The organism is Paraburkholderia sp. DHOC27, from assembly GCF_003429005.1.
GTDB lineage: Bacteria > Pseudomonadota > Gammaproteobacteria > Burkholderiales > Burkholderiaceae > Paraburkholderia.
In genome coordinates this window covers 613864-671534 of record NZ_QVQV01000001.1, presented here as the reverse complement: position 1 = coordinate 671534, position 57671 = coordinate 613864, and the positions used below count along the sequence as shown (strand labels likewise).

The 57671-nt window shown below is 63.0% G+C and carries 44 protein-coding genes (1 of these 44 running past the window's edge); 17 read left to right on the top strand and 27 right to left on the bottom strand.

Annotated elements, in window-relative coordinates; all coding sequences use genetic code 11:
- Positions 1–22: the end of a LysR family transcriptional regulator gene (locus D0B32_RS02925; protein ID WP_117332172.1), read on the top strand. Its footprint begins 833 nt before the window's first position; only the last 22 of its 855 coding nucleotides appear in the window; its start codon lies beyond the left edge, outside the window; it ends in the stop codon at positions 20–22.
- 60 nt (positions 23–82) lie between these two features.
- Here D0B32_RS02925 and D0B32_RS02920 read toward each other — a convergent pair whose 3' ends face one another.
- Entirely contained in the window at positions 83–673 is a 591-nt protein-coding gene (locus D0B32_RS02920; RefSeq protein WP_147329482.1) for a hypothetical protein, read from the bottom strand.
- 115 nt (positions 674–788) lie between these two features.
- Here D0B32_RS02920 and D0B32_RS02915 point away from each other — a divergent pair, with 115 nt between their 5' ends.
- Both D0B32_RS02915 and D0B32_RS02910 read left to right on the top strand, forming a co-directional pair.
- Positions 789–1226 carry an MbcA/ParS/Xre antitoxin family protein gene (locus D0B32_RS02915; RefSeq protein ID WP_117332170.1) on the top strand — a complete coding sequence of 146 codons (438 nt, stop codon included), beginning with the start codon at positions 789–791 and terminating at the stop codon, positions 1224–1226.
- Positions 1223–1924, top strand: a complete 702-nt coding sequence (locus tag D0B32_RS02910; RefSeq protein WP_117332169.1) for an RES family NAD+ phosphorylase — start codon at positions 1223–1225, stop codon at positions 1922–1924. The genes D0B32_RS02915 and D0B32_RS02910 overlap by 4 nt, the downstream gene beginning before the upstream one ends.
- A 23-nt stretch (positions 1925–1947) precedes the next feature.
- On the opposite strand, the gene D0B32_RS02905 is transcribed toward D0B32_RS02910, so the two are convergent.
- Positions 1948–2685 (bottom strand): metallophosphoesterase, encoded by a 738-nt coding sequence (locus D0B32_RS02905; protein ID WP_117332168.1) that lies wholly within the window; start codon positions 2683–2685, stop codon positions 1948–1950.
- 342 nt (positions 2686–3027) lie between these two features.
- Between D0B32_RS02905 and D0B32_RS02900 the strand changes: the two genes are divergently transcribed.
- The 8 genes from D0B32_RS02900 (at position 3028) to treY (ending at position 22655) form a co-directional block, all read left to right on the top strand.
- Entirely contained in the window at positions 3028–3690 is a 663-nt protein-coding gene (locus D0B32_RS02900; RefSeq protein WP_117332167.1) for a DUF1345 domain-containing protein, read from the top strand.
- 371 nt (positions 3691–4061) lie between these two features.
- The gene (locus D0B32_RS02895) at positions 4062–7508 is read left to right on the top strand and encodes a maltotransferase domain-containing protein (protein WP_117332166.1); all 3447 of its coding nucleotides are present in this window, start codon (positions 4062–4064) and stop codon (positions 7506–7508) included.
- Positions 7508–10966, top strand: a complete 3459-nt coding sequence (treS, locus tag D0B32_RS02890) for a maltose alpha-D-glucosyltransferase (protein ID WP_117332165.1) — start codon at positions 7508–7510, stop codon at positions 10964–10966. Before D0B32_RS02895 ends, treS begins: the two co-directional genes overlap by 1 nt.
- Positions 10959–13175 (top strand): 1,4-alpha-glucan branching protein GlgB, encoded by a 2217-nt coding sequence (gene glgB, locus D0B32_RS02885; protein WP_117332164.1) that lies wholly within the window; start codon positions 10959–10961, stop codon positions 13173–13175. The genes treS and glgB overlap by 8 nt, the downstream gene beginning before the upstream one ends.
- A gap of 255 nt (positions 13176–13430) precedes the next feature.
- A complete protein-coding gene (glgX, locus tag D0B32_RS02880) occupies positions 13431–15617 on the top strand; it encodes a glycogen debranching protein GlgX (RefSeq protein ID WP_117332163.1) in 2187 nt (728 codons plus the stop codon).
- 89 nt (positions 15618–15706) lie between these two features.
- Positions 15707–17617, top strand: coding sequence for a malto-oligosyltrehalose trehalohydrolase (gene treZ, locus D0B32_RS02875; protein WP_117332162.1), 1911 nt, complete (start codon positions 15707–15709; stop codon positions 17615–17617).
- Positions 17614–19812 carry a 4-alpha-glucanotransferase gene (gene malQ, locus D0B32_RS02870; RefSeq protein ID WP_117332161.1) on the top strand — a complete coding sequence of 733 codons (2199 nt, stop codon included), beginning with the start codon at positions 17614–17616 and terminating at the stop codon, positions 19810–19812. Before treZ ends, malQ begins: the two co-directional genes overlap by 4 nt.
- A complete protein-coding gene (treY, locus tag D0B32_RS02865; protein ID WP_117332160.1) occupies positions 19809–22655 on the top strand; it encodes a malto-oligosyltrehalose synthase in 2847 nt (948 codons plus the stop codon). Before malQ ends, treY begins: the two co-directional genes overlap by 4 nt.
- 34 nt (positions 22656–22689) lie before the next feature.
- Here treY and D0B32_RS02860 read toward each other — a convergent pair whose 3' ends face one another.
- Both D0B32_RS02860 and D0B32_RS02855 read right to left on the bottom strand, forming a co-directional pair.
- A complete protein-coding gene (locus D0B32_RS02860) occupies positions 22690–24036 on the bottom strand; it encodes a hemolysin family protein (RefSeq protein WP_117332159.1) in 1347 nt (448 codons plus the stop codon).
- A gap of 220 nt (positions 24037–24256) precedes the next feature.
- Positions 24257–25018 carry a sensor histidine kinase KdpD gene (locus D0B32_RS02855; RefSeq protein WP_117332158.1) on the bottom strand — a complete coding sequence of 254 codons (762 nt, stop codon included), beginning with the start codon at positions 25016–25018 and terminating at the stop codon, positions 24257–24259.
- Between the two features lie 456 nt (positions 25019–25474).
- Between D0B32_RS02855 and D0B32_RS02850 the strand changes: the two genes are divergently transcribed.
- Complete coding sequence (locus D0B32_RS02850) at positions 25475–25816, top strand: FKBP-type peptidyl-prolyl cis-trans isomerase (RefSeq protein ID WP_117332157.1); 342 nt, start codon at positions 25475–25477, stop codon at positions 25814–25816.
- A gap of 103 nt (positions 25817–25919) precedes the next feature.
- A complete protein-coding gene (locus D0B32_RS02845) occupies positions 25920–26699 on the top strand; it encodes an AraC family transcriptional regulator (protein ID WP_117332156.1) in 780 nt (259 codons plus the stop codon).
- A gap of 93 nt (positions 26700–26792) precedes the next feature.
- Here the strand turns inward: D0B32_RS02845 and D0B32_RS02840 are convergent, their stop codons facing one another.
- From D0B32_RS02840 to D0B32_RS02730, 23 genes are all read right to left on the bottom strand, one after another.
- Positions 26793–27983 (bottom strand): O-succinylhomoserine sulfhydrylase, encoded by a 1191-nt coding sequence (locus D0B32_RS02840; RefSeq protein ID WP_117332155.1) that lies wholly within the window; start codon positions 27981–27983, stop codon positions 26793–26795.
- Between the two features lie 305 nt (positions 27984–28288).
- On the bottom strand, positions 28289–29836 hold the full coding sequence (gene purF, locus D0B32_RS02835; protein WP_117332154.1) for an amidophosphoribosyltransferase: 1548 nt from the start codon (positions 29834–29836) through the stop codon (positions 28289–28291).
- Between the two features lie 105 nt (positions 29837–29941).
- On the bottom strand, positions 29942–30436 hold the full coding sequence (locus D0B32_RS02830; protein WP_117332153.1) for a CvpA family protein: 495 nt from the start codon (positions 30434–30436) through the stop codon (positions 29942–29944).
- 7 nt (positions 30437–30443) lie between these two features.
- On the bottom strand, positions 30444–31451 hold the full coding sequence (locus tag D0B32_RS02825) for an SPOR domain-containing protein (protein WP_117332152.1): 1008 nt from the start codon (positions 31449–31451) through the stop codon (positions 30444–30446).
- Positions 31452–31479: 28 nt separating this feature from the next.
- Positions 31480–32790, bottom strand: a complete 1311-nt coding sequence (gene folC / locus D0B32_RS02820) for a bifunctional tetrahydrofolate synthase/dihydrofolate synthase (RefSeq protein WP_117332151.1) — start codon at positions 32788–32790, stop codon at positions 31480–31482.
- Between the two features lie 267 nt (positions 32791–33057).
- Positions 33058–33930 carry an acetyl-CoA carboxylase, carboxyltransferase subunit beta gene (gene accD, locus D0B32_RS02815; RefSeq protein WP_117332150.1) on the bottom strand — a complete coding sequence of 291 codons (873 nt, stop codon included), beginning with the start codon at positions 33928–33930 and terminating at the stop codon, positions 33058–33060.
- A gap of 82 nt (positions 33931–34012) precedes the next feature.
- Positions 34013–34828: a tryptophan synthase subunit alpha gene (gene trpA, locus D0B32_RS02810; protein WP_117332149.1), complete on the bottom strand. Its 816-nt coding sequence runs from the start codon at positions 34826–34828 to the stop codon at positions 34013–34015.
- Between the two features lie 95 nt (positions 34829–34923).
- Positions 34924–35880: a site-specific DNA-methyltransferase gene (locus D0B32_RS02805; RefSeq protein WP_117332148.1), complete on the bottom strand. Its 957-nt coding sequence runs from the start codon at positions 35878–35880 to the stop codon at positions 34924–34926.
- Between the two features lie 11 nt (positions 35881–35891).
- Positions 35892–37085 carry a tryptophan synthase subunit beta gene (gene trpB, locus D0B32_RS02800; RefSeq protein WP_117333429.1) on the bottom strand — a complete coding sequence of 398 codons (1194 nt, stop codon included), beginning with the start codon at positions 37083–37085 and terminating at the stop codon, positions 35892–35894.
- A gap of 56 nt (positions 37086–37141) precedes the next feature.
- Positions 37142–37855, bottom strand: coding sequence for a phosphoribosylanthranilate isomerase (locus D0B32_RS02795; protein WP_259294923.1), 714 nt, complete (start codon positions 37853–37855; stop codon positions 37142–37144).
- Positions 37852–38664, bottom strand: a complete 813-nt coding sequence (truA, locus tag D0B32_RS02790) for a tRNA pseudouridine(38-40) synthase TruA (protein ID WP_117332146.1) — start codon at positions 38662–38664, stop codon at positions 37852–37854. The genes D0B32_RS02795 and truA overlap by 4 nt, the downstream gene beginning before the upstream one ends.
- Entirely contained in the window at positions 38661–41759 is a 3099-nt protein-coding gene (locus D0B32_RS02785; RefSeq protein ID WP_117332145.1) for a FimV/HubP family polar landmark protein, read from the bottom strand. The genes truA and D0B32_RS02785 overlap by 4 nt, the downstream gene beginning before the upstream one ends.
- A gap of 148 nt (positions 41760–41907) precedes the next feature.
- Complete coding sequence (gene asd / locus D0B32_RS02780; RefSeq protein ID WP_117332144.1) at positions 41908–43029, bottom strand: aspartate-semialdehyde dehydrogenase; 1122 nt, start codon at positions 43027–43029, stop codon at positions 41908–41910.
- 481 nt (positions 43030–43510) lie between these two features.
- On the bottom strand, positions 43511–44584 hold the full coding sequence (gene leuB, locus D0B32_RS02775; RefSeq protein ID WP_117332143.1) for a 3-isopropylmalate dehydrogenase: 1074 nt from the start codon (positions 44582–44584) through the stop codon (positions 43511–43513).
- 105 nt (positions 44585–44689) lie between these two features.
- Complete coding sequence (leuD, locus tag D0B32_RS02770; RefSeq protein WP_117332142.1) at positions 44690–45340, bottom strand: 3-isopropylmalate dehydratase small subunit; 651 nt, start codon at positions 45338–45340, stop codon at positions 44690–44692.
- Positions 45341–45437: 97 nt separating this feature from the next.
- Positions 45438–46847 carry a 3-isopropylmalate dehydratase large subunit gene (gene leuC / locus D0B32_RS02765; RefSeq protein WP_117332141.1) on the bottom strand — a complete coding sequence of 470 codons (1410 nt, stop codon included), beginning with the start codon at positions 46845–46847 and terminating at the stop codon, positions 45438–45440.
- A 432-nt stretch (positions 46848–47279) separates the two neighbouring features.
- Positions 47280–48581: a citrate synthase gene (gene gltA / locus D0B32_RS02760; RefSeq protein ID WP_117332140.1), complete on the bottom strand. Its 1302-nt coding sequence runs from the start codon at positions 48579–48581 to the stop codon at positions 47280–47282.
- A gap of 72 nt (positions 48582–48653) precedes the next feature.
- The gene (locus D0B32_RS02755; RefSeq protein WP_117332139.1) at positions 48654–48923 is read right to left on the bottom strand and encodes a succinate dehydrogenase assembly factor 2; all 270 of its coding nucleotides are present in this window, start codon (positions 48921–48923) and stop codon (positions 48654–48656) included.
- An 83-nt stretch (positions 48924–49006) separates the two neighbouring features.
- A complete protein-coding gene (locus tag D0B32_RS02750) occupies positions 49007–49711 on the bottom strand; it encodes a succinate dehydrogenase iron-sulfur subunit (RefSeq protein ID WP_117332138.1) in 705 nt (234 codons plus the stop codon).
- A gap of 24 nt (positions 49712–49735) precedes the next feature.
- A complete protein-coding gene (sdhA, locus tag D0B32_RS02745; RefSeq protein WP_117332137.1) occupies positions 49736–51511 on the bottom strand; it encodes a succinate dehydrogenase flavoprotein subunit in 1776 nt (591 codons plus the stop codon).
- 4 nt (positions 51512–51515) lie between these two features.
- Complete coding sequence (gene sdhD / locus D0B32_RS02740; protein WP_117332136.1) at positions 51516–51884, bottom strand: succinate dehydrogenase, hydrophobic membrane anchor protein; 369 nt, start codon at positions 51882–51884, stop codon at positions 51516–51518.
- A 4-nt stretch (positions 51885–51888) separates the two neighbouring features.
- A complete protein-coding gene (gene sdhC / locus D0B32_RS02735; protein ID WP_117332135.1) occupies positions 51889–52305 on the bottom strand; it encodes a succinate dehydrogenase, cytochrome b556 subunit in 417 nt (138 codons plus the stop codon).
- A gap of 212 nt (positions 52306–52517) precedes the next feature.
- Entirely contained in the window at positions 52518–53321 is an 804-nt protein-coding gene (locus D0B32_RS02730) for a GntR family transcriptional regulator (RefSeq protein WP_117332134.1), read from the bottom strand.
- A gap of 523 nt (positions 53322–53844) precedes the next feature.
- Between D0B32_RS02730 and D0B32_RS02725 the strand changes: the two genes are divergently transcribed.
- From D0B32_RS02725 to D0B32_RS02710, 4 genes are all read left to right on the top strand, one after another.
- Complete coding sequence (locus tag D0B32_RS02725; protein WP_117332133.1) at positions 53845–54828, top strand: malate dehydrogenase; 984 nt, start codon at positions 53845–53847, stop codon at positions 54826–54828.
- 113 nt (positions 54829–54941) lie between these two features.
- Complete coding sequence (locus D0B32_RS02720) at positions 54942–55976, top strand: CoA ester lyase (RefSeq protein ID WP_117332132.1); 1035 nt, start codon at positions 54942–54944, stop codon at positions 55974–55976.
- Positions 55973–56875: a methylisocitrate lyase gene (gene prpB, locus D0B32_RS02715; RefSeq protein WP_220444896.1), complete on the top strand. Its 903-nt coding sequence runs from the start codon at positions 55973–55975 to the stop codon at positions 56873–56875. Before D0B32_RS02720 ends, prpB begins: the two co-directional genes overlap by 4 nt.
- 25 nt (positions 56876–56900) lie before the next feature.
- On the top strand, positions 56901–57671 hold a 771-nt coding region (locus D0B32_RS02710; RefSeq protein WP_310591176.1), incomplete at its 3' end, for a citrate/2-methylcitrate synthase.

Genomic DNA, 57671 nt, shown 5'->3' with positions numbered 1-57671 from the left:
TGGACTGGGCGGCACCATCTAGCGGGGCGCGCCGCTGTGCGTATGACTCCGCCTCACGCCATGCACACGCCAGAGGCCTGGCTCAGTGCAGGATCGGCGGAAGATTGCTGTTTTCAGCGAGGGGCTTGACCGTCCCACTCGTCGCTGGGGCGGCCGCCTGAGTCGCTGGCTGAATAGTCGAGTGCGAAGCGGCCGCGCTGCCCGTCGCGGGCGGGCGTGATGTCGGGGCGGCGTTGGTCGCCAGCTTCGGCGCGTTGGCGTGTGCCGCCGTCGTCTTCGGCGCAGGCTTCGCTTGGGCCGTTTTGATCTTGCGATCACCTGCGGACAGCCCAGCGGTTTTCACCCGCGTCTTCGAAGAACCCAAAGTTGCGCTAGGCTTGGCGGCATGACGCGTTTCGACCTGAGCAGTCGTCACGCGATGCGACTTCTGCGCAATGACCGCCTTGCTAGCGGGCTTGTCAGCGCCGCTGGCATGCGCAGCCATCTTCGCACCCGGCCGTCCGTTTTTGCCCTGCGGCGCCGCCTTCCCCGCCGGCACCTTCACCTTGCCTCGTTTCGGCGCATGTCGCGCCTCCGGCGGATTCCACACTTCCGTGTATTGCGCCGCCTGCGCGGTGCCCGCCCATGCCATCATCAAACTCACTGCTACGCCTACCGCTCGCACCCACATCACCTGCGTCTCCTGATCATCAATCTCTTCGTCGGGTCGCGATTATACCTGTTGCGCCCTTGCATTAATCCAGATTTAGACTAATATCAGGATACAGTACAGATCAGGACACCGTGCCATGCCTCATGCCGCTCGTGCCTCTCAAGACAGCCCGCCACTGCACGGCGCTGTCGCGGAGCCTTCGTTGACCGAAATGTCGGCGGCCGGCCTGCGGGCGTTCTTCAAGATTACGCAGGCCTGGGACTTGAGCACGGACGAACAGATCGTCCTGCTCGGATCGCCGGCCCGCTCGACCTTCTTCAAATGGAAATCCGAGCCGCAGACCGCCCGGCTGGGGCGCGACACGCTCGAACGGCTGTCGCTGCTGCTCGGCATCTACAAGGCGCTGCAAATCCTTCTGCCGCAACCCGCCGCTGCCGATGGCTGGGTCAAACGCCCCAACAGCGCCCCGCCGTTCGGCGGCCGTAGCGCGCTGGACCGGCTGCTCGCCGGCAATATCAGCGACCTCGTCGCCGTGCGCCAGTATCTCGACGCGATGCGAGGCGGCTGGGCGTGACTGAATTGCAATGGCAGGACCGCTGGCGCGCCGCGCCGCTCGTCTGGTCGCCCGCGTTTCGCGTGATCCCAACGCGCTTCCCGGCCGTCAACCTGTTCGACCGCGTGGCGGACCCCGAAGATTTCGAGGCGCTGTACGCACTCGAAGCCATGACCAACGACCGTCTGCGCACCGAGATCGGCGAACTGGATCTGGTGCCGCGCGAGGAGCGCCGTTTCGGCCCCGGCTATGGCCCGATCATGGCGGCCTTCACGCATCTGAATCCGCTGGGCAGCCGCTTTTCCGACGGCAGCTACGGGGTGTTCTATTGCGCCCGTTCACGCGCCACCGCAATCGCTGAAACGCGCTATCACACGGGCAAGTTTCTGGCCGCAACGGCAGAGGCACCCATGCGTCAGCAGATGCGTCTGTACACGGTGAGTGCGGAAGGCGAGGTCGTGGACGTGCGCGACGACGCGTCGCTCGACCAAGGCGTGCTCTCGCCCAACGACTATCACGCCGGGCAAGCGCTCGGAAGAGCCGCGCGGGCGGCAGGCGCACCGGGCATCGCCTACCCTTCGGTGCGCGATGCGGGCGGCCAGTGTCTCGCGGCGTTCAAGACCACGCTGTTACGCGACTGCCACCATGCGGCGTATCTGGAATACAACTGGAACGGCAAAGCGGTGGATGCGGTGTTCGAACTAAACCAGGTCGGCTAGCCCAGCAAGCCGCGATGAGTGCGTCAAGGCAACGCCAGCGCCGCCGCGCCTTCCGCGCGCGCCGCTTCGGTTGTGACAGACCAGCGTTGCGGCTTGCGGGCTTCAACCATCGTCAGCTTGCCGCCGGGTCCGAATGCGCCGGTGTCGATGAACACCTGGGCGCCGATCTGCTGAATGCTGCGCATCGGCGTGTGGCCGCAATACGTCAGAGAGAGCGTGCGCTGGATGCTGGGATCGCCGTTGCCCATTGCGAGGTCGCGTCCCCAAAGCAGTTGCTGACGTTCGTCGGCGGAAAAGTCGCCCACATCCAGGTCGGCGTCGCTGCCAAAGAATTCCGCGTGCAGGATGTTGAAGCGCTCGCTGCCACTGCCCACCACGCGTGCAAGCGGCAAGGAGCTCAGACGCTGCGCGTAGTCACGCAGCTTTTCGTCGGACAGTTGCGCCGCCCACACGCCGCCAATGCCGTACCACCATTGCCTGCGCAGGCGCCCTTCGGCGACTGCGCAAAGCGTGTCCTCGTGATTGCCGAGCACGGCGTAAAACCAGGGTTTGTCGAGCAGCGCAAGCGCCTCCTCGGATTGCGTGCCGCGATCAATCAGATCGCCGACGGAAAACAGCCGGTCGCGCGCCGGGTCGAACTCGACCTCGCGCAACAGATAGCGCAAGGCATCCACACAGCCATGCAGGTCGCCCACGACAAAGTCGCGGCCGCTTCGATTGACCGGGTGGTGCTGAACATCAGTAAAGAGTGCGGTAGCCATGCGCTCATAATAGAACGGCGCCGCAAAGCGCGTATGCGCGGTTTCTATCTTTTCTCGGCGGCTTCACATGCCGCATGCAGCCTTGCTCCCGACGAATCGCTCAGCACGCGACACGATCCGGCAAAGCGTGCCGAACGAAGCCGTTTGACACATGCTTCAGACGGTCATAGTTGCTGCAACCGCAAATCGGGCAACCAGGAACGATCCAACAAAACTCAAACCTGATCTCGTGCTTCGATGAGTCGACGCCCGAGCATCGTGCGAGGCACGCGGTAGAATCGTCGGCACACAATTTTGCTCAACATCGCTCCTGTTCGAGTACATCCCTCACCTTTCATTTCCATGCCAACGAACTTTTATCCGCAGGTACTTCGCAATCGTCCGCGCATGGTCGTGGCGCTCGTGATCGGCATCATCGCCGCGCTCGTCGCGCCCTGGGCGATGCGGCCCATGATCCGCGTGCTGGCGGCATGGGACGTCGCTATCTGGATCTATCTCATCCTGATCTGGATTCACATGGCGCAGGCCGATGAGCGCAGCGTGCGCGAATTCGCGATCCGCGACGACGAGAACGCCGGCGTCGTGCTGGTCGTCGTTTGTCTTGCGACGGTGGCAAGCATCGCGGCCATCGTGCTCGAACTCGCGTCGGCAAAAAACCTCGGCCCAGCCTCCACGCTCGCGCACTACGCCGTGACCGGCTTCACCATGATCGGCGCGTGGTTCTTCATTCCAACCATCTTCACGCTGCACTACGCGCGGCTTTACTATGGCTCCGATCCCAAACAGACCGCGCTGCAGTTTCCCGATCACGGACTTCAGCCGAACTATTGGGACTTCCTGTACTTCTCGTTCACCATCGCGGTGGCCTCGCAGACTTCCGACGTGGTGCTGTGCTCGCGCACTATCCGCCGTGCCGCACTGGCGCAATCCATTCTGTCGTTCTACTTCAACGTGGCCGTGCTCGGCCTGTGCGTGAACATCGCGGCGGGCCTGCTCGGCTCGTGATGTCCATTCTGTGACGTGTAAATCGCGCACCCCGCGCGTCCGATTTACACGTCCGTCGCGGCCCGGCGCAACGCCGCGCCGCGCGCATCACCCGATGCGCCCCCGCCTGTCACTGACGCTGTCAGCCTTGTCCCGTCTGGCACAACGCTTGCTGAAAGTCTCGCATTTATCTGGTCCAGAACCGCGTAACTGGTGAGAAGCGCGAGCGTAGTGTTCGATTCAGCCCTGCGGCCGATCGATCTTTGCACTACATTGACCAGTGTGCCCGTCGACTTACGCGACGCGCGGCATCCGGCTCTGGAAGCCCAATGAGCGATGTGATCGCATAGCCATGCATCCATATCGCGGCAGGACGAATCTGGAAACGACCGATGGAACCTTCACAAAGGTATGCGCCGCGGATCTATTTTCTTCACTCTTTTCTGGTCGGACCGCTCGATGCGTGGCCCGCGCGCTTCGAGCACGCGGCCCGGCTAGGCTTCGATCATGTCCTGATCGGTGCGCTGTTCCAGCCCGGCAGGGCGGGACATGCGCAGGTGGTCAGCGACCATCAGCGCCTGCACCCGGCGTTCGAGGCGCAGCAGTCCGCGCCTGAGGCCCTGCGAAGTCTTACCGAGGCCGCACAGCGGCACGGCGTGAGCGTGCTGGTCGATCTGGTGATCGACCGCGTAGCCGCCGACGGCGAACTCTTCACGCAGCATCCGGACTGGTTCCACCCGTTCGAATCGGAAGAGGCGCGTCTTGATCCGCGTCATGCGCATCGCGAAGACAACGTCGCGTATGCCAACTTCAACGACGACGGCAACACCGCCGCGCTGCTCGACTGGTGGACGCGCGAACTGTTGACGCTCGCCGAAGCAGGCGTCACGGGATTCCGTTTCGATTCGCCGCATCGCGTGCCCGCGCACTTCTGGCACCAGCTTGGGGCGGCGGTGCGGGCAAAGCATCCGGCGGTGCGTTTTCTCGCCGCCACGCCGGGTCTCGCGCGCCAGGATCTCGCTCAACTGGAAGGTGCCGGTTTCGACAGCGTGTTCTCGTCGATCCGCTGGTGGGACTTCCGCGCCAGCTGGATGACCGATGAACACGCGGCACTGATCCGCATCGGCGCGCCCATCGCTTTTCCGGAAGCGCCATACGGTACGCGCCTCGCTGCTGATCTCGACGACGTGCACGATGCGACCATCGTCGAACGCGCCTATCAACGCGCGCTGTTCACGGCGGCTGCCACCGGCACCGGCTGGATGATGCCAATGGGCTTCGAATACGGCGTCGCGCAACCCATGTCCTATTCGCGTGGCGATCGTGCGCAGTTTGCGGAGTCGTGCAGTCACGCGCGCTTCGATCTGTCCGAGCGCATCGCGCACGTCAACGCCGTGATGCGCGACAGCGAACCGCTGCAAACGGTAGGCGAACTGCGCGCGCTGAGCGGACCGGGCGCGCCCGCTGCCGTGCTGTTGCGCGGCGACCGGCTCGATCTGCGTGACAGCGATCAAGCCACGCTGATCGTCGTCAACCCTGAACTCGGCACGCCCGTGCGCGTCGATCCTGCACGTTTCCTGACTGGCGTGCCAGGCAACTTCACGCGCTTCGTGCCTCTGGATGCGCCCGCCGGTTCCAAGCCGGCCGCCCTCGCTCCGTTCACACTCGGACCCGGCGCGTGCCGTCTGTTCAGCGCGATAGCCGAGAAGCCGATTCGCCTCGCGCCGCCCATCGACAAACCCAACAGCAAGCGCAGCGGCCGCAAGACCGTGATGGAAGCGATCGCCGCGCCGCGTGTCGCCATCGAAAGCGTGACGCCGTCAATCGACAACGGCCGCTTCGTCGTCAAGAAAATTGTCGGCGAGCGGGTGCGGGTCACGGCAGCCATCTTCGCGGAAGGGCATGACAAGATCGCCGCCGCTGTGATGTATCGCGCCGCCGATGAAACCGCCTGGCGCGAAGTCCCGATGGCCCCCGCGCAGCCGGTCGGCATCGACTTGTGGGAAGCGCGCATTCCGCTTGAACGCATCGGACGCTATGAGTTCACCGTGCTCGCCTGGCGCGACGACTTTGCGTCACTGGTCGAGCACGTGCAAAAGAAGCTGAAGGCGGGGCAAACGGTCGAGACCGAGATCGACGAAGCAAGCCATCTGTTTGCGCTCGTGCTCGCCGAAGTGGAGACGGTGGAAGGCGCCGTCACCGACCCGCTCGAACATATCGTCAAGGTGTTCGCCAAAGCGGACCCGGACACGCGCCTTGCCTTGCTGCTCGCGCCGACCACGGCGAAGGCGATGGCCGCGGCCCGTCACAGGCCGTTCCTGACGCGCGACCCGGTGGTCTACCGCATCGACGCCGAGCGCACGGCCGCGGGCTTCGCCAGCTGGTACGAAATCTTCCCGCGTTCGATGAGCGACGACGAATCGCGCCACGGCACCTTCAAGGACGTCATCACGAAGCTGCCGCGCGTGCGCGAGATGGGCTTCGACGTGCTGTATTTCCCGCCGATCCATCCGATTGGCGTGGCCAACCGCAAGGGCCGCAACAACACGCTGAACGCCCAGCCCGGTGACGTGGGTAGTCCGTACGCGATTGGTGGCAAGGAAGGCGGCCACTCGGCCGTGCATCCTGAACTCGGCACGCTCGATGACTTCAAGGCCATGCTGGCCGCCGCGCATGAGCAAGGCCTCGAAATCGCGCTCGACTTCGCGATTCAGTGCTCGCCGGACCACCCCTGGCTGAAGGAGCATCCCACGTGGTTTGCGTGGCGGCCGGACGGCACACTGCGCTACGCGGAGAATCCGCCGAAGAAGTATCAGGACATCGTCAATCCCGACTTCTACGCGCAGGATGCCAAGCCAGACCTGTGGCTTGCCTTGCGCGACGTGATCCTGTTCTGGATCGAAGCGGGCGTGCACATTTTCCGCGTCGACAATCCGCATACGAAACCGCTGCCGTTCTGGGAGTGGATGATCGCCGACGTGCGCTCGCGCTACCCCGACACGATCTTCTTCGCCGAAGCGTTCACGCGGCCACGCATGATGTACCGGCTCGGCAAGATCGGTTACTCGATGTCGTACACGTATTTCACGTGGCGCGAATCGAAGCGCGAGTTCACGGATTACCTGACCGAGCTGACGCAGACCAATGTGCGCGAATACTACCGGCCGAATTTCTTCGTCAACACGCCGGACATCAATCCGCGCCATCTGCAGTCGTGGGGACGCGCGGGCTTTCTGATGCGCGCGGCGCTGGCGTCCACACTCTCTGGTTTGTGGGGCGTGTATAGCGGCTTCGAGCTGTGCGAGGCGGCTGCGCTACCCAACAGCGAGGAATATCTCGACTCCGAGAAGTATCAGTTGCGTGCGTGGGACTGGAACCGGCCGGGCAATATCGTCGGCGAAATCACCGCGCTCAATCGCATCCGGCGCGCGAACCCGGCCTTGCAATCGCATCTGGGCTTGACGTTCCTGACGGCGCACAATGACCGCATCCTGTTCTTCGAGAAAGCCACCGAAGCGCGCGACAACGTCGTGGTGGTGGCCATCAACCTCGATCCCTTCAATGAACAGGGCGCGGATGTCGAGCTTTCCTGGGCCACTTTCGCGCACTGGAAACTGGACGATCACGCCACGCTCGAAGTGGTCGATCAAATGACCGGGACGCGTTTCGAATGGCACGGCCGCTGGCAGCACGTGCGCCTGAATCCTGGCGTCATGCCGTTCGCGATCTGGCGCATTGCGCCGGTGGGCGGCCTGCCGCCCGAACCGCCCAGCCCCGATGACGACAATGGCACCCGCCCGGCTGGTGCCGGCGGCACAACTCCTAACGAAGGTGCGTAATGAAACGTGACGACCCATCCGAGAGCACGTCGCCGGTCCAGACGGCTGCAGGCACCACCACCAGCGTTGCGGTGAAGCCGCGGCCAGCGCGGCGCGGCAAGCCTTCGACCTTGAGCGACGATCCGCTCTGGTACAAGGACGCCATCATTTATCAGGTGCACATCAAATCGTTCTTCGATGCGAACAACGATGGCGTAGGCGATTTTCCCGGCCTGATTGCGAAGCTCGACTACATCGCCGAACTCGGCGTGAATGCGATCTGGCTGCTGCCGTTCTATCCTTCGCCGCGTCGCGACGACGGCTACGACATTGCCGACTATCGCAATGTGCATCCAGACTACGGCAACCTGTCCGACGTGAAGCACTTCATTCAGGAAGCGCACGCCCGCGGCATTCGTGTGATCACCGAACTGGTCATCAACCACACGTCGGATCAGCACCCCTGGTTCCAGCGCGCACGCCGCGCGAAGCCCGGCTCGAATCATCGCAACTTCTACGTGTGGTCCGATACCGACGAGAAGTACACCGGCACGCGCATCATCTTCATTGACAGCGAGCCGTCCAACTGGACGCATGATCCGGTGGCAGGCGCCTACTACTGGCACCGCTTCTATTCGCACCAGCCCGATCTGAATTTCGACAATCCAGCTGTGATCAAGGAAGTGCTACAGGTGATGCGCTTCTGGCTCGACATGGGCATTGACGGGCTGCGGCTGGATGCGGTGCCCTATCTGGTGGAACGCGAAGGCACCAACAACGAGAACCTGCCGGAAACGCACGCGATTCTGAAGAAGATCCGCGCCACCATCGACGCCGAATATCCGAACCGGATGCTGCTCGCCGAGGCCAATCAGTGGCCGGAAGATGTGAAGGAATATTTCGGCGACGAGGACGAATGCCATATGGCATTCCACTTCCCGCTGATGCCGCGCATTTACATGTCCATTGCGAGCGAAGACCGCTTCCCGATCACCGACATCATGCGGCAAACGCCGGATCTGGCGGAGACGAATCAATGGGCGATCTTCCTGCGCAATCACGATGAACTGACGCTGGAAATGGTCACGGATTCGGAACGCGACTATCTGTGGAACACCTACGCGAGCGATCGCCGCGCACGCCTGAATCTTGGCATCCGGCGCCGTCTTGCACCGTTGATGGAACGCGACCGCCGCCGCATCGAACTGATCAACTCATTGCTGCTGTCGATGCCCGGCACGCCCGTCATCTATTACGGCGACGAACTCGGCATGGGTGACAACATCCACCTCGGCGATCGCGACGGCGTCCGTACACCGATGCAATGGTCGTCCGACCGCAACGGCGGTTTCTCGCGCGCCGATCCCGAGCAACTGGTTCTGCCGCCGGTGATGGGCTCGCTGTATGGCTTCGATGCCGTCAACGTGGAAGCGCAAAGCCGCGATCCGCATTCGCTGCTCAACTGGACGCGCCGCATGCTCGCCACGCGCCGCGCCAAGCAAACCTTTGGCCGTGGCACGATCCGATTTCTGAAGCCCGCGAATCGCAAGATTCTTGCGTATCTGCGCGAGTTGCCCGGCGAGCCGACCATTCTGTGCGTGGCCAATCTGTCGCGCGCGCCGCAAGCAGTCGAACTCGACCTGTCCGAGTTCGCCGGTTCCGTGCCGATCGAAATGACCGCGGACTCCGTGTTTCCGGCCATCGGTCAGCTCACCTATCTGTTGACCTTCCCGCCCTACGGCTTCCTGTGGTTCCTGATCTGCCCGGGCACGCAGCGTCCCACCTGGGCGCAGGCACATTCCGAGCCGCTGCCCGAATTCGTGACCATCGTGATTCGCGAAGGACAGGTCGGCCCGACTCCTGAAAACGTCCGCTTGCTGGAATCCGAAGTGCTGCCGTCATGGCTCAGCCGGCGCCGCTGGTTTGCGTCGAAAGACCAGCAGTTGCACGCCGTGCGTCTCGCCGCGCTGACGACCATCCCGAACGGCGGTTTCGCCTTCACTGAAATCGAAGCTGACGTGGGCGACCACACCGAGCGCTACGTGTTGCCAATCGCGATTACGTGGGGCGGTGAAACGACCTACCCGCTGTTCATGCAACTGGCCTTGGCGCGCGTGCGCCGTGGCCGCAACGTCGGCCATCTGACGGACGCGTTCGCGTTGCCGATCTTCGCGCACAACGTGCTGCGCAAGCTGCGGGAACGTGCTGTCGTGCCGACCGTGCAGAAGAGCGAAATCCGCTTCATTCCCACGGATCGTCTGAGCGAACTCGATCTGGGCGAGCGTCCGGAAATCCGCTGGCTGGCTGCTGAGCAGAGCAACAGTTCGCTGATCATCGCGGACGCCGTGGTGCTCAAACTCGTGCGGCGGCTCGTGGCCGGCATCCATCCGGAAGCGGAAATCAGCCGCTATCTGACGAAGATCGGCTACGCCAACACTGCGCCGCTGTACGGCGAAGTAGTGCGCGTCGATCCGGCCGGTGTGCCGCACACGCTGTGCATCCTGCAAGGCTTTATCGACAACCAGGGCGATGCGTGGAACTGGGCGCTCGATTACCTGCGCCGCATGATCGACGATCTCGCGCTCGCCGTCGATGCCGACGACGCCGTGCCCGATCGCGACAAGGAAGCGCAAGCCATCGAAGGTTATCGCGCGATGGCGGGTGTGATCGGCAAGCGGCTCGGTGAACTGCACGTCGCGCTCGCTTCGCCCACCGACGACCCGGCTTTCGCACCGGAAGCGGCCACGCCGGAGCAGGTGCAGGCGTGGATCGAAGGCACTGTGAGCCTGCTGAACTCCGCGCTCGATCTGCTGGGACCGCGTCTGGACCAGTTGGCCGAGGACACGCAGGGCCTCGCGCGCAGTCTGCTGGATCGCCGCGAAGCGCTGGTCGAAGCGGTGAAGAAGCTGGTGCCGGCCGACGCGGGCGCATTGCGCACGCGCATTCACGGCGACTTCCATTTGGGTCAGGTGCTGGTCGCGCAAGGCGACGCGTTCCTGATCGACTTCGAAGGAGAACCGGCGCGCTCGCTCGACGAACGTCGTCAGAAGTCGAGCCCGATGCGCGACGTTGCAGGTCTGTTGCGTTCGTTCTCGTATGCGAGCGCCGCCGCGCAATCCACTACGGAAAGCGCGCCGCAACAAACCGCAGATCGCAAGCGCGCGCTGTTCGACCGCTTCCGCGTGCATGCCACCGAGAGTTTCCTCGAGCAGTATCGCGCCGCCGTCACATTGGCGCCGCAACCGCTGGTCGCGCCCGCGTCTGAGCAAGCCTTGCTCGATCTGTTCCTGATCGAAAAGGCCGCTTACGAAATCCGCTACGAAGCAGCCAATCGTCCCACCTGGCTCGGCTTGCCGGTGCGCGGCCTCGCCGCGCTCGCGAGCCGCTTGCTCGGCGACACAGGTATGCCCCACGACCCACCGGCGACCGGCTCGACCGGCGCCACACCGCCTAACCCGGCCGAGGGCGATTATGAGTGAGTACGATCCGAATGCCGGACTTCATCCGCTGGATCTGGATGCATTAGTCGAAGCGCGCCACCCCGATCCGTTTTCGCAGCTGGGCATGCATCACACGGACGCTGGTCCGGTGGTGCGCGCGCTGTTGCCGAATGCGGCACACGTCACCGTGATTGCGCGCGCGGACGGCGCGGTGCTCGGCGAACTGCAACAGGTGCACTCCGGCGGCCTGTTCATCGGCCGTGTCAACGCGGCGGTGCCGTATCGTTTGCGTGTCGACTGGCACGGACCGGTGCAGGAAATCGAGGACACCTATTCGTTTGGCCCCGTGCTGGGCGATGAGCCGCTACACCGGCTTGCCAATGGCGATCCGTATGCCGTGCTCGAATGCCTGGGCTCGCGCCCCATGGAAATTGATGGCGTGCCCGGCGTGCGTTTCGCCGTCTGGGCGCCGAATGCGCGGCGCGTCTCCGTGGTCGGCGACTTCAATGCGTGGGACGGACGACGTCATCCGATGCGGCTGCGTCATCAGGCGGGCGTGTGGGAGCTGTTCGTGCCGCGCATCGGCCCCGGCACGCGCTACAAATACGAGTTGCTCTCGCGCGACGGCTATCCGCTGCCGCTCAAGGCCGACCCGTGCGCCATGCAAACAGAACGGCCACCAGCTACGGCTTCCGTGGTTGCGCACGTGGACGAGATCGAACAGTTTCCGTGGACCGACGAAGCGTGGCTGCAATCGCGCGGCGCCAATCAGACGGCGCGCTCGCCTATTTCGATCTACGAAGTGCACGCGGAATCCTGGTTGCGCGTCGCGGAAGACGGCCAGCGCGGACTCAACTGGTCGGAACTCGCGGACCGCCTGATTCCGTACGCACACGGCATGGGCTTTACGCACGTCGAATTCATGCCGATTGCGGAGCATCCGTTTGGCGGCTCGTGGGGGTATCAACCGCTCGGGCAGTTTGCGCCGTCAGCGCGTTTCGGCAAGCCCGAAGAGTTCGCGATGTTCGTCAACAAGGCGCACGAAGCGGGGCTCGGGGTGATTCTCGACTGGGTGCCGGCGCACTTTCCTAACGACGCCCACGGCTTCGTCAATTTCGACGGCACGCCGCTCTACGAGCACGCCGATCCGCGCGAAGGCTATCACCAGGACTGGAACACGATGATCTTCAACCTCGGCCGCAACGAGGTGAGCGCGTTCCTGATTGCCTCGGCGCTGGCGTGGCTCAAGCGCTATCACGTGGATGGCCTGCGCGTGGACGCAGTGGCTTCGATGCTCTACCGTGACTATTCACGCGCGGCCGGCGAATGGGTGCCGAACATCTACGGCGGGCGCGAGAATCTCGAATCCATCGCGTTTCTCAAGCGGCTCAATCACGAAGTGGGCTTCGTGCCGGGCGTGCCTGGCGCCATCACGATTGCGGAAGAGTCCACGGCCTGGCCTGGCGTGACCGCGCCGGTCGAAGAAGGCGGCCTCGGCTTCGAGTTCAAGTGGAACATGGGCTGGATGCACGACACGCTGCACTACATGGAGGAAGACCCGGTCTACCGCCGCTACCATCACCACAACATGACGTTCGGGATGGTGTACGCGTATTCCGAGAATTTCGTCCTGCCGCTTTCGCACGACGAAGTGGTCTACGGCAAAGGCTCGCTGCTCGGCAAGATGCCGGGCGACCGCTGGCAGCGCTTTGCCAATCTGCGTGGCTATTTCGGCTTTATGTGGACCCATCCGGGCAAGAAACTGCTCTTCATGGGTGGCGAATTCGGTCAGATGGCGGAGTTCAATCACGACGGCTCGCCGCACTGGCATCTGCTCGACGATCCGCTGCATCACGGCACGCAATTGCTGGTACGCGATCTGAACCGCCTCTATGCCGATGAACCCGCGCTCTACACGCTCGACTGCGAACCTGGCGGCTTCGAATGGCTGATCGGCGACGACGCCGACAACAGCGTGTTTGCCTACCGGCGCGTGGACGGCGCGGGGCGCGAACTGGTGGTGGTCTGCAATTTCACGCCGGTGCCGCGGCTGGGTTATCGGCTCGGCATGCCGGTGGCCGGCCGCTGGAGCGAAATCCTCAACACGGATGCCAGCGTGTATGGCGGCTCGAACGTCGGCAATGCGGGGCTGATCTATACCGAGGAGATTGCGAGCCACGGCAAGGCGCATTCCGCCGCGCTGATCCTGCCGCCGCTGGCGACCATCGTGCTGCGCGCGGATACGTGACACGGTAGGGCGTGGCGTGCGGCATCGGCATCTCGTGTGCACGGTGCGCGCTCCACGCTCTGGTCGCGCTCTGGTCGTATAGGGCCATGTAACGGGGTGATTTACGCTGTGACTGTGGTGCGCAGGCGGAGTGGTCCATCTGCCTGCGCAGACCGCCAGCAAACGACATGCAACGGCACCACACCAAGGCACCACACCAAGGCCTGCACGAACGCCCCGCGAAGACACGACTAATCAGAACGAGGACGGGAAACCATGTCGCATGTATTGCCCGATCGGCTGTCGCCAGGTTCGCCCTACCCACTCGGCGCGAGTTGGGATGGTCTAGGCGTCAATTTCGCGGTGTTTTCCGCGAATGCCCAGCAGATCGAGTTGTGCCTGTTCGACCCGACCGGCCGCAAGGAAACGCGGCGCTATACGTTGCCTGAATGTACGGATGAAATCTGGCATGGCTATTTGCCCAATGCCCACCCCGGCACCGCGTACGGCTTTCGCGCGCACGGGCCGTATCAGCCGCAAAACGGGCACCGTTTCAATCCGCACAAGCTGCTGCTCGATCCGTATGCGCGCAAACTCGTGGGGCAATTCCGCTGGTCCGACGCGCTGTTCAGTTACCGCGTGCATTCGAACCGGCTCGATCTCTCCATCGACCGGCGGGACTCCGCGCCTGCCATGCCGAAGTGCGTGGTGATCGACGAGGCCTTCGACTGGTCGCACGACACGCGGCCCAACGTGCCGTGGGGCGACACCGTCATCTACGAGACACACGTGCGTGGCGCTTCAATGCGGCGGCCGCATCTGCGCGCGCACGAACGCGGCACCTTCGCGGCACTCTCTTCGCCGGAGTTCATCGAGCATCTGCAAAAGCTCGGCGTGACTGCCGTGGAATTGCTACCCGTGCATGCGTTTCTGAACGACCGCTTTCTGGTGGAACGCGGTCTGCGCAATTACTGGGGCTACAACACGGCAGCGTTTTTTGCGCCGGAGCCTTCGTATCTGAGCACGCACCGGCTCGACGAAATGCGCATTGCCGTGCGCCAGTTGCACGCGGCCGGCATCGAGGTGATTCTCGACGTGGTCTACAACCACACCTGCGAAGGCGGCGAGATGGGCCCAACGGTCTCGTGGCGCGGCCTCGACAACGCCAGCTACTACCGGCTCGTGCCCGGTGACGAGCGCCACCACATCAACGACACGGGCTGCGGCAATACGCTGAACCTGCCGCATCCGCGCGTGCTGCAAATGGTGATGGACTCGCTGCGCTACTGGTCGACCGCTTTCAATATCGACGGCTTCCGTTTCGATCTGGGCGTCACGCTCGGGCGCGAGCACAACGGCTTCGATCCTGGCTCCGGTTTCTTCGACGCGTTGCGTCAGGATCCCATCCTGTCACAGCGCAAACTGATTTCCGAGCCGTGGGACATCGGGCCGGGCGGCTATCAGCTCGGCAATCATCCACCGGGCTTTGCAGAATGGAACGACCGTTTCCGTGACACCGTGCGCCGTTTCTGGCGTGGCGACGCCGGCCTGCGTCCCGATCTTGCCGCGCGTCTGACGGGTTCGGCCGATCTGTTCAATCGCCGCTTCAGAAAACCGTGGGCGTCGATCAATTTCGTGGCCTCGCACGATGGCTTCACGCTCGCCGATATGGTGTCGTATGAGCACAAACATAACGAAGCCAACGGCGAAAACAACAACGACGGCCACAACGAAAACTGCAGTTCGAACTGGGGCGTGGAGGGTCCGTCCGACGACCCTGCGATTCTCGCCACCCGCGCACGCGTGGCACGCTCGCTGATTGCGACGCTCTTCATCGCGCTCGGCACACCGATGATGCTGGCCGGTGACGAAGCGGGCCGCACGCAGGACGGCAACAACAACGCGTACTGCCAGGACAACGAATTATCATGGATCGACTGGGAGCACGCGGGCTCGGAAGAAGGTCGCAAGATGACCGACTTCCTTGCGCGTGTGATTGCGCTGCGCAAGCAGCACCCGTTGCTGCGCGAAACGCGCTTTCTGTTTGGCGACCGTGAAATTCTGCCGGGTCTGTACGACGTGGGCTGGTTCGACGAGCGCGGCGATCCGCTCACCATTGAAGCCTGGCAAGACCCGGAAGGACGCGCGTTGACGCTGCGGCGTGCGGGTCCAGGACTGAACGGAGAAACGGAAGTATTGTTGATGATGCTCAACGCGTCCGCCGACACGCTGCGATTCACTCCTCCTGCACCGCACCTGGAATGGCACGTGCTTATCGACACCGCGCATCCTGAGATTGCGTCGCATGCGTTGACCGCGCCGGAAGTCGAAGTCGAGGGGCATGCGCTGGTCATGCTGATGGCGCAACCGGTGGGCGACGCGGACTGGCAGGCGGGCTGGAAGGCGGGACCGGAGCACGGTGAAAAGTTGCTGACCTCCATGCCGCCCGGCCCGGGCATCTGAAGGCCCGTTAATCAGCATTTGCGAGCCGTGCGGCTCACCGTGAGTGTCGTGCAAGGCCGTAGCAGAGTAAAACCGAATGGTGACGAATCATGTCCGAAAGTCCGATTGATCCTCATGCGCGCCATCACGCGCATTGCTTGCCGTTCGGCGCGCATCTGCTAGGCGCGGCGAGTGCCGCGCCGCGCACGCGTTTTCGGTTCTGGGCGCCCTCGTGTGATTCGGTGCAGGTGGAAATCGAAGGACCGGGCACGCCCGCTTCGTTCGACATGACCGCTACCGGCAACGGCTGGTTCGAAACCGAAGTCGATTGCGGCGCCGGCACGCTCTACCGATATCGCCTGAGCGACGGCACGCTCGTCCCCGATCCCGCCTCGCGTTTCCAGCCACAGGACGTGCACGGCCCCAGCGAAGTGATCGACGCCCGCGCTTATAGCTGGCAGCACGCGCACTGGCATGGCCGTCCGTGGGAAGAGACGGTGTTGTACGAATTGCACGTCGGCACGATGGGCGGATACGCGGGCGTGATGAAGCGTCTGCCTGCGCTCGCCGAGCTGGGCGTGACGTCCATCGAGCTGATGCCGCTCAACGATTTTCCGGGCGCACGCAACTGGGGTTACGACGGCGTGCTGCCGTTCGCGCCGGATTCTGCTTACGGCCGCCCCGACGAACTGAAAGCCTTGATCGACGCGGCGCACGGCCTGGGTCTGAACGTGTTTCTCGACGTGGTGTACAACCACTTCGGCCCGGACGGCAACTACCTGCATGCGTACGCGAAATCGTTCTTCCGCGAAGGCACGCATACGCCGTGGGGTCCGGCGATCGACTTCGAGCGCAGCGAGGTCAGCGATTTTTTCCTCGACAACGCGCTCTACTGGATCAACGAATATCGTATCGACGGGCTGCGTTTCGACGCGGTACACGCCATCGACAACGACGAATGGCTGCGTGAACTCTCGGACCACATTCGCGCCAAGGTGCAGCATGGCCGGCACGTGCATCTGGTGCTCGAGAACGAGCACAACACAGCGAATCTGCTGGAAACGCATTTCGACGCGCAGTGGAACGACGACGCGCACAACACGCTGCACGTGCTGCTGACCGGCGAAACCGAGGGCTACTATCACGCGTTTGCGGATCAACCCATCCGCAGACTGGCGCGTGTGCTCGGCGAAGGCTTCACGTACCAGGGCGATCCTTCGCCGATCCACGACGGCAAGCCGCGTGGCGAACCAAGCGCGCATCTGCGGCCCACCTCGTTCGTGATGTTTTTGCAGAACCACGATCAGATCGGCAACCGCGCATTCGGCGAGCGCTTGCGCAAGCTTTGCAGTGCCGAGGCGTTGCGCGCGGCTACCGGTTTGTTGCTACTGTCGCCGCAAATTCCGCTGTTGTTCATGGAAGAAGAGTTTGGCTCCGAGCAACCGTTTCTGTTTTTCACCGACTACACCGGCGATCTCGCCAACGCCGTGCGCGAAGGACGTCGCCGCGAATTCGCGCGTTTCGCCTCGTTTAGCGACGAGAAACGCCGCGCTCAGATTCCCGATCCCAACGCGCCGCAGACCTTCGCGGCATCGTCGCCGCCTGTGGATTCCGCTGCGCAACCCGATGCACACGACAGGCTCGACTGGATGCACTTCTACAAATCCGCGTTGACGGTACGCGCAAAACTCATCATGCCGCGTCTCGCCCATGCCAAAGCGCTGGGTGCAAGCGTGCTGACGAAGCCGGATGGCAGCGACGCAAACGCGCTCGTCGCGCGCTGGCGTCTCGACGACGGCGAGACGCTATCTATTGCACTGAATCTGGATACGAAAGATGTGGCCTTCGAGCACGCGCCCGATGGCATGGTGGTGTTCGAGACGCCGCCGCGTGCGCGCGATCAGGTGCAGGAACAGACCTTGCCGTCCTATGCATGCGTTGCGTGGTTGACCGGCGACGTCAACGAGTACGCCAGCACACACGATGCACGCAAGGTGGTCGAACGGGAGTGGCACGCATGAGCACGGCACGACGTCCCAGCGAAACCATCGACAGCCTGGCGAAGCGCGCCGGCTTCGAGGTCGAATGGCAAGACGCGCATCACAACACGAAGCACGTGCCTGAGCAAACGCTGGCCGTGCTGCTCGAGCGCATGGGCTTGCCGTGCGGCAACGCCACGCAGATCCGCCAGAGCGCCGCCGCGCTCGACGCCGAATTGTCAGGCCGCAAACTGCCGCCATTGATGACCGCTGAGTGCGGCCGCGGCATCGCGCTGCCCGCTGCCGCGATCAAGGCGAACAGCCACTACCGGATCGAACTCGAAGGCGGCGAGGTGATAGACGGCCGCTTCACGGCGCCGAAGGGCGAGGCCGCGCTGCTCTCGCCGATCGACGAGCCCGGCTATCACACGCTCGTGCTGAACGACCATCGCATCACGCTGGCGGTCGCGCCCGCGCGCAGCTACACGGTCGCGGATGCCTGGCAGGGCCTTGGCAACAGTGCGCCTACTCCGCCGTTGTGGGGCGTTGCGGCGCAACTCTATGGCTTGCGCCGGTCGGGCGACGGCGGCATTGGCGACTACACGGCGCTCGCGCAAATGGCGGTCCAAACCGCGAAGCGCGGCGCGCATGCGCTTGCCGTCAGTCCCACGCATGCGATGTTCAGCGCCGAGCCGGAACGCTTCAGCCCCTACTCGCCGTCATCGCGCTTGTGGCTCAACGTCACGCATATCGACCCGGCTGCGGTGTTCGGCAAGGAAGCCGCACGCGCCGCCATGAAGGCTGTGCAGGCGGACGAGACGTGGACGCAACTCGAACGGCTCACGCTGATCGACTGGCCGCAGGCCGTGCGCATCAAGCTCAAGGTGTTGCGTCATCTGTTCGAACAGTTCTGCGTGAACGAACGTGCTCAGGACGCGCCGCGTGCGCAGGAATTCAACGAGTTTTGCGTCGCGGGCGGCCGTTCGCTGGAAGATCATGCGCGCTTCGAAGCGTTGCAGGCGGTGCAACTGGCGCAGCCGGATGGCGACGGTCATTGGCGCAACTGGCCCGAGGCACTGCGCGATCCGCGCAGCGCCGAAGTCGAAGCGTTCGCGCACGCGCATCGTCACGAGATCGAATTTCATCTGTACCTGCAATGGCTCGCCGCCAAGGGGCTCTCGCACGCCCAGCATGCGGCGCGTGATGCCGGCATGGCGGTCGGCTTGATCGCGGATCTCGCCGTGGGCTGCGACAGCGCCGGCAGTCATGCATGGTCGTATCGCGACGACATGCTGCAAGGTGTATCCGTCGGCGCGCCGCCGGATATCTTCAATCAGGCCGGCCAGGCGTGGGGGCTCACCACGTTCTCGCCACGCGCCATGCGCAATCAAGGCTTCTCGGCGTTCATCGACATGCTGCGCGCGGCCTTCGCGCACGCAGGCGGCATTCGCATCGACCACATTCTCGGGCTGCGTCGTCTGTGGCTCGTGCCGGAAGGCGAAAGCGCGGCAAATGGCGCGTATCTGCGCTATCCGCTCGAAGACATGCTGCGGCTGATCGCGCTCGAATCGTGGCGGCATCACGCGATTGTGATTGGCGAAGATCTCGGCACCGTGCCGCCGGGCTTCCGTGAACGGCTGAACGAACATGGCCTCGCGGGGATTCGCGTGCTGTGGTTCGAACGCGGCGAGTGGAGCGACGGCTTCAAGATGCCGGCAGACTGGGACCGCAACGTAGTAGCCACCACGACTACGCACGATCTGCCTACCGTCACGGGATGGTGGCGCGGCGCGGATATTGTGTGGCGCAATCGCGTTGGCCAGACGCTGCCGCGCGCCGATGGACGCGACCCGGTGGAAGTGGCGCTCGCCGAACGCGCCGACGATCGCGCCCGCCTGTGGGACGCGTTCCAGTGGGCCGGCGTCGCCGCGCATGGCGTGCCCCCGCCGCCGTCCGAATCCGCGCCGGTGGACGAAGCGCTGGCCTTCGTTGCCGCAACGCCCTCGCCGCTCGTCACCTATCCGCTCGAAGATCTGCTCGCGCTGGAAGACCAGCCCAACTTGCCGGGCTCGATTGACGAGCATCCGAACTGGCGGCGCCGGCTCGCGCTGCCGGTCGACGAACTGTTCGCCGAGCCGGCCTTCCTCGACCGCCTGCTTGCGGTCGACCGGTTCCGGCGCGCTTCCGCTTCTCCCACGAACTCATCCACTGCTTCTTCGGGGCCCGACACACCATGACCGTCCCGCGCTCTACGCTCCGGCTTCAGTTCCATCGCGACTTCACCTTCGACGATGCCCTCAAGCACGTCGAGTATTTCGCCGCACTCGGCGTCAGCCATCTTTACGCGTCGCCCATCACCACTGCCGAACCGGGCTCGATGCACGGCTACGACACCGTCGACTACAGTAAGGTCAGCGAAGAATGCGGCGGCGAAGCGGCACTCAAGCGGCTCGTCGACAAACTGCGTGAGCGCGGCATGGGGCTCATCATCGACGTCGTGCCGAATCACATGGGCGTGGGCGGATCGAGCAACGCGTGGTGGCTCGACATCCTGCAATGGGGAAGGCACAGCACGTACGCGCGCCACTTCGACATTGACTGGCATTCGCCCGACCCGGCCTTGCGCGGCAAGGTGTTGCTGCCGTGTCTCGGCGGTTCGTATGGCGACGAACTGGCGGCGGGACGCATCGAACTGCGCTTCGACAAGGACAAGGGGCACTTCCATATCGCGTATGGGCCGCACGTCGGTCCGGTGTGCCCGGTCGATTACGCCGCGATCCTGCACAGCGCGGGCCGCGCCGATCTGAGCGCGCTCGCTGAACGCTTCCAGGGATTGACGACGCAACCCGCCGATCAACCGCGCGCGGCTGAGGCGTGCGCTGCGCTGCGTGAATTCGCGGCACAGAACGGCACGGCCGCGATCGACATCGCGCTTGCGCATTACTCCGCAAGCGATCCCGCTGGACGCGACCGCTTGCATCGCCTGCTCGAACGTCAGCATTTCCGGCTCGCCTGGTGGCGCACGGCGTCCGATGAAGTGAACTGGCGGCGCTTCTTCGATATCAGCACGCTGGCTGGCATGCGGGTCGAGCGTCCGGAAGTGTTCGACGCAGTCCACGTACTGCCGTTTCGCCTCTACGCAGAAGGCGTGATTGATGGCGTGCGGATCGATCACGTAGATGGGCTCGCTGAGCCGCGTGAATATTGTCAGCGGCTGCGGCAACGGCTCGGTGAACTGCGCGAGGGCGAGCCCTATGTGGTGGTGGAAAAGATTCTGGGCCGTGGTGAGCCGCTACGCGAAGACTGGCCCGTGCATGGCACGACGGGCTACGACTTCATGACCGAGGTGGGCGCGTTGCTGCACGACCCGGCGGGCGCCGAGACGCTCGCTGCAACGTGGGCCGATCTCAGCGGACGCAGCCCGGAGTTTGCCGACGAAGCGCTCATGGCCCGGCGCAAGATTCTGGCGGAAAATCTCGCGGCGGAACTGGACCGTGCGGCGCGCGCATTGCATCGGATCGCGCGCGATTCGCTTGCCACGCGCGACTTCACGTTCACCGCGTTACGGCGCGTGCTGACCGAACTGGTGGTGCATTTTCCGGTGTACCGCATCTATCCGCAAAACGGCTTGCGCACCGAAGCCGACAACGTCTACTTCAACCAGGCATTGGCGGGGGCGCGTGAGACCTTGTCGCCGGCGGATTACGGTGTGCTCGATCAGGTCGACGCATGGCTGGGCGGCAGCGCGGCGGAGGAAGCCGTGGTGGCTCGTCCGGGCGGCGCGGCGCAACCCGGCCAGAACGGCACGCAGTTCAGTCACGCGGGCTCGTCGCGACGCACCGCGCAGACGCTCTTTTCGCAATTGACCGCGCCGGTGGCCGCCAAGGCGGTCGAAGATACGGCGTGCTACAGGTACGGCCGTTTGCTGTCACGCAACGAGGTGGGCTCGGACCCCGGTGAATTTGCCTTTTCCATTGACGAGTTTCACGCCGCCAACGCGGAGCGCGCGAAGCGTTTCCCGCATGCCATGCTGGCCACGGCGACGCACGATCACAAGCGTGGCGAAGACGTGCGGGCGCGCCTTGCCGTGCTCAGCGAAATCGCACAGGACTGGAGCGCGACACTGCGCGCGTGGTCGACCTTGAACGCGCCGCAACGTCGTGCGCTCGACGGCAACGTCACGAGTCTCGATGAAAACTGGGCGCCGGGACCGGGTCCCGAGGCGATGCTGTATCAAACGCTGGTGGGTTGCTGGCCGCCCGAACTCTTGCCCGACGACGAGGACGGTGTGAAGGAACTCGCGGAACGGGTCGCACAGTGGCAATTGAAGGCGCTGCGCGAAGCGAAGTTACGCACCACATGGTTCGCGCCCGACGAGGCGTATGAAGAAGCATGCCGTACGTTCCTGTTCGATATCCTCGCGCCGCAGCGGCGTGATGGATTCCTGCGCGAACTGTCCGCGCTCGTAGCACGCATTGGCCAGGCCGGTGCGATCAACAGTTTGCAACAGACCGTGCTGCGCCTCACGTCGCCAGGCGTACCGGATCTATATCAAGGCACCGAGCTATGGGACTTCAGTCTGGTGGATCCCGACAACCGCCGGCCCGTGGATTTTGCTCAGCGTCAGGCGTGGCTCGCTGAAACGCCGCCGTCGGAATTCTTGCCGGAGTGGCGCAACGGCCGCATCAAACTCGCCGTCGTGCAGCGTTTGCTGGCCTTGCGCGCGCATCTGCCGGCACTGTTGAGCGAAGGGGCGTATGTGCCGCTCAAGGTCACGGGCAAACAGGCGGGGCATGTGGTTGCGTTTGCACGCCGGCACGCGAACGCCTGGGCGGTCACGATCGCCACGCATCTCGCTGCGGGTTTGCTCGAGGAAGGTGGCGATGCGCCGCTGGTCGATGCCACGCAATGGGATGATACCGCGATTGAAATGCCCGAAGAGCTGAAGTCGCGCGCGTTGTTCGACTGGCTGAGTCCGGCCGCGCCCAAGGTGAACGACGACGGCTTGCTGTATCTGCGCGATGCGTTGGCGAATATGCCGGTGGCGGTGCTGGTGGAGGATGGGGTGCCGAAGGCTTGAGGCGTGTGCTTGAGGCGTGTGCTTAAGACGTCTGTTAGCCGCCTTCGTCGTCGAATTCTTTCGGATACACGCGCACGAGCAAAATGCGCGGCCCCTTCATCTTCTTGACCACGATGTCGAAGCGGTCGAAGTCGATGCGCTGCCCTTCGCTCGGCAAGTCGTTGAGCGCCTGAATCACCAGTCCGCCCACCGATTCCGCGCGGCCTTCGTCGATGTCGATGCCTAGCGCCCGCTCCAGCGAGACCACCGGCAAGCTGCCCTTGCCCATCAGCGTGCCGTCGTCCATGCGGGTCCAGTCTGCATCGCCTTGGCGGAACTCATCGTGGATCTGCCCGACCAGCGCGCCCAGCAGATTATCGAGCGTGAGAAAACCGATCGGCGCGGCATTCTTGTGACCGACCAGCGCCATATGCGGCGCGCCCTTGCGAAAGCGGCGAAACAGTTCGAGCGCGGGCATCTCGGGCTGCACGTACTGAACCGGCCGCGTGTATTTCGCCAGGTCTTCGAGCGTTCCACCCGCCTGGCGCGCCAGCAGCAGATCCTTCAGATGGATCATGCCCATCACACGCTCGCCCGAGCCGTCTTCGAACAACGGATAGCGGCTGAAGCGGTGCCTCGCCACCACCTGCATGTTGTCGTGGAGCGGCAGATCGCGCCGCAGTCCCACCATTTCGAAGGCCGGCCGCATCAGGTCGGATACCGTCATGCGCGAAAAATCCAGCGAGTGTGCGATGGTGTTCCACTCGTCCTGGCTATAGGCATCTTCCGGCAAATTCGGGCCGCCGTTCGTGACACGCGCGCTGCGGCCACGCAGGATGAGTTTGAGTTCTTCCGTGGAGTAATGCGCGTCGCTGCCGTGACCCGCCGCGAGTCCCGCCAGCCGCAGCACGGCATTCGCGCTGGCGTTCAGCAGCCAGATGGCCGGGTACATGGCCCAGTAAAAGCCGTAGAGCGGCGTGGCCGTCCACAGCGAAATCTTCTCGGACTCGCGGATCGCGAGCGATTTGGGCGCGAGTTCGCCCACCACGATATGCAGGAACGAAATGCACGAAAAAGCGAAGAACAGCGAGACACCGTGAATCACATTTTCCGATTCGATGCCGAACACCCTGAAGACGGGTGTCAGCAATGCAGCGAACGCGGGTTCACCAATCCAGCCAAGCCCGAGCGAGGCGAGCGTGATGCCGAGTTGGCACGCGGAAAGGTAGGCGTCCAGATGACCGTGCACCTTGCCGAGGAGTCGTCCACGTACGCCATGCTGCGTGGCGAGGCTCTGCACGCGCGTCTGGCGCAACTTCACCAGACCGAATTCGGCGGCCACGAAAAAGCCGTTGAGTGCAACGAGCAGCAACGCACCAATGAGGGCAACAACCTGCATCAAGGGAATGGGCTCCGGCAAGCAAAGTTGTCAGTATAGAGGACGAAAGCGGGCTGAAAGAGGGCGTGCGTCGGGTGGCCCCATGGGTGACGCACGCGCGAGCCGTGTGGGTCGCGCGCGTGTCGTTTTGTTTTTTGTGCTTTTGCTTTGATCGCGCGGCATGCGGCCCACGCCGTGCGCGCGGCCGCTGGCAACTTCGCCGTGCCTTGCGAGTGGAGCCGTGCTACGCGCCGCCGGGTACGACGAGCGGGATCTGCAAGGCGAGCGTGGTGGCTTGCCCTTCCTGTACTTCGCCTTGCGTGAAGCTGCCGCCATGCGCCTCGGCAACCCGCTTGCACAGCGCCAGCACCCAGGCAATCCGGCCCGCTTCGCGCGGTGCGCGTGCCTGAATGCGCGCGAAGCGTTCCAGCAGATGGGGCAGGGCTTCGTCGTCGAGTGCGGCGGGGGTGGCGTCATAAACGACGGTGGCGTGCCACGACGTGGCATCGACACTGGAGTTGAGCGCTACGGTTGAACCGTCTGCACTGCTTTCCACCGCGAACGTGAGCATGAGCCACAGCGCCTCGCAAAGGCGCTCGCGGTCGCCGTTGAATTGCTCCGTGGACAACGCCGAATCGAACGTGAGCGATACGCCACGCGAGCGTGCGAGTTGCGCGCGAACTTCGTCCGCGCTATCCGAGAACAAGGCCTGCAATGCAAACGGACCGCGCTCCAGCGCCAGATTCTTTGTTCCCGCGCGCGTGGTATCGACAAGCGATTCCAGCAGCTTCACCTGCTGATCCACCCCGCTGCGGATGCCGACAATGGCGCGTTGCGCGGCGGCGTCGTTGGCATCGAGTTTGCGTTCGAGCACGTAGGCCCAGCTGTGGATGGCATTCAACGGACCGCGCAAATCATGCGACACGAGCGACAGCACATGGTCGCGCATAAACAGCGCGGTTTCCGCGACGAAAAACGCGGTACGGCTCTCAGACGTGGATGTCATAACGCTCCGGACTTTCGTGTTGCGTGTCTTGCGCCTGATGGCACACTGAAAATGTAACCCCATTATAGGCATAGTTAGTGCCGCTGAGGCTCGAAACACGGATTGCATGAAGCATTGAATTGAAACCGTGTGACGCCGACGCAAGCTTACCGGCGATCGCACCCTTTGCGTGTTCGCACGACCGTTTGCATCGCAGCGCGCCCTTACCGCATTCACGGCGTTCACATGAAATGCGCTCCCACTGTGAAACGTTTAGCAGTCCAATTGATACTTGATGCCACTATGTGGATGTTCATCGCCGGGGCGGGTTTTCTACCTCGCTATTGAACGCTGCTCGGCGGCTCGAAACAGACCGCGCATCTTCCGGATGCCACCGGCCGCGACTCAGCAAAACAACCGCCCATCATCGCCGCAACGTCCTACAATAGCGGTTTCTACCGCTTAAAGGAGCTGCTCATGTCGACCGTGACTACCGAATCCGGCCTTAAATATGAAGACTTGACCGAAGGCAGCGGCGCCGAAGCCGTCGCCGGTAAAACGGTGAGCGTGCATTACACCGGCTGGCTGACCGACGGCCAGAAGTTCGACTCGAGCAAAGACCGCAACGACCCGTTCGCGTTCGTGCTGGGCGGCGGCATGGTCATCAAGGGCTGGGACGAAGGCGTCCAGGGCATGAAGGTGGGCGGCGTGCGCAAGCTGACCATTCCGCCGCAACTCGGCTATGGCGCTCGCGGCGCGGGCGGTGTGATTCCGCCGAATGCGACGCTCGTGTTCGAAGTCGAACTGCTCGACGTTTGAGCCTGGTTCGAGCGGCGTCTCGAACGCCGCTTGAGCGTTCAAGGTGAATCTCGCCACGTACAAGCCACGTATCAGCTACCCATAAGCCCCGTAAAAGCCGCGCATGAGCCACGCTGCCATCACTGCCCCCAGCGTTTCGTTGCGCCGCTACGGCGCAATCGAGGCGTCCGATCTGCACGACTTTCATCAGGTCGTACTGGGGCTGGATGGTTCAATGGTCATGTCGGTGGATGGCGTCGGCCAGGAGATCGAGGCCGGTTCAGCCTGGCTGATCCCTGCCGGCGCGCAGCACGATTACGCGGGCATTGGCGAGAATCGGCAACTGGTGCTGGATTTGCCTGCGGCGTCGCTTGCGGTGCCGCAGCGTTTGTTTGACCGGGCCCGGGCGGTTTCGGTGGATGCGTCGTTGACGCGGCTCGTGAACAGCATCGCAGCGAGCGCCGCAGGTGGCATGCAAGACGGCGACGATCTCGCTGCGCGCCGCTTTCACTGGCACGCCGCCACGCGTCTATGTGCGGCGATGCTCGCCGAAGGCGGCACGTCGCAAGATGATGCGCCAGGGTCAGGGTTGGACTTTGCGCGCATCGACCGCTGGCTGCGCGCACATCTGTCCGAACCGCTACGCATTGCCGATCTCGCCGCGCACTGCGGCTTTGGCATGCGGCGCTTTCATCAGCTATTTATCGAGGCATTCGGCGAGACGCCGCACCGCTACCTGCAACGTCTGCGGCTCGATATGTCGATTACGTTGTTAGCCGATCCACGCCGCTCGCTCACCGAGATCGCGCTCGAAGTCGGCTTTGGCGATCAGAGCGCTTATACGCACGCTTTCACGCGGCGTTTTGGACTCGCCCCGGGTCAGTGGCGCGCCGTCCGGCATTGATCTTCACGCAAAGCTGGGCGCAGATGGCAGTGGCTTACGCAGACGTCGGGGCCGGCCGGCGCCCCGCTCTGAGCATCTACCTCTCCAACTGACTCAACCAGCCAACCCACGCGCCAGGTCATTGCGGATATCGCCCGCATTTTCGAGTCCCACCGCAAGGCGAATCAATCCCTCGGTAATACCCGCTGCCTCGCGTGCTTCCGGCGTAATACGACCGTGCGTGGTCGTGGCGGGATGCGTGATCGTCGTACGCGTGTCGCCCAGGTTGCCGGTGATCGAACAGATCTTCGTGCTGTCGATCACACGCCATGCGTTCGCGCGTTGCGCCTCGGGTGTGTCGCCCTTCAGTTCGAACGAAACGATCGCGCCGCCCGCTTTCTGCTGACGCTTCGCCAGCGCATATTGCGGATGCGATTCAAGCCCCGGATAAAACACGCGTTTCACGGCGGGATGCGTTTCCAGCCAGCGCGCGATTTCCAGCGCATTGTCCGACTGCTTCTCGACCCGCAGTGAAAGCGTTTCCATGCCCTTCAACAGCACCCATGCGTTGAATGCGGACAAGGTCGGCCCCGCGCTGCGCACGAACGGAAACACCTTCTCCATGATGAACTGCTTCGAGCCAACCAGCGCGCCGCCCAGCACCCGACCCTGGCCGTCGAGGAACTTGGTGGCCGAATGCATCACCACGTCCGCGCCGAGTTTCAACGGCTGCTGCAGCGCGGGACTGCAGAAGCAGTTGTCCACGACGAACAGCGCGTTCGCAGCCTTGGCGATCTTGCCGATGGCTTCGATATCAGCGATCTCAGTGAGCGGATTGGACGGCGTTTCGAGGAAAAACATCTTGGTTTCAGGACGAATCGCGTTCTTCCATGCATCCAGATCAGTCGGATCGACAAAGGTCGTGACGATGCCGAACTTGCTGAAAATCTGCGAAAACATGCCGAGCGTCGAGCCGAACAGACTGCGCGAGCTGACCAGATGATCGCCCGCCTGCAACGCCGACATCACCACCGACATGATCGCAGCCATGCCCGACGCCGTTGCCATGCACGCCTCACCGCCTTCGAGCGCCGCGAGACGGTCCTGAAACATCGTCACCGTAGGGTTCGTGAAGCGCGAGTACGTGTAATAGTCCTCGGACTTCTTGAAGCGCTCGGCGGCATCCGCGGCGCTGGCGAACACAAAGCTCGACGTGAGGAAGATCGCTTCCGAATGCTCGTTGAAGTCGCTGCGCTGCGTGCCCGAGCGGACCGCGAGAGTGTCGAAATTCAGGGAGTCGTCCATGATGTTTTTGTTTCCATTGACCACGTGTTGCCACGTGTCGTCACGTTATCCGCACCGGCGTTTGTGTCCCCGCTTCAACGAGGAATACAAGCGCGCCGGCAACAAAAAAGCCCGCTTTGCGTCGGCATAAGCGGGCTTCTGTGCGGGGGAAAGCTGGAGCGGCGGTGAAAGAGATGCGGCTGTTCCACCGTTCGCTTTAGCTGTTTTGGGTTGCCCCGCGTCCGCAAGCTGAGATCAAATCGACGCAAGCCATCATCCTAACATAGCGCCGGGCGTACGCGACGCCTGGCGCTCACGTCCGGTTTTTACTCTACCGACAATTGCAGATGCAGTTGCGACCGCGCTGCACCGCCGTCCATGCCTTCGCTCGCGGCATCGCGGTCCGATTGCGCGGACGGCGCCAGACGCGCGGTTTCGATGCGGTCGAGATACTCGGTCGTCACGTCGCCCGTGATGTAGTTGCCGTCGAAGCACGACGCCTCGAATTCCTTCAGCGCCGGGTTGGTGTCGCGAACGGCTTGCTTCAGCGCGTCCACGTCCTGGTACACGAGGTGATCCGCGCCGATCATGCGCGCGACTTCTTCGTCCGTGCGGCCATGCGCGACGAGTTCGCCGCGCGTCGGCATGTCGATACCGTAGACGTTCGGGAATTTCACCGGCGGCGCGGCGGAAGCAAAAATCACCTTGTTCGCGCCGGCATCGCGCGCCATCTGCACGATTTCATGCGAAGTGGTGCCGCGCACGATGGAATCGTCGACGATCAGCACGTTCTTGCCCTTGAACTCGATCGCCATCGCATTCAGCTTCTGGCGCACCGACTTCTTGCGCACGGCCTGGCCCGGCATGATAAACGTGCGGCCCACGTAGCGGTTCTTGAAGAACCCTTCACGATATTCGACGCCCAGCTTCTTCGCGACCTGCATGGCTGCCGGACGCGACGAGTCGGGAATCGGCATCACCACGTCGATGTTCACATCCGGCAGTTCGCGCTTGATCTTCTCGGCGAGGTAGTCGCCCATGCGCAGACGCACGTTGTAGACCGGCACGCCGTCGAGCACCGAGTCAGGACGCGCGAGGTACACGAGTTCGAAGATGCACGGGTTGAGGCTCGGCTGCGTGGCGCACTGCTGCGAGTGCAGATTGCCTTCGAGGTCGATGAAGATCGCTTCGCCCGGCGCCACGTCGCGCACGAACTCGAAGCCAATGCCTTCAATTGCCACCGATTCCGACGCCACGATCCATTCCACACCGTGCGCCGTTTCCTGCTTGCCGAGGCACAGCGGGCGAATGCCGAACGGGTCACGGAACGCGAGCAGACCGTAGCCGGCGATCAGCGACACGATCGCATACGAACCATGCACGCGGCGATGCACGCCCGAGACCGCCTTGAACACAGCGTTCGGATCGAGTTGCAGACCGGAGCTCGACAGTTGCAGCTCGTGCGCGAGCACGTTGAGCAGCACTTCGGTGTCGGAGTTGGTATTGATATGGCGGCGATCGACGCGGAACATCTCGTCTTTCAGTTGCTGCCAGTTGGTGAGGTTGCCGTTGTGGGCGAGGATGATGCCGAACGGCGCGTTCACGTAGAACGGCTGGGCCTCCTCTTCGCTCGTCGCGGAACCGGCCGTGGGGTAACGCACCTGGCCGATACCCGTGGTGCCGGGCAGGCTACGCATGTTGCGCGTGCGGAACACGTCGCGCACCATGCCGTTGGCCTTATGCATGTGGAAATTGCTGCCGTTCGCCGTCGCAATACCGGCTGCGTCCTGACCGCGGTGCTGCAGGAGCAGCAGGCTGTCATAGATCAGCTGATTGACCGGGGACTGGGAAACTACGCCTACGATGCCGCACATGGCATGTCCTTCAAAGGTACGAAATTCGTAACGGCGGCCGGTGCCGGGGAAGCATCCGGGTCGCGCCGGTATCCTGCACGCTTCGGTGAGCCGCTCATCTGATCGTCATACGCGGACGTAGGCAGCGAGCGTCTCTGGAAGCAGTGGTTTCAGTTGGTGGACGCCTTCGACCGCATAGGGCCGCAACAAGGCGTCTTTCCAGAATTTCTGCTGGGGCAGTTCGGTCAAGCCGGCAAGGGCGACCAGAACCAGCACCAGAATGACCCCGCGCACGAGGCCGAACATCAAACCGAGCGAGCGGTCCACACCGCCCAGGCCCGACACCATGACGAGGCGGCTGAGCAGCGCATTGGCGACGCCCACCACCAGCATCACACCGACCACCAGCAGCACAAAAGCGAGCAGCCACTGGGTCAAGGCACCGCCGGGCCAGTTGACCGGCATATAGGGCACGACGTAGCCGACAAAGCGGCAGGCAATCAGGAACGCCGCGATCCAGCCGATCAGCCCGAACACCTCGCCGAGGAAACCGCGCCAGGTGCCCCGCAAGGCCGACAACACGATCACCGCCATAACAGCGTAGTCGAAGGCCGTGAACATCGCTCAGTTACTGTGCCGAGCTGTTGTTCGAGCCCGACGCGCCCGAGGTCAGACCGGCCTCGCGAACCTTCGCGATGGCGGCCGATGCCGCCGCCCGGTCAGGGAACGGACCTGCGCGCAACAACGTGCGGGTGGTGCCGTCTGCCTGCTTCTGACGTTCGGTATATGCGGGTACTCCTGCCGCTTTCAACTTGGCGGCCCAATTCTTTGCGCTGGCGTCGTCCGGGAAGGAGCCGAGCTTCACCGCGAAGCGACTGCCGGGCGGCGCGGCGGGCGTGCCGGAATCCGCGTCGGCGCTGGCGGCCGCGCTGTTCGCGCTGCTATTGGCGTTGCTGTTGGCGCTCGGGCTGGCGTTAGCATACGTGCTTGCCGAATTTTGCGCCGCCGCGGTGCCCGTCTTTGCCGATGCGCCCGATCTGGACGAGGTGGCGGGCGTGGTCGCGGGTGCGGTATTGGTCGCCGTGGCAGTTGACGGCGATTTGCTGGACCTGGCCGTGGCCGACGCGGTCGCGCCCTGCGGTTTCGTCGGACTCACGTTGCCGTTCGCGTTGGCTGTTGCGGGCGCAGCCGGCGCTGGCGCGATGCCGCCGGTTGCCGATTGAGCTGATTGACCCGCTTGACCGGAGCCCGCTGTGGCGGCCGTTGACGTATCCGGCACCGGATTATCCGGTGCAACGCCCGCCTGCGTGTCCGCGTCGTCCGCGCTCGCTTTGGGGGCGGGGCGGTTGGGGATATCAATGGCGATATCGTCGGTCACGGGTTTGGGGTGCGAATCGAGCACCATGGGCAGAATCACCACGGCGGCGATCACCATTGCGATGGCGCCCACGAGGCGCCGGCGCGCGCGCTGCTTTTCCGGCAACGTGGGGTCGAGCAGCATGGCATCGGCATCAGGCCGTTCCGTGCGGCGCGTTCGCCGCTCCACGCGCTCGCCACGGGCGGCGCGGGTGGAACTGGTATTTGCGCCGCGCCGGGTGGGCGCGTCGTCTTTCTTGCCGAACGAGAAAATACCCATGAATGGCTTGGTCGAGGCTGCCGCGCGTTCAGTGTTGCTGCGATTTACGGTAAGCCATGACACCAGCTACCGTATAGAAACTACCAAAAACCACGATTCTATCATTCTCTGAGGCGCGATTTAGCGCGTCTTGGAACGCCTCGGCAGGCGTCGCGAAGCGCGTCACGCTGCTGTCGGCGCCGTCCGTTACGCCAGATTCGCGCAAAACCGCTTCGAGATCATTCGCGGAGGCGGCCCGCGGCGTGTCCAGATCTGTCAGACACCAGTGATCGACTTCGCCCTTCAGATGCTCGACCACGCCAGCGATATCCTTGTCCCGCATGGAGCCAAACACCGCGTAGGTGTAGGGAAAATAGCCCATGTTGCCGAGATTTTGCGCGAGCACGGCGGCGGCATGCGGGTTGTGGCCGACATCGAGCACGATGGACGGCTTGCCCGGCAGCACCTGGAAGCGTCCCGGCAGTTCCACGTTGGCGAGACCGAGCCGGATGTCCTGGGCGGAAACCGGCAGGCGGTCGCGCAAGGCTTCCAGACCGGCCAGCGCGGCCGAGGTATTGATCAACTGATTCGCGCCGCGCAGCGCCGGGTAAGCCAGCGCCGAACGGCGCAGGGTGCGGCCTACATAGCTCCACTGCTGGCGCTCGCTGCCAGCCTGCCCTTCGTAACGGAAATCGCGTCCGAACAGCCACAGATCCGCGCCGATCTTCTCAGCGTGGTCGATCAGCGACTGCGGCGGCACCGGGTCCGCGCAGATGGCGGGCTTGCCCGGGCGGAAGATACCGGCCTTCTCATAGCCGATTTTCTCGCGCGTATCGCCGAGGTACTCGGTGTGATCGATGTCGATACTCGTAATGATCGCGCAATCCGTATCGAGGATATTGACCGCGTCCAGCCGGCCACCGAGCCCGACCTCCAAGACCACCGCGTCGAGCCCGCGCGAGGCGAACAGGCGCATGATGGCCAGCGTCGTGAACTCGAAGTAGGTCAGCGAAACCGGCTCGGCCAGGCTCAGACGCGCGGCTTCGACGGCTTCGAAATGCGGCAGCAGGTCAGCGTCGCTCGCGATTTCGCCGTTCACCCGCGCGCGTTCATTGAACGTCAGCAGATGCGGCGACGTATGGCAGCCCACCCGATAGCCCGCCCGTAACAGAATCGTCTCGAGGATCGCGCACGTCGAGCCCTTGCCATTGGTGCCGCCCACGGTGATCACCGGGCAATCGAACGACAGTTGCAGGGCGTCGCGCACCTTGCTGATCCGCGCCAGCCCCATGTCGATGCCGACCGGATGCGCGGATTCGAGATGCGTGAGCCACGCGTCGAGAGTGGGGAAGGTGGTCATCGGCTACGTCGGTTAGGCGGTATTGCGGATTCGGCCAGTTCAGCGGGCGTTGCGGTGTTGCGCGTTTGGTCTCGTTGCCGCGATTGCGCGCGTCAAGGCACTGGATAAGCCGACCACGCGCAACGCAGCGAGACCGCGATTATCCCGGAAATGACAGCGCGCCGCTTGATGACCTCTCGCGGCGCGCTGTTTTTTTGCATTTTCCGCGTCACGACGACACGGCATTGCGGCTGGTTTTGCTTGAACGGCTAAGGGCTGGCTCAGGTCTTAGGCCACCGCATCGGCCGGCTGGCGGGACATCAGCGCCATCAGACGGGCAATTTCCTCACGCAGCTTGCGGCGATCCACGATCATGTCCACCGCACCCTTGGTCAGCAGGAACTCGGCGCGCTGGAAGCCTTCCGGCAGCTTTTCACGCACGGTTTGTTCGATCACGCGCGGGCCGGCAAAGCCGATCAGCGCCTTGGGTTCGGCGATCACCACGTCGCCGAGGAAGGCGAAGCTCGCGGACACGCCGCCCATGGTCGGATCGGTCAGCACGGAGATGAACGGCAGCTTGGCTTCGGCCAGCTTGGTCAGCATGGCGGTGGTCTTGGCCATCTGCATCAGCGAAAGCAGACTCTCCTGCATACGCGCGCCGCCTGACGCGGTGAAGCAGATAAACGGCACCTGTTGTTCGAGCGCGTTCTGCGCGCCGCGGGCGAAACGCTCACCCACGACCGAACCCATCGAACCGCCCATGAAGGAGAATTCGAAGCAGGCGACCACGCACGGCAGCGTGTGGATCGCGCCGCCCATCACGACCATTGCGTCGGTTTCGTCGGTCTCGTCCATCGCCTCTTTCAGGCGTTCCGGGTACTTACGGCTGTCCTTGAACTTCAGCGCGTCGACCGGCAGGATTTCCTGGCCGATTTCGTAGCGGCCTTCCGGATCGAGCAAACCGTCGAGCCGCTCACGCGCGCCGATCCGCATGTGGTGGTCGCACTTCGGGCACACGTGGAGGTTCGCCTCGACGTCGTTGCGGTACAGGACCGCTTCGCACGACGGGCACTTGATCCACAGCCCTTCCGGAATGCCCTTGCGGTTTTTCGGATCGGTTTGTTTGATCTTCGGCGGCAGCAGTTTATCGAGCCAGCTCATGTTGATTCCTTTCTCAGTCTTTCGGTAAGCGTGACGGCGGGACTAAGCCGCCGCGCAGCTTACAGCAGACAAAAAGTGACGATTATCGGGCGGTCGCGCCGATGCTATCCAGCGCCTCGCGGATCTCCGCGATGAAACGCGTGAGCATTCCGGCGGCCTCGCCCGGTGCGGCTTTTTCCAGTAATTGCACGATACGACTGCCGATCACGACGGCATCGGATACTTCGGCAACGGACTTCGCCGTCTGGGCGTCCCGAATGCCGAAACCGACGCCTACCGGTAGGGGCACGCGCGACTTGATGGCCGGGATTTTACTCGCGATGCTGGAAACGTCCAGATTTGCCGCGCCGGTTACCCCTTTGAGCGACACGTAGTAGACATATCCGCTCGCAATTTTACCAACCTCAGCGATGCGCTCGTCCGTCGAGGTAGGCGCCAGCAAGAAAATGGGATCGATCCCTGCTGATCGCATCTGTTCCGCGAACTTAACGGATTCTTCCGGCGGGTAGTCGACAACCAGTACGCCGTCGACACCGGCATCCTGAGCGGCAGCCGCAAAGGCTTCGGCACCCATGCGCTCGATGGGATTGGCATAGCCCATCAGCACCACTGGCGTCTTGTCGTCGCGCTCGCGGAACGTCTTCACGTCAGCCAATACGCGACGCAGCGATACGCCGTGAGCCAAAGCACGTTCCGACGACGCCTGGATCACCGGACCATCTGCCATTGGATCGGAGAACGGTACGCCGAGTTCGATGACATCCGCGCCGCCAGCGGCCAGTGCGTGCATGAACTCCACGGTGCGGGCCGGATCAGGATCACCCGCCGTCATGAACGGAATCAGCCCTTTCTTGCCCTGCGCGGCCAGCGCCGCAAATGTGTTTTTGATACGGGACATGGAAATTTACTCGAATAGGATTTACTGCGCGTTAGACGTGATTCAGCGTTTTTCGAGGCCGATTTGCCTCAATTAGCGCCCAAAGCCGGCGAGACTCAGATCTCGGCAGCGACGGAGGTGCTCGTCGCAGCCGGACCGCGGCTAACCGCGGAGGCGGCCGCGCTGACGCGTTCACGCGCTATCGCGCAGTAACTTTCATTAATTTCATAGCCGACGAATTCGCGCCCCTGGCGAGCGCAAGCGACTGCGGTGGTGCCGCTGCCCATGAACGGGTCGAGCACGCGCCCGCCCGGCGGGCACGACGCCAGCACCATCCGCTCGACGATTTCCAGAGGCTTCTGGGTGGGGTGATCGACGCGTTCGGCATGTTGCCGATGCAGTCGTGACACCGACCAGACGTCCTTCGGGTTGTAGCCGAGCTCCAGCCACTTGCTGCCTTCGAACAATTTACGCGAACGCGCCTTCTTCGTGACAGCATCGTACGGGATGCGGACGGGATCGAGATCGAAGTAGTAATCTTTCGATACCGCGAAAAAGCCGATGTTATCGTGCACCGACGTAAAACGGCGCGTCGTGCCGCCCATGCTCGGCACGCGCCGGTCCCAGATGATCTCGTTGACCATCGTGAGCCGCGTCTTCAGGAAACAGAAGATTTCCGGCGCGTACTGCCACGTGCAAAAGATATAGAGCGAACCGGTAGGATTGAGCTTCGGAATGGCCAGCTCGAGCCAACCACGCGTCCAGTCGAGAAAATCGTCGCCCGAGCGCATGTCCGAATCGTTGCCATAGTCTTTGCCGAGCCCGTAAGGCGGATCGGCGAGGATCAGATCAATGGAAGCGTCCGGCAGGTTCACCACATCGGTCAGAAAATCGCGGTTCAAGAGCCGGATGCCGGCAGGCACCACCGGCAAAGCCGACGCGAGCGCCTGAGCAGGCACTGCGGCGGATTCGCCGGGGGCAGCTTTCGCTTTAGCCGTCACGGCCTCGGCCGTTGCTTCGGCCTCGGTGGCGCCGTCTATTGCCGGTTGCGGCTCGTCGAACTCGTCGCGCATCGTCGCGGCGCTCAGAACGTGATACCCGATCGCTCAGCGACCGTGTGCATGTCCTTGTCGCCGCGTCCCGACAGATTCACCAGAAGGTGCTTGTCCTTCGGCAAGGTCGGCGCGAGTTTGGCCGCGTAGGCGAGCGCATGACTCGATTCGAGCGCAGGAATGATGCCCTCGATCCGGCAGCAGTCGTGGAATGCCTTGAGCGCCTCTTCGTCAGTGATGCCCACATATTGCGCGCGGCCGGTTTCATGCAACCACGCGTGCTCGGGGCCGACGCCAGGATAGTCCAGCCCCGCCGAGACCGAATGCGTCTCGATGATCTGGCCATTCTCGTCCTGCAGTAGATAGGTGCGATTGCCGTGCAGCACACCCGGACTGCCGCCTATCAGCGAAGCGGCGTGACGGCCCGTGTCCAGGCCGTCGCCGGCTGCTTCAACGCCGATCAACTGCACAGATTTATCCTCGATGTACGGATAAAAGATGCCCATCGCGTTCGATCCACCGCCTACGCACGCAATCACCGCGTCCGGCTGACGGCCGATCAATTCAGGCATCTGCACCTTGCACTCGTCGCCGATCACGCGCTGGAAATCGCGCACCATCATCGGATAAGGGTGCGGACCGGCCACCGTGCCGATGATGTAGAAGGTGCTTTCGACGTTGGTCACCCAGTCGCGCATCGCTTCGTTCAGCGAGTCTTTCAGCGTCTTCGAACCGGATTCGACCGGCACGACCGTCGCCCCGAGCAGCTTCATGCGGTAGACGTTGGCGGCCTGGCGGCGCACGTCTTCCGAGCCCATATAGACCACGCATTCCATGCCGAAGCGCGCAGCGATGGTGGCCGTGGCCACACCGTGCTGACCCGCGCCGGTTTCGGCGATCACGCGCTTCTTGCCCATGCGCCGCGCGAGCAGTGCCTGGCCAATCACGTTGTTGATCTTGTGCGCGCCCGTGTGGTTCAGGTCCTCACGCTTGAGGAACACCTGCGCGCCGCCGAGCAATTCGCTCCAGCGTTGGGCGTGATAAATGGGGGACGGACGACCGACGAAATATTTCAGTTCGCGCTCGTATTCAGCAACGAACTCGGGGTCTTTCTGGAATTTTGCGTACGCTTCACGCAGCTCGTCGAGCGCATGAACCAGGGTTTCGGCAACGAAAACGCCGCCAAATTGGCCGAAATGGCCTCTTTCATCAGGCAAGTTGTACATGATGTCACTCTTCTCAGAAGGCCGGCGCGTGCCGTTCGACAACGGCGCCGGCTGAATCACTCTGCGTCCGCCGCGCGCACTGCGCGTACGAACGCCGCCATCCGGGCGTGATCCTTCACGCCCTTGGCGCCCTCTACTTCGATGCCGCTTGAGACATCGACCGCATACGGGCGCACCTGACGTATTGCGTCACTGACGTTTTGCGCGTTCAACCCACCACTCAAAACGGCCCGACGCGCGAGCTCTGCTGGAATAAGTGACCAATCGAAAACCTTCCCGCCGCCACCGTAGCCTTCGACATGGGTGTCGAACAGAAGGCCACTGGTTGCCGCATAGTTAAGCGCCGATTTTACCAAATCGGCTCGCTGAGTATCCGCCGCGACCCGCAATGCGCGCAACCAAGGCAAACCCGCAACGCCGGCAAGCGCTTCGCACTGGTCCGGAGTCTCGTCGCCATGAAATTGCAGCAGGGTCAGCGGGATGTTGCTCACCACCTCCCTCAGCCAGTCGGGCGTGGGATTGACGAACAGCCCCACGACCGAGACGAACGGCGGCACATCCCTGACCAGGTCGAGCGCCTGGGCCACGCTCACCGAGCGCGGGCTGGACGGATAGAACACGAGACCGAACGCGTCCGCACCCAGATCGATGGCGTGCGCGACGTCTTCAGGCCTGGAAAGCCCGCACAGCTTGATGCGCGTCCGGCGCGGCAGAGGCGCCTGGTCCTGCTGCGCCTCACCAACGGTGGATGGGTTCGGGTTTGCGTTCATGCTTCGGATGACTCGTTCCATATGGTGCTCCACGGCACGCTGCCTGACTGCGCAGCCGGCACCGCGAATTCATCAGGATAGCCCACCTGCGCGAGATACAGGCCGTCGGGCATGAAAGTGGGCGCAGCGGCGTTGCGGTCGCGGCTGGCCAACACCTCGGCCATCCACGTGGCCGGATAACGCTGGCGGCCAATTGCGACGAGGCATCCCATCAGATTACGCACCATGTGATGCAAAAAGGCGTTGGCGCGGAAACGGAAGTGAATGAAATCACCCTGCTGGCGCACGTCGATTTGATACAGATGCTTGACCGGCGTCTTCGCCTGGCATTCCGACGAGCGGAACGCGGAGAAATCATGCTCGCCGATCAGACAGGTCACGGCCGCGCGCATGGCCTCGACGTCGAGCGGGGTATGGACCCAACCCGCGCGACCGGTGAGCATCGGCGAGCGCACCGGATGCACGTAGAGCGCGTAGTAATAGGTGCGCTCGAATGCCGAGAAGCGCGCGTGAAACGTGTCGGGCATCGGCTTGGCCCACTGCACGGCCACGCTCTTGGGCAAAAACGCGTTGGTGCCGCGCACCCACGAAAAATCGGTCCGCTCGAGCTCGGTGTCGAAATGCACCACCTGCCCGAGTCCGTGCACGCCGGTATCTGTACGTCCCGCCACGACCGTTTGCAACGGTGTCTGGGCAAACTCGCGCAAGGCCCTCTCGAGTTCGTCCTGCACCGTCTTGCCGTGCGGCTGTGACTGCCAACCGCAGAACGCCGAGCCGTCGTACTGAATACCAAGCGCGATACGGGTCATGACAACGGCGCGAGGGTCGACAGCAAGGCGCGCGCTTCGGTGCGCGTGCGGGTGTCGTTCACTTCGATAACCTCGTGGATCAACGCACGCGCGCCTGCCAGATCGCCGAGTTCGATGTATTCCGAAGCCAGATCGAGCTTGTTGCGCGCGATCCTGCCGAGGTCTTCCGGCGTGAACAGTGGCACGGGCTGCGACGGACCCGGCGGCAGCTCGAGATCGAAGTCCAGGTTCAGCGCGCCGAAGCGCGCGGCGCCCAGACCGGCCACGGCTGCCGAGCCGGCCGTACCGGCGGTGATTTCATCCGCGACGTGAGGCGGTGCAGGCAACGGCGCAATGGCTTGCTGCGCGGCGATCTGCGGTTCGGCGACAGGATGGGTGTCGAACACGGCATGCGGCGTCAAGCCCGACTGGGTGCGCGGCGGCAGAGCGAGATCGAGACCGCTGAAGGCATCGACGGCATCGCGCAGGAAACCCTTCGGCGCCGACAATTCAGCGGGGAACGGGTCCAGCGGCTCCGGCAGCGGGAAGGCTTCCGGGATGCCCCATCGCGAAGCGGTATGGTCTTCGTCGTGGGCTTCGTCGAGGGCGGATGCGGTTTCCTTGTTCGCCTCAGAAGAGTCAGCCAGCGAGGACGTAGACTCGAACGAGTGCTGTGCGGCTTCGGAGGCGTCGTGCGTCGGGTTGTCGCTCGCGACCGGGTCGATCGGGGCGGCTTCTTCTGACGTCTGCGTCTGTCGATCCCATGTGGGATGTTCAGCGCTGGCCGCTTGCTCGTCGGAAGCATGCGGGACTTCTTGCGATGATGCCTGCTCCAGCGTTTCTTCCGTTGATGTGTGCTCGAAGGACGCCGGCGCGGTCTCGACACTCGCCGCCTGGGGTTCGTACGCGCTTTCCTGAAGCGGTCGATTCACCGGGAAGGCTGCCGGATCGTAGCCCTCAGAGTGATGCGGCGCTTCGAGTGACGCTTCGGTCGGGAAGGCGTCGGTTGAGGTTGCCGGGTGTTGCGCGGTTGGCTCGTGCGATTCGGCTTCGTGGGCTGCGGCTTCGTGTGTTGAGCCTGTGTGTGACGCGCCTTCGTGTGACGCGCCTTCGTGTGTCGCCGGCTCGTGTGCGGCGGCATCGTGAGACTCGGCTGCATGTGCTGCCGCTTCGCCTACGGCTGAGTCGTCTGCAGCGACGTCGTGCGCCGAGACTTCCTGCGTTGCTGCTTCGTCAGCCGTGGCGTCGTGCGCAGTCGGCTCGTCTGCTGCCGCTTCATGCGCCTCGGCTTGGTACGCTTCTGCGTCGTTCGCCCGCACATCTTGTGCCGGAGCTTCGTCTGCTGCGACTTCGCGCGCCACAGCTTCGTCGGCTATGGCTTCGTGTGAAGTTGCTTCGTGTGCGCCGGACTCGTGCGCCGCGACGTCATGCGCCACGGCCTCGTCTGCCGTAGCTCCATAAGCAGGGGCTTCTTCCGCCATCGCTTCATGTGCTACGGCCTCATGCTCGGATGCATGTGCTGCCTGACCGAGCGCATCCGCCCCTGAGACATCAGCTTCCGGCACATCATGCGCATCTGTTTCATGCGCTGAAGCCTCCCGAGCCGCCACCAACGCCGCCTCGTGCTCCACGCCTTGCGCCACGTCATGCGTCGCCGACTCATGCATCTCTGCGTCGCGAGCCGCTGCATCGTCTGTCGTCGCATCGTCCGCCGTCGCTTCGTAGGCCGTCACTGCGTACGCACTCGCCGCAAAGGCATGTGGCGCGTCGGCGGTCACATCTTGCGCCGTGGACTTCCCCGAGACAGTACCGTCTACTCCCTCAACGTCCGTTCCCGGCGAGCGGCCTTCGCGACCGTGCGAGTGCGAGTCCGCGTCCGCCGCGTCAAGTTCCCTCCGTCCCCAGGCAACCGCGTCGAGATTGGTCTCGTCGCCATCCTGCGACCCCACTCCAGATGCAGCCACGTGCGCCGACACTGCCGCATCCTGTGCCTCCGCCGCTGCGGCCGCACGTTTGCGCCGACGCAGACCCAGGCCGGCCAATACCGCAACCAGTGCTGCGCCGACCGCCCCTGCGATACCAAGATTCGTCGGCGAAAGATCCGGGCTCGCACCCGTCGCCGGCTGTGCGCTCATCGCGCCGCCATTGGCCGCCGCGGAACCGGATACAGCACCATTGCCGGCTCCTGCCGTCGCCCCAGCGCTGGACGGCTGCGCCGCATTACCACCGCCGAGGCCGTGCTTCTGCAACTCCATCAACACCCGGCTTTTCAGCGTGAGCAGTTGTTGGAGGCTGGAAACCTGCACGGCGGGTTGCGCGGCAGGCGCGCTGGCTGGCGGCTGAATTGAACGTGTAGCGCTTGCTGGTGAAGCGGACGCGGTGTTATCAGCACTCGCAGAGGATGCACCGGCGGCGTTCGGAGTCGTGGTCGAAGCCGCGCTCACCGAAGACGCACTCGCCGCCGCCTCAGCCGTCACGGCATTGGCCTGCGCCTGCTCGCTCGCGCCCCCGGCACCACCACCTGTCGTGCTACCGCTCTGCGCGCCATTAGGTGTATTCGCCTGCGTCGCATTCGCTGTCTGCGACTGCGGCTGAGCTTGCGCGGCGGCACCCGCCTGCGGCAACGTTTGCGTTTGCGCCACACTGCTCGCCGCCGTCGCTGCTTGCGCCGGTGCGGACCCGGCCATCGCCGTTGCACCCGAAGCGCCCGTCGCCGCCGGTGCGTCCGAAGCGGCCACCGCCGCGCCCGTCGCATCCAGCGCCGGAATCGTCAGCACCGAGCCCAGCCGCAAGCGGCTCGGGTCGTGTCCCATGAAGGCGTTCGGGTTCGCATCGAACAGCGCACGCGACGCGCGCGCGAGCGTCGCGCGATCATGCGATTGCGTGGCGGCGATCGCGACGTCGTTGAGCGACTGCCCCGGATGAATCGTGTACTGGTCACCGGCTGCCAACGGTGCAGAGGGTGCAGATGCCCCAACCGGTGCGCTCGCGGCATCCGTGGTGGCAGCCTGCGCGGCGGATGCAGCACCGCTCGTCACCAATACGATCGCGGCGGCTGCCGCGATCTGACAAAGACTGTGGCGTGGCATAGCGTAAGAAGAGAGCCTGGCGGTCATCGGGACTTCAGGCGTGTTAGCGCTTAGCCCTTGTTTGCGATTGGATAGTGGCAAGATTGTCGGAGCACACAATAAAAAAGCGCCGCGGAAACGCGACGCTTTTTGAGTTTTTACGCGTCGTAAACAGATGCTACGCGCGTAGTTTACTTTACTTGTCGAGGAGAATGCGAAGCATCCGACGCAATGGTTCAGCGGCACCCCACAACAACTGATCGCCGACCGTGAAAGCGGACAGATATTCGCCGCCCATCGCGAGTTTGCGCAGGCGTCCCACCGGCACCGTAAGCGTACCCGTGACGACCGCCGGCGACAGATCGCGGATCGACGCTTCGCGCTCGTTCGGCACCACTTTCACCCAGTCATTGGCCGAAGCGAGGATGCCGTTGATTTCGTCGAGCGGCACGTCCTTGTTCAGCTTGATGGTCAGCGCCTGCGAGTGGCAACGCATGGCGCCGATACGCACGCACAGGCCGTCCACCGGAATCGAACCCGGCGTGCCCATAGCCGGCTTGCCGAGAATCTTGTTGGTTTCCGCGCCGCCTTTCCACTCTTCCTTCGACATGCCGTTGCCGAGATCCTTGTCGATCCACGGAATCAGCGAGCCGGCGAGCGGCACGCCAAAATTGTCGGTCGGCATGCGGTCGCTGTTCATGGCGGCCAGCACGCGGCGGTCGATGTCCAGAATCGCCGATGACGGATCCGCCAGATCTTCCTTCGCCGAGCCGTACAACGTGCCCATCTGCTGCAGCAACTCACGCATGTTTTGCGCGCCCGCGCCCGATGCGGCCTGGTACGTCATGGCCGTCATCCAGTCGACGAGGTTTTCGCGGAACAGACCGCCCAGCGCCATCAGCATCAGGCTGACGGTGCAGTTGCCGCCGATGAAATTCTTCTGACCTTTGACGAGCGCGTTCTTGATCACGTCCAGGTTGACCGGATCGAGAATGATGACCGCGTCGTCCTTCATGCGCAGCGACGAAGCCGCGTCGATCCAGTAACCGTTCCAGCCCGCTGCGCGCAGCTTAGGGAACACCTCATTGGTGTAATCGCCGCCCTGGCAGGAGATGATGGCGTCGCACTTCTTCAGGTCGTCGATGCTCGAAGCATCTTTGAGCTTGGTCTCGTTTTTAGCGAACGACGGCGCGTTGCCGCCCGCGTTGCTGGTGCTGAAAAACACCGGTTCGATCAGATCGAAATCGCCTTCCTGCTGCATACGTTGCATCAGGACGCTGCCGACCATGCCGCGCCAACCTACGAGACCTACGTTCATGACACTTACCCTTCGAGTGGAGGCTTCCCCGCATCTTTGCCCGCAGTGACCGCGCGGGGAAGATGGGCGGGCACGACGGACGATCAGCGAATCGTGATCGTTTTCGGGGTAATCGTTTTGACGAGCGATTTAATGGCCGCTTTTGCGGACACCGTGATCGAAATGGCGATCTCACCCGCACGGGCCGTTTTGCCGTGGAGGTTTGCACTCAAGGAGATTTGAGGAGTCGCCGTCATTTCTACAGTCTACACGAAAACCCGCTTTGAGCAGCCACATTGACCGCTTCTACGCGCGAATGGCCCAAATTGCGGCCAATTCGCCCGATCCTGCCTGTTTGCGTCCGATCTGCTGTTAGCTGTGCGAGGTGCTCACTTCACCGCAGTCAGTACGCATTGCCAACTGACGTCAGCGGATCAAATCAACCGCACGTCAGTGCGCCTCAGCGCGAGGCGGCACCGCGAACGGCGCCGCCATCGCATCATCAGCCTTTGAGTGCGGCAATCACCGCATCGCCCATCGCCGCAGTGCCAACCTGTTTGCAACCCGGCGTCAGGATGTCGCCCGTGCGATACCCTTGCTCCAGCACCTTCTTCACAGCGGTTTCGATGCGATCGGCCTGCTCGGCCTTGTTCAACGAGTAACGCAGCATCATCGCGGCGGAGAGAATCGTGGCCAGCGGATTGGCCACGCCCTTGCCCGCGATATCCGGCGCCGAACCGTGCGACGGCTCGTACAGACCCTTGTTGTTCTTGTCGAGCGAAGCCGAAGGCAACATGCCGATCGAACCCGTCAGCATGGCGGCTTCATCGGAAAGGATGTCGCCGAACATATTGCCAGTGACGATCACGTCGAACGACTTGGGCGCCTTCACCAGTTGCATGGCGGCGTTGTCCACGTACATGTGCGACAGCTCGACGTCCGCGTATTCCTTCGAGACGTCGATCATGATGTCCTTCCAGAACTGCGACGTTTCGAGCACGTTCGCCTTGTCGACCGAGGTCAGCTTCTTGCCGCGCTTTTGCGCCGCCTGAAACGCGACGTGGGCAATGCGGCGCACTTCCGGCTCCGAATAGCGCATCGTGTCGAAACCTTCCTTCGCGCCGGCGAACGGACCGTCCGGCGCTTCACGCAGACCACGCGGCGAGCCGAAGTAAATGTCGCCATTCAGTTCGCGCACGATCAGGATATCGAGGCCCGAGACGATCTCTTCCTTCAGCGACGACGCACCCGTCAGTTGCGGATAGCAGATTGCCGGACGGAAGTTCGCGAACAGTTGCAGGTGCTTGCGCAGACCCAGAATGGCCTGCTCCGGACGCAGTGCGCGTTCGAGCTTGTCGTACTTCCAGTCGCCCACGGCGCCAAACAGGATCGCGTCAGCCTCCTTGGCCAGCGCGAGCGTGGAATCGGGCAACGGGTGGCCCTTCGCTTCGTAACCTGCGCCGCCCACGGGTGCTTCTTCAAGCTCGAACTTCTCGCCGAGCACATTCAACACCTTGACGGCTTCCTTGACGATTTCCGGACCGATGCCGTCGCCCGGCAACACTGCAATCTTCATGCGAAATTCCTCGATTGTTTTCATTCAGGCCTGCGCGCCCGCCACACTACCGTGATGGCAGAGCGCGCCCGATCCATGCAAAGCCAATGCTCCAGCCAACCACGCTCAGCCGACGATACGATGGCCAAGCCAGGGTTGCTTCGTCAGCCGCTCGGCTTCGAACTGGCGGATCTTGTCCGCGTGACGCAGCGTGAGGCCAATGTCGTCGAAGCCGTTCAGCAGGCAATACTTGCGGAACCCTGCCACTTCGAACGAATACTCGGTGCCGTCGCCCACGCGCACGGTTTGCGCTTCGAGGTCGATGGTCAGTTCGAAGCCGTTGAACGCATAGGTTTCGTTGAACAGATGATCGACCTGCTGCTCCGTCAACACGATCGGCAACAGGCCGTTCTTGAAGCAGTTGTTGTAGAAGATGTCCGCGAAACTCGGCGCGATGATGGCGCGGAAGCCGTATTGCTGCAGCGCCCACGGTGCGTGCTCACGCGAACTGCCGCAGCCGAAATTCTTGCGCGCCAGCAGGATCGACGCGCCCTGATAACGCGGCTGGTTCAGCACGAAATCCGGATTGAGCGGACGCTTCGAATTGTCCTGACCCGGCTCGCCGTGATCCAGGTAACGCCATTCGTCGAACGCGTTCGGACCGAAACCGGTGCGCTTGATCGACTTCAGAAACTGCTTCGGAATGATCGCGTCCGTGTCGACGTTCTCGCGATCCAACGGCGCCACGACGCCGGTATGTACGATGAATTTATCCATGACCCATCACTCATCAGAGTAGAGACCGGCGGCTGCGACGCGCTGCGCGCCGCCGGTGGATTGGAAACAAGCCGCGCAAGCTCGAACCAAGCGCGGCTTAGCCGAGCTTGCGAATATCGACGAAGTGCCCTTCGATCGCAGCCGCAGCCGCCATAGCCGGGCTCACCAGGTGCGTACGGCCACCTGCGCCCTGACGCCCTTCGAAGTTACGATTCGACGTGGACGCGCAACGCTCGCCCGGATCGAGCCGGTCGGCGTTCATGGCGAGACACATCGAGCAGCCCGGCTCGCGCCATTCGAAGCCAGCTTCGGTAAACACCTTGTCGAGACCCTCACGCTCGGCCTGCGCTTTCACGAGACCCGAGCCCGGCACGACCATCGCGAGACGGATGTTCGGCGCCACACGACGGCCCAGCTTGCGCACGACGTACGCCGCTGCACGCAGATCTTCAATACGGGCGTTGGTGCACGAACCAATGAAAATCTTGTCCGGCTTGATCGATTCGATAGGCAGGTTCGGTTCGAGCGCCATGTATTTCAGCGCGCGTTCCATTGCGTCACGCTTGACCGGATCTTTCTCGCGTTCCGGGTCCGGCACGCGGCCGTCGATCGCCGTGACCATCTCCGGCGACGTGCCCCACGTGACTTGCGGAACGATTTCCGCGGCGTTCAGTTCCACCACGCGGTCGAACTGCGCGCCGTCATCCGACTTGAACTGCTTCCAGTATTCGACGGCGTGATCCCACTCGACGCCTTCCGGCGAGAACGGCCGGCCCTTCAGGTATTCGATCGTGGTGTCGTCCACGGCGACCATGCCGGCGCGTGCGCCCGCTTCGATCGCCATGTTGCAGACCGTCATGCGGCCTTCCATGCTGAGCGCGCGGATCGTCGAGCCGCCAAACTCGATGGCGTAGCCCGTGCCGCCTGCCGTGCCGATCTTGCCGATGATGGCGAGCACGATGTCTTTCGCGGTGCAGCCACGCGGCAGTTGCCCTTCCACCTTCACCAGCATGTTCTTGCTCTTCTTCTGCAAGAGCGTTTGCGTGGCCAGCACGTGCTCCACTTCCGACGTGCCGATGCCGTGCGCCAGCGCGCCAAACGCACCGTGCGTGGACGTGTGCGAGTCGCCGCAGACAATCGTCATGCCGGGCAGCGTGGCACCTTGTTCCGGCCCGATGATGTGCACGATGCCCTGACGCAGATCGTTCATCTTGAACTGCGTGATGCCGTAGGCGTCGCAATTCGTGTCGAGCGTGTCGACCTGCAGTTTGGAAACCGGATCGGCGATGCCGTGGCTGCGATCCGTGGTGGGTACGTTGTGGTCGGACACGGCCAGATTCGCGCTGATGCGCCACACCGGACGCTCCGCCAGCTTCAGTCCTTCGAACGCCTGCGGGCTCGTCACTTCGTGCAGCAGGTGACGGTCGATGTAAAGAATCGTCGTACCGTCGTCTTCCGTGTGGATCACGTGCGTGTTCCACAATTTGTCGTAGAGAGTCTGTGCCATGGTATGCGGGGGTAGTAGTGGCTGAACAGCAAACTGCGCAGTGAACTGCATCGCGGGGTGCATTGCGGAGTGCGGGCAAGCTGTGTGCGATTGATTATGCCACGCTGATCCGCAAACTGGCTCATCGGATTGGGAAAAAAACCGATAAAAAACAGGGAGTTGGGTGGTAGTGGCGATACCTGTATCGGAGGTGCCCGGCAGACGGCGGGGCGTTGTTTCGTGCATGTACCTGACGCCCGGCGCCTGCGTCCTCGGCTGCAGGTGGGCGAAATTTTGCCAGCAATACGCGCCGGACTGCTCCTGCAAGTTCGAAGCCCAATGTGACGTCGCACAACGAGAAACGCCCCCACGAGTCTCCTCGTGGGGGCGTTTCTCTTGAGTTCCGCGCGCTATGCTTATCGCCGCTTCAAACCGCGACGACTCAACACTCGCTTAACGCTGCTCGACCGACTTCGCTTCGCGCGGCGTATCGCCGACGAACAGCTGACGCGGACGGCCAATCTTTTGTTCCGGATCCGCAATCATTTCGTTCCACTGCGCAATCCAGCCCACCGTACGTGCCATCGCGAAGATGCACGTGAACATGGCGGTCGGGATGCCCAGCGCGCGCTGCACGATGCCCGAGTAGAAGTCGACGTTCGGGTACAGCTTGCGCGACACGAAGTATTCGTCTTCCAGCGCGATCTTTTCCAGTGCCATGGCCAGCTTGAACAGCGGATCGTCGTGCAGGCCCAGTTCTTCCAGCACTTCGTGGCAGGTTTCGCGCATCAGCTTGGCGCGCGGATCGTAGTTCTTGTAGACGCGGTGACCGAAGCCCATCAGCTTCACGCCCGAGTTCTTGTCCTTCACCTGCTTGATGAACTCGGGGATGTTGTCCACCGAGCCAATCTCTTCCAGCATGTTCAGCGCGGCTTCGTTTGCGCCGCCGTGTGCCGGGCCCCACAGGCAGGCGATACCGGCGGCGATACACGCAAACGGATTGGCGCCCGACGAACCGGCCAGACGCACCGTCGAGGTGGACGCGTTTTGTTCGTGGTCAGCGTGCAGGATCAGGATACGGTCGAGCGCGCGCACCAGCACGTCGTTGACCTTGTAGTCTTCGCACGGGTTCGAGAACATCATGTACATGAAGTTCGCGCTGTACGACAGCTCGTTCTTCGGATACACGAACGGCTGGCCGATGCTGTACTTGTACGCCATCGCCACCAGCGTGGGCAGCTTCGCGATCATGCGAATGGCCGACACTTCACGATGACGCGGGTTATTGATGTCCAGCGAGTCGTGATAGAAGGCCGACAATGCGCCCACTGCGGCAACCAGAATCGCCATCGGGTGTGCGTCGCGACGGAAACCGCGGAAGAAGAAGTGCATCTGCTCGTGCACCATCGTGTGCTTCGTGACGGTGTCGACGAACTCTTCCTTCTGCTTCGCATTGGGCAGTTCGCCCTTCAGCAGCAGGTAGCAGGTTTCGAGGAAGTCGGCGTTTTGCGCGAGGTTGTCGATCGGATAGCCGCGGTACAGCAGTTCGCCCTTGTCGCCGTCGATATACGTGATGGCCGAGTTACACGCAGCCGTCGACATAAAGCCCGGGTCGTACGTGAACTTGCCGGTCTGGCCATACAGTTTGCGAATGTCGATCACGTCCGGGCCCATTGTGCCCTTGTAGATCGGCATTTCAACGCTCGGCGAGTTGTCGCTGAACGATAGCGTGGCTTTAACATCTGACGGGGTCATGGCACATCCTCAATCGAAGTATGTAAACAGGGTTTCGATAATTGCACGCGTGGAACAACGTACTGGCTTCGCTCAAGCGGTGCGCAGCAGGTCCAGCACCCGGATCACGTCCGGATCTGCAAGGTCGCCTTCTGGTTCCTTGCGCGCGAGCAGCAAGTCCATCAGGTCGTTATCGCTCAGCTCGAGCAGGCGCGTAAGTGCGCCCACATCGGCGTCGCTGAGGTCATGCTCGTATTTGCCAAAAAAACGGTCAAATATTAGATCGTTTTCCAGCAGGCCACGTCGGGCTCGCCAGCGAAGGCGCGCCCGGCGCAGCGGGTCGGACTGATGCGGTTGTTCCATGTCAGTATGCGCCGGGCCGCCCCCGGCGCGCTGACCGCCCCCCTCGGGGGCGGCAAGTGGTAATGAACGAAAGGGCCGGATCATTACACAGCACGACGAACCATCAATTCCTTGATCTTGCCGATCGCCTTCGTCGGGTTGAGGCCCTTCGGGCACACGTCGACGCAGTTCATGATCGTATGGCAACGGAACAGACGGTACGGGTCTTCCAGGTTGTCGAGACGTTCGCCCGTGGCCTGATCGCGGCTATCTGCGATGAAGCGGTAGGCTTGCAGCAGGCCCGCCGGACCGACGAACTTGTCCGGGTTCCACCAGAAGCTCGGGCACGACGTGGAGCAGCTTGCGCACAGAATGCACTCGTACAGGCCGTCCAGCTCTTCGCGTTCTTCCGGCGATTGCAGACGTTCCTTTTCCGGCGGCGGCGTATCGTTGATCAGGTACGGCTTGATCGAGTGATACTGGTTGAAGAACTGCGTGAAGTCGCAGATCAGGTCGCGCACGACGGGCAGGCCCGGCAGCGGACGCAGCACGATCTTCTGCGGCAGGTCGTTCATGTTGGTCAGGCACGCCAGACCGTTCTTGCCATTGATGTTCATTGCGTCCGAACCGCACACGCCTTCGCGGCACGAGCGACGGAACGACAGCGTTTCATCCAGTGCTTTCAGCTTGAGCAGCGCGTCGAGCAGCATGCGTTCGTGCGAGTCGATTTCGATCTCATACGTTTGCATACGCGGTGCTGCGTCCTTGTCCGGATCGTAGCGGTAGATTTCAAATGTACGCTTGGCCATTTCTGAATTCCTTTGACTTGTGCCTTAGAAGGTACGCGCTTTCGGCGGCACCGATTCGACGGTCAGCGGTTGCATGTGAACCGGCTTGTAGTCGAGGCGGTCGCCTTCGCTGAACCACAGCGTATGGCGCAGCCAGTTTTCGTCGTCGCGATGTTCGAAGTCGTTCTGTGCGTGCGCACCACGGCTTTCCTTGCGCGCTTCGGCTGACACCATCGTGGCGCGTGCCACTTCGATCAGGTTGGCCAGTTCCAGCGCTTCCACACGTGCCGTGTTGAAGACCTTCGACTTGTCCTTCAGGTGGATGTTGTCCACACGCTCGGCCACTTCGCGGATACGTTCCACGCCCTTGGCCAGCAGTTCCGACGTACGGAACACGCCAGCATGCGCCTGCATGGTGGCGCGGATGTCGTTCGCCACGTTCTGCGTGTATTCGCCGGACGAGGACTTGTCAAGCTTGTCGAGACGCGCCAGCGCGAAGTCAGCGGCATCGGCCGGCAGCGGCTTGTGCTCCTTGATTTCCTTCACGTGCTTGACGATGTGGTTGCCGGCCGCGCGGCCGAACACCACCAGGTCGAGCAGCGAGTTCGTGCCGAGGCGGTTGGCACCGTGTACCGACACGCACGAGCATTCGCCCACGGCGTAGAAACCGTTGACCGGCTCTTCGTGACCGCGCGACGTGCCCACGACCTGGCCGTGGATGTTCGTCGGGATACCACCCATCTGATAGTGGATGGTCGGCACAACCGGGATCGGCTCTTTAATGCAATCGACGTTGGCGAACTTCAGCGCGATTTCGCGGATGGACGGCAGACGCTTCATGATCGTCTCGGCGCCGATGTGCGACAGGTCGAGCAGCACGTGATCCTTGTTCGGACCCACGCCGCGGCCTTCCTTGATTTCCTGGTCCATCGAACGCGAAACGAAGTCGCGCGGCGCCAGATCCTTCAGCGTCGGTGCGTAGCGTTCCATGAAACGCTCGCCGTTCGAATTACGCAGAATGCCGCCTTCACCACGCACGCCTTCGGTAATCAGCACGCCCGCGCCGGCCACGCCGGTGGGGTGGAATTGCCAGAATTCCATGTCTTGCAGCGCGATGCCCGAACGCGCAGCCATACCCAGGCCGTCACCGGTGTTGATGAACGCGTTGGTGGACGCCGCGAAGATGCGGCCCGCGCCGCCCGTGGCGAACAGCGTGGTCTTGCCTTCGAGGATGTAGACGTCGCCGGTTTCCATTTCCAGCGCGGTCACGCCCAGCACGTCGCCGTCGGCGTCGCGGATCAGATCCAGCGCCATCCATTCGACGAAGAACTGCGTGCGTGCTGCGACGTTCTGCTGATACAGCGTGTGCAGCAGCGCGTGACCGGTACGGTCAGCCGCCGCGCAGGCGCGTTGCACCGGCTTCTCGCCGTAGTTGGCCGTGTGGCCGCCGAACGGACGCTGGTAGATGGTGCCGTCTGCGTTACGGTCGAACGGCATGCCCATGTGTTCGAGTTCGTAGACAGCGTTCGGTGCTTCGCGGCACATGAACTCGATCGCATCCTGGTCGCCGAGCCAGTCGGAACCCTTGATCGTGTCGTAGAAGTGGTAATGCCAGTTGTCTTCGCTCATGTTGCCGAGCGATGCGCCGATGCCGCCTTGCGCCGCGACCGTGTGCGAGCGCGTGGGGAACACCTTGGACAGCACGCACACCGACAGACCCGCACGCGCGAGTTGCAGCGAAGCGCGCATCCCCGAGCCGCCAGCGCCGACGATAACCACGTCAAACTTGCGACGCGGCAGAGAATTCTTGATTGCAGCCATTCTTTTATACTCTCCAGAGAATCTGCGCAGCGTAGCCGGCACACGCCAGCAGCCAGACGATCGTCAGGGCCTGAAGGAGGAGACGCACACCGACGGGCTTGATGTAGTCCATCCAGATGTCGCGCACACCTACCCACGCGTGGTAGAACAGGGACAAGAGCGTCACGAAGGTGGCGAGCTTCATCCACTGCGTCGCGAAGATCGACGCCCAGCCGTCGTACGAGAAATCATGCGCACCGAAGAACCACACGAGCAGGATGATCGTGTAGATCGCCATGATGGTGGCGGTAATGCGTTGTGCGAGCCAGTCGCGCAGGCCGTAGTGCGCGCCGACGACGAGACGCTTCGGGCCGATCCGGTTGTTAGCAGCCATTTTTTTAGAATGCTCCGAAGAGTTTGAGCGCGAATGCAATCGTCAGAACGGACGAGACGACCAGCACGATAATGGAAGTTTGCTTGCCCTTCTCTTTGGTCGTGAGGCTATGGCTCGTGTCCATGAACAGGTGCCGCACGCCAGCGCAGAAGTGAAACAGGAAGGCCCACGCGAGAACCAGCGTGATGAGCTTGACGATGATGTTGGAGAGGAAGCCCTTGAAGACGTCAAAGCTCAGCTCTGAAGTAAGGCTTTGATCGAAGAGGTACAGCAGGAACGGAAGAAAAATAAACAGCAACAACCCGCTGACGCGATGCAGGATGGAGACGCGCCCCGCGAGCGGTAGGCGATATGCCATCGTTATTTGCCCGATACCGATGTTCCGGAATTCCGGCCTCGGTTTTTTTACGGCTTCAGCCATGCTAGACCCCTACTATGTAGTAACACTAATCCGCAATTTTAGCGCCTTTTTATATCGCGCTGCAGCGAAAAACCCCACGGGCCCCTTGCTGCATGCGTGACAAAGGCGTCTTCAGGTGGGTCCACGCGCAAGGCGCGGGACCTCAAAGATAACGCTAATGCCCACCTGGGCGCATCGAACCGGCCAACCTTCGCGCTCGCCTGTACCTCGGCTCAGCTGAGGTCGTTCTGATAGTAATACCCGGTTGTGACATACCATCCGCGCCGTACTTCGACCGGACGGTCTCCATAGGTATAGGACACGCGCTCCACCGATAGCAATGGAAATCCTGGCGGCACCTGCAGCGCGTCGGCCACCGAGGGATCCGCCGCGACCGCGCGAATCTTCTCGGAAGCCCTGATCATGCGGGTGCCGAACTCGGTTTCGAACATCGCGTAGAGCGGTCCTTTGTACTCCGAAAGCCGCTCCAGCGTGAGGCCGCGAAACATCACACCGGGCAGCCAGATCTCGTCGAGCACGGTGGTCTCGCCGTCGAACTGCAGCAGACGTTTGATCAGTACCACCGGGTCGGCGGCCTTGAGTTCGAGTTGCCTTGCGATGTCCGCCGTGGCGCGCAGCCGCCGGCATTCGAGCAGGTGACTGACGTGGGGATGCTCGGCGCCGTCATCGGCCAGTAACCTCAGGAAGCGAAACTGGGCGCGATCTTCGTTGTGCGTTGCAACAAAAGTACCCTTGCCCTGACGCCTGACCAGCAGGTTATCCGCGGCCAGTTCGTCGATCGCTTTACGGACCGTGCCCTGGCTTACCTTGAAACGCGCGGCGAGTTCGACCTCGCTCGGAATGATTTCACCAGGCTTCCATTCCCCTGACTCCAGACTCTGCGTAATCAACCCTTTGATCTGCTGATACAACGGGCTGAAAGTGGGTGACGTGGCGGCAGGCGCAGCCGCAGGCACGCCTTCGCCGGGTCCCGCAGGGCCGAGCGGATTCACGGTACTCGCCGGGTTCGAAGTCATCCGCGCATTTCATCATAAAGGCGCCGCCGCCGTCTAGCGCTTTCCCGGCAATAGATATGTCTTATATAAGACATAAGATAGTGTTGACTTTGTGTTTGCCGACTCCTACACTCCTTGGCGAGCAAGGGTTTGCGGGCAATCGCGCGGGCTTTTCCGGTGCTGTCCGGAACGCCGCCAACCGCCGGGCGCCACTCTGCATCATGCTGTTCTCTCATGCGGTCCCGCTTTCGATTCGCCGGTCTTTGTCCCGTCAGACGCTTCGGAAACACGCCATTGCAGGAGCCGGCACCATGCAGTGGCAGCCGGCGCTGCGTGTGTCTTGCGTGCCTCGCTCCGCTGCACAGGTTTCCGGCATGGCCTCTTCGCCGCAACGCATTGCGCGGCCTCAGCTGCGGTTTCCGCCCCTGAGGGCCGCATATCAGCGTGACGGGTGAATTGCGCCGTGTTTCACAACGCTTCGCCTAACGCGCATATAGAATGGCGTTTTCCCTAGCGTCTAACGCATCGTCCTGGAGAATTCTCAATGGCTAAGCCCGCAAAGCGCGTTGCCGTCACCGGCGCCGCAGGTCAAATCGCTTACTCCCTGCTGTTCCGCATTGCCAATGGCGATCTGCTTGGCAAGGACCAGCCCGTCGTCCTGCAACTGCTGGATCTGCCGCAAGCGCAAGCCGCAGTCAAAGGCGTCGTGATGGAACTGGATGATTGCGCGTTCCCGCTGCTGTCGGGCGTCGTGATCACGGACGACCCCAAGGTCGCCTTCAAGGACGCTGACATCGCCCTGCTAGTCGGTGCGCGCCCGCGTTCGAAAGGCATGGAACGTAAGGACCTGCTGTCGGCCAACGCCGAGATCTTCACGGTGCAAGGCAAGGCGCTGAACGAAGTCGCCAGCCGCGACGTGAAGGTGCTGGTGGTCGGCAACCCGGCCAACACGAACGCTTACATCGCCATGAAGTCGGCGCCGGATCTGCCGAAGAAGAACTTCACCGCCATGCTGCGCCTCGACCACAACCGCGCGCTGTCGCAACTGGCTGCCAAGTCGGGCAAGCCGGTCGCTTCGATCGAAAAGCTGGCCGTGTGGGGCAACCACTCGCCGACCATGTACCCGGATTTCCGCGTTGCTACGGTTGACGGCCAGTCGCTGACCAAGCTGATCAACGACGACGAATGGAACCGCAACACGTTCATCCCGACTGTCGGCAAGCGCGGCGCAGCGATCATCGAAGCGCGCGGCCTGTCGTCGGCAGCTTCGGCAGCGAATGCAGCCATCGACCACGTGCGCGACTGGGTGCTCGGCACCAACGGCAAGTGGGTCACCATGGGCATTCCGTCGGACGGCTCGTATGGCATCCCGGAAGACATCATCTACGGCGTGCCGGTCACGTGTGAAAACGGCGAGTACAAGCGTGTGGAAGGCCTCGAAATCGACGCGTTCTCGCGCGAGAAGATGGACGGCACGCTGAACGAGTTGCTCGAAGAGCGCGAAGGCGTGCAACACCTGCTCGGCTAAGCGCCTGATGCAGACAAACCGGGACTCCGTTGCACGCCGACGGGTTCCGGTTTTTTACATCCCAGTTGGTCCTTTCAGTTTTTCAACGAGAATCCACGCCCCTGACGCCGAAGATGCGCGCCCTGACACCCGCCGAAGTGCTGTTTGACGGCGAAGCGCCGCCCACCGTACTGCCTGCCTGCGACCACTACGCCGGCAGCGAGAAGCTGATGCTGAAATCGCTCGCTTTGCAGCAGGAACTGGGGCCGGTGTTCGACATCACGCTCGACTGCGAAGACGGCGCCCAGGTGGGCCGTGAAGCCGGGCATGCCGAGCTGGTGGCGTCGCTGCTAGGCAGCGAGCATGACCGCTTTGGCCGCGTCGGCGTACGGATTCACGATTTCCATCACGCGCATTGGCGCGACGATGTGCGGTTGATCTTGCGCGCCGCGAAGCGCGCGCCCGCGTTCATTACCCTGCCCAAAATCCGCAGCGTGCCCGATGCCGCCGAAATGTGCGCGTTCATCGAAGCGACGCGGCGTGAAATGAACATTGCGCAAGCCATCCCTGTGCAACTGCTGGTCGAGACACACGGCGCGCTGACGCGCGCCTTCGACCTGGCGGCCCTACCGGGCGTCGAAGCGTTGAGCTTCGGCCTGATGGACTTCGTCTCTGCGCACGACGGCGCCATTCCCGACAGCGCGATGCGCTCGCCCGGCCAGTTCGATCATCCGCTGGTGCGGCGCGCCAAGCTCGAAATCTCCGCGGCGTGCCATGCGTACGGCAAGGTGCCGTCGCATAACGTCAGCACGGAAGTGCGCGACATGAGCGTAGTGGCCAACGACGCCACCCGCGCGCGCAATGAATTCGGCTACACGCGGATGTGGAGCATCCATCCGGCGCAGGTGCCGGTCATCGTCGCGGCCTTCGCGCCGCGCGATGAAGAGATCACCACGGCCGCCGAAATCCTGCTAGCCGCGCAGTCCGCCCACTGGGGCCCGACGCGTCACCACGACACGCTGCATGACCGCGCCAGCTACCGCTACTACTGGTCGGTGCTGCGCCGCGCCCGCTCCACCGGGCGCCAGGTGCCCGCTGAAGCTGCCCCGCTCTTCACGACAGAAAACGTCACTGACAGCACCGGTTCGCCGAAGGAGGCCGCACGATGAGCACGCCTGTGAACACCTCGAATCTCACACCGGGCGCCGCTTTCCGCGCCGCGGTGGCTGCGGAGAAACCGTTGCAGGTGGTAGGCGCCATCAACGCCAATCACGCGCTGCTCGCGAAACACGCGGGCTTCAAGGCCATTTACGTTTCCGGTGGCGGCGTGTCTGCCGGCTCGCTCGGTTTGCCTGATCTGGGCATTTCCACGCTGGACGACGTGTTGATCGACGTGCGCCGTATCACGGACGTGTGCGATCTGCCCGTGCTGGTGGACGTGGATACGGGTTTTGGCCCGTCGGCGTTCAACATCGCCCGCACGGTCAAGTCGCTCATCAAGGCCGGCGCCGGTGCGATGCATATCGAAGATCAGGTGGGCGCGAAACGTTGTGGCCACCGGCCCGGCAAGGCCATCGTCTCGCTGGACGAGATGGTCGATCGCATCAAGGCAGCCGTCGACGCCCGCACCGATCCGAATTTCGTCATCATGGCCCGCACCGACGCGCTCGCCGTGGACGGTCTGCAAGCCGCGATGGATCGCGCCGCCGCCTGTGTCGAAGCCGGCGCCGACATGATCTTCCCCGAGGCGATGACCGAACTCGGCATGTACCGGCAGTTCGCGCAGGCCGTGAAGGTGCCGATCCTTGCCAACATCACCGAATTCGGCGCCACGCCCCTCTTTACGTTGGATGAACTGCGCGGCGCGGATGTCTCGCTGGTGCTGTATCCGCTGTCCGCCTTCCGCGCCATGAACAAGGCCGCGGAGAACGTGTACGGCGCGATTCGCCGCGACGGCACGCAGCAGGCAGTGGTCGACACCATGCAAACGCGCGCGGAACTGTACGAAAGCATCGGCTACTACGCTTACGAACAGAAACTCGACACGCTGTTCAACCAGAAGAAATGAGCGGGCAACCAGGAGAGTGCGGGAGATGAGCGAGAAGACGCAAGCAGCAGCAGCGGCACCGGCCGAAGGCGCAGCACCTGGCGCATTCAAGCCGAAAAAATCCGTCGCGCTTTCGGGCGTGACCGCGGGCAACACCGCACTGTGCACGGTGGGCAAGACGGGCAACGACCTGCACTACCGCGGCTACGACATTCTCGATATCGCCAGCGGCTGCGAATTCGAGGAAATCGCCTATTTGCTGGTACACGAGAAGCTGCCCACCCAGGCCGAGCTGACCGCCTACAAGGCCAAGGTGAAGGCGCTGCGCGGCCTGCCGGCCAACGTGAAAGCCGCGCTGGAATGGATTCCGGCCGCCGCCCATCCGATGGACGTGATGCGCACCGGCGTCTCCGTGCTCGGCACCGTGCTGCCTGAGAAGGACGACCACAACCTGCCCGGCGCGCGCGACATCGCCGACCGGCTGATGGCCTCGCTCGGCTCGATGCTGCTCTACTGGTACCACTACTCGCACAACGGCAAGCGCATCGAGGTGGAGACCGACGACGATTCGATCGGCGGCCACTTCCTGCATCTGCTGCACGGCGTCGAGCCGTCGAAGTCGTGGGTCGAGGCGATGCACACGTCGCTGAACCTGTACGCCGAGCACGAATTCAACGCGTCGACCTTCACCGGCCGCGTAATCGCCGGCACGGGCTCGGACATGTACTCGGCGCTCACCGGCGCGATCGGCGCGCTGCGCGGTCCGAAACATGGCGGCGCCAATGAGGTGGCCTTCGAGATCCAGTCGCGCTACGCC

Bases quoted from the DNA above. Each gene is read 5' to 3' on its own strand.
- malQ (WP_117332161.1), top strand. From the start codon at position 17,614: ATGAGCACGGCACGACGTCCCAGCGAAACCATCGACAGCCTGGCGAAG.
- treZ (WP_117332162.1), top strand. From the start codon at position 15,707: ATGTCCGAAAGTCCGATTGATCCTCATGCGCGCCATCACGCGCATTGC.
- D0B32_RS02850 (WP_117332157.1), top strand. From the start codon at position 25,475: ATGTCGACCGTGACTACCGAATCCGGCCTTAAATATGAAGACTTGACC.
- D0B32_RS02785 (WP_117332145.1), bottom strand. From the start codon at position 41,759: ATGACCGCCAGGCTCTCTTCTTACGCTATGCCACGCCACAGTCTTTGT.
- asd (WP_117332144.1), bottom strand. From the start codon at position 43,029: ATGAACGTAGGTCTCGTAGGTTGGCGCGGCATGGTCGGCAGCGTCCTG.
- leuD (WP_117332142.1), bottom strand. From the start codon at position 45,340: ATGGATAAATTCATCGTACATACCGGCGTCGTGGCGCCGTTGGATCGC.
- D0B32_RS02905 (WP_117332168.1), bottom strand. From the start codon at position 2,685: ATGGCTACCGCACTCTTTACTGATGTTCAGCACCACCCGGTCAATCGA.
- D0B32_RS02720 (WP_117332132.1), top strand. From the start codon at position 54,942: ATGCGCGCCCTGACACCCGCCGAAGTGCTGTTTGACGGCGAAGCGCCG.
- D0B32_RS02855 (WP_117332158.1), bottom strand. From the start codon at position 25,018: ATGACATCCACGTCTGAGAGCCGTACCGCGTTTTTCGTCGCGGAAACC.
- D0B32_RS02895 (WP_117332166.1), top strand. From the start codon at position 4,062: ATGGAACCTTCACAAAGGTATGCGCCGCGGATCTATTTTCTTCACTCT.
- trpA (WP_117332149.1), bottom strand. From the start codon at position 34,828: ATGTCCCGTATCAAAAACACATTTGCGGCGCTGGCCGCGCAGGGCAAG.
- D0B32_RS02915 (WP_117332170.1), top strand. From the start codon at position 789: ATGCCTCATGCCGCTCGTGCCTCTCAAGACAGCCCGCCACTGCACGGC.
- glgX (WP_117332163.1), top strand. From the start codon at position 13,431: ATGTCGCATGTATTGCCCGATCGGCTGTCGCCAGGTTCGCCCTACCCA.
- truA (WP_117332146.1), bottom strand. From the start codon at position 38,664: ATGACCCGTATCGCGCTTGGTATTCAGTACGACGGCTCGGCGTTCTGC.
- sdhA (WP_117332137.1), bottom strand. From the start codon at position 51,511: ATGGCTGCAATCAAGAATTCTCTGCCGCGTCGCAAGTTTGACGTGGTT.
- treS (WP_117332165.1), top strand. From the start codon at position 7,508: ATGAAACGTGACGACCCATCCGAGAGCACGTCGCCGGTCCAGACGGCT.
- D0B32_RS02900 (WP_117332167.1), top strand. From the start codon at position 3,028: ATGCCAACGAACTTTTATCCGCAGGTACTTCGCAATCGTCCGCGCATG.
- leuB (WP_117332143.1), bottom strand. From the start codon at position 44,584: ATGAAGATTGCAGTGTTGCCGGGCGACGGCATCGGTCCGGAAATCGTC.
- D0B32_RS02840 (WP_117332155.1), bottom strand. From the start codon at position 27,983: ATGGACGACTCCCTGAATTTCGACACTCTCGCGGTCCGCTCGGGCACG.
- D0B32_RS02730 (WP_117332134.1), bottom strand. From the start codon at position 53,321: ATGACTTCGAACCCGGCGAGTACCGTGAATCCGCTCGGCCCTGCGGGA.
- leuC (WP_117332141.1), bottom strand. From the start codon at position 46,847: ATGGCACAGACTCTCTACGACAAATTGTGGAACACGCACGTGATCCAC.
- prpB (WP_220444896.1), top strand. From the start codon at position 55,973: ATGAGCACGCCTGTGAACACCTCGAATCTCACACCGGGCGCCGCTTTC.
- D0B32_RS02725 (WP_117332133.1), top strand. From the start codon at position 53,845: ATGGCTAAGCCCGCAAAGCGCGTTGCCGTCACCGGCGCCGCAGGTCAA.
- folC (WP_117332151.1), bottom strand. From the start codon at position 32,790: ATGACCACCTTCCCCACTCTCGACGCGTGGCTCACGCATCTCGAATCC.
- D0B32_RS02805 (WP_117332148.1), bottom strand. From the start codon at position 35,880: ATGCGCGACGAGTTCGACGAGCCGCAACCGGCAATAGACGGCGCCACC.
- D0B32_RS02750 (WP_117332138.1), bottom strand. From the start codon at position 49,711: ATGGCCAAGCGTACATTTGAAATCTACCGCTACGATCCGGACAAGGAC.
- trpB (WP_117333429.1), bottom strand. From the start codon at position 37,085: ATGTACAACTTGCCTGATGAAAGAGGCCATTTCGGCCAATTTGGCGGC.
- D0B32_RS02825 (WP_117332152.1), bottom strand. From the start codon at position 31,451: ATGGGTATTTTCTCGTTCGGCAAGAAAGACGACGCGCCCACCCGGCGC.
- glgB (WP_117332164.1), top strand. From the start codon at position 10,959: ATGAGTGAGTACGATCCGAATGCCGGACTTCATCCGCTGGATCTGGAT.
- purF (WP_117332154.1), bottom strand. From the start codon at position 29,836: ATGTGCGGCATCGTAGGCGTAGTTTCCCAGTCCCCGGTCAATCAGCTG.
- gltA (WP_117332140.1), bottom strand. From the start codon at position 48,581: ATGACCCCGTCAGATGTTAAAGCCACGCTATCGTTCAGCGACAACTCG.
- D0B32_RS02795 (WP_259294923.1), bottom strand. From the start codon at position 37,855: ATGAACGCAAACCCGAACCCATCCACCGTTGGTGAGGCGCAGCAGGAC.
- sdhC (WP_117332135.1), bottom strand. From the start codon at position 52,305: ATGGCTGAAGCCGTAAAAAAACCGAGGCCGGAATTCCGGAACATCGGT.
- accD (WP_117332150.1), bottom strand. From the start codon at position 33,930: ATGAGCTGGCTCGATAAACTGCTGCCGCCGAAGATCAAACAAACCGAT.
- D0B32_RS02845 (WP_117332156.1), top strand. From the start codon at position 25,920: ATGAGCCACGCTGCCATCACTGCCCCCAGCGTTTCGTTGCGCCGCTAC.
- treY (WP_117332160.1), top strand. From the start codon at position 19,809: ATGACCGTCCCGCGCTCTACGCTCCGGCTTCAGTTCCATCGCGACTTC.
- D0B32_RS02830 (WP_117332153.1), bottom strand. From the start codon at position 30,436: ATGTTCACGGCCTTCGACTACGCTGTTATGGCGGTGATCGTGTTGTCG.
- D0B32_RS02755 (WP_117332139.1), bottom strand. From the start codon at position 48,923: ATGGAACAACCGCATCAGTCCGACCCGCTGCGCCGGGCGCGCCTTCGC.
- sdhD (WP_117332136.1), bottom strand. From the start codon at position 51,884: ATGGCTGCTAACAACCGGATCGGCCCGAAGCGTCTCGTCGTCGGCGCG.